General features: G+C 31.3%; 72 protein-coding genes and 1 pseudogene (2 of these 73 running past the window's edge). 39 read left to right on the forward strand and 34 right to left on the reverse strand.

The window, feature by feature from the left end; all coding sequences use genetic code 11:
- Positions 1-153, forward strand: the end of a protein-coding gene (locus tag HA144_RS07835; protein ID WP_209043507.1) for an LptF/LptG family permease. The gene continues 1,047 nt to the left of window position 1, outside the view; the window shows 153 of its 1,200 coding nt (coding positions 1,048-1,200); its start codon lies off the left edge, out of view; it ends in the stop codon at positions 151-153.
- 25 nt (positions 154-178) lie between these two features.
- Here HA144_RS07835 and HA144_RS07840 read toward each other — a convergent pair whose 3' ends face one another.
- The 3 genes from HA144_RS07840 to HA144_RS07850 form a co-directional block, all read right to left on the reverse strand.
- Positions 179-853 (reverse strand): pectate lyase, encoded by a 675-nt coding sequence (locus HA144_RS07840; protein WP_209043508.1) that lies wholly within the window; start codon positions 851-853, stop codon positions 179-181.
- Positions 854-1,047: 194 nt separating this feature from the next.
- A complete protein-coding gene (locus HA144_RS07845; protein ID WP_209043509.1) occupies positions 1,048-1,194 on the reverse strand; it encodes a hypothetical protein in 147 nt (48 codons plus the stop codon).
- Between the two features lie 129 nt (positions 1,195-1,323).
- On the reverse strand, positions 1,324-1,800 hold the full coding sequence (locus HA144_RS07850; protein WP_209043510.1) for a carbon storage regulator CsrA: 477 nt from the start codon (positions 1,798-1,800) through the stop codon (positions 1,324-1,326).
- 132 nt (positions 1,801-1,932) lie between these two features.
- Between HA144_RS07850 and HA144_RS07855 the strand changes: the two genes are divergently transcribed.
- The gene (locus tag HA144_RS07855; protein WP_209043511.1) at positions 1,933-2,313 is read left to right on the forward strand and encodes a DoxX family protein; all 381 of its coding nucleotides are present in this window, start codon (positions 1,933-1,935) and stop codon (positions 2,311-2,313) included.
- A gap of 28 nt (positions 2,314-2,341) precedes the next feature.
- On the opposite strand, the gene HA144_RS07860 is transcribed toward HA144_RS07855, so the two are convergent.
- Positions 2,342-2,500, reverse strand: a complete 159-nt coding sequence (locus HA144_RS07860) for a 3-phosphoshikimate 1-carboxyvinyltransferase (protein WP_306822822.1) — start codon at positions 2,498-2,500, stop codon at positions 2,342-2,344.
- Between the two features lie 1,931 nt (positions 2,501-4,431).
- On the opposite strand from HA144_RS07860, the gene HA144_RS07865 reads away from it, so the two are divergent.
- From HA144_RS07865 to HA144_RS07890, 6 genes are all read left to right on the forward strand, one after another.
- Entirely contained in the window at positions 4,432-4,641 is a 210-nt protein-coding gene (locus HA144_RS07865; protein WP_209043513.1) for a hypothetical protein, read from the forward strand.
- A 589-nt stretch (positions 4,642-5,230) separates the two neighbouring features.
- A complete protein-coding gene (locus HA144_RS07870) occupies positions 5,231-5,386 on the forward strand; it encodes a hypothetical protein (protein WP_209043514.1) in 156 nt (51 codons plus the stop codon).
- A gap of 763 nt (positions 5,387-6,149) precedes the next feature.
- Positions 6,150-6,407 carry a hypothetical protein gene (locus HA144_RS07875; RefSeq protein ID WP_209043810.1) on the forward strand — a complete coding sequence of 86 codons (258 nt, stop codon included), beginning with the start codon at positions 6,150-6,152 and terminating at the stop codon, positions 6,405-6,407.
- A gap of 450 nt (positions 6,408-6,857) precedes the next feature.
- Entirely contained in the window at positions 6,858-7,013 is a 156-nt protein-coding gene (locus tag HA144_RS07880) for a hypothetical protein (RefSeq protein WP_209043515.1), read from the forward strand.
- A gap of 79 nt (positions 7,014-7,092) precedes the next feature.
- Positions 7,093-7,278 (forward strand): hypothetical protein, encoded by a 186-nt coding sequence (locus tag HA144_RS07885; RefSeq protein ID WP_209043516.1) that lies wholly within the window; start codon positions 7,093-7,095, stop codon positions 7,276-7,278.
- Entirely contained in the window at positions 7,279-7,428 is a 150-nt protein-coding gene (locus HA144_RS07890; RefSeq protein WP_209043517.1) for a hypothetical protein, read from the forward strand. It abuts the gene before it with no gap.
- A gap of 321 nt (positions 7,429-7,749) precedes the next feature.
- Here HA144_RS07890 and HA144_RS07895 read toward each other — a convergent pair whose 3' ends face one another.
- Positions 7,750-7,980: a hypothetical protein gene (locus HA144_RS07895; RefSeq protein ID WP_245152879.1), complete on the reverse strand. Its 231-nt coding sequence runs from the start codon at positions 7,978-7,980 to the stop codon at positions 7,750-7,752.
- Between the two features lie 232 nt (positions 7,981-8,212).
- On the opposite strand from HA144_RS07895, the gene HA144_RS07900 reads away from it, so the two are divergent.
- Positions 8,213-8,503 carry an inward rectifier potassium channel gene (locus tag HA144_RS07900; RefSeq protein ID WP_209043519.1) on the forward strand — a complete coding sequence of 97 codons (291 nt, stop codon included), beginning with the start codon at positions 8,213-8,215 and terminating at the stop codon, positions 8,501-8,503.
- 77 nt (positions 8,504-8,580) lie between these two features.
- Here the strand turns inward: HA144_RS07900 and HA144_RS07905 are convergent, their stop codons facing one another.
- Positions 8,581-8,688 (reverse strand): high light inducible protein, encoded by a 108-nt coding sequence (locus HA144_RS07905; protein ID WP_025890855.1) that lies wholly within the window; start codon positions 8,686-8,688, stop codon positions 8,581-8,583.
- Between the two features lie 248 nt (positions 8,689-8,936).
- Here HA144_RS07905 and HA144_RS07910 point away from each other — a divergent pair, with 248 nt between their 5' ends.
- Positions 8,937-9,119 (forward strand): hypothetical protein, encoded by a 183-nt coding sequence (locus HA144_RS07910; RefSeq protein WP_209043520.1) that lies wholly within the window; start codon positions 8,937-8,939, stop codon positions 9,117-9,119.
- A 179-nt stretch (positions 9,120-9,298) separates the two neighbouring features.
- Positions 9,299-9,454, forward strand: coding sequence for a high light inducible protein (locus HA144_RS07915; protein WP_209043521.1), 156 nt, complete (start codon positions 9,299-9,301; stop codon positions 9,452-9,454).
- 444 nt (positions 9,455-9,898) lie between these two features.
- Here the strand turns inward: HA144_RS07915 and HA144_RS07920 are convergent, their stop codons facing one another.
- The 5 genes and pseudogenes from HA144_RS07920 to HA144_RS07940 all read right to left on the reverse strand — a co-directional run bounded on the left by HA144_RS07920 (position 9,899) and on the right by HA144_RS07940 (position 11,277).
- Positions 9,899-10,060: a hypothetical protein gene (locus HA144_RS07920; protein ID WP_209043522.1), complete on the reverse strand. Its 162-nt coding sequence runs from the start codon at positions 10,058-10,060 to the stop codon at positions 9,899-9,901.
- 141 nt (positions 10,061-10,201) lie between these two features.
- Positions 10,202-10,381 (reverse strand): hypothetical protein, encoded by a 180-nt coding sequence (locus HA144_RS07925; RefSeq protein ID WP_209043523.1) that lies wholly within the window; start codon positions 10,379-10,381, stop codon positions 10,202-10,204.
- Between the two features lie 95 nt (positions 10,382-10,476).
- Positions 10,477-10,587 (reverse strand): annotated as a pseudogene (locus tag HA144_RS07930) (chlorophyll a/b-binding protein); the annotation flags it as partial.
- Between the two features lie 448 nt (positions 10,588-11,035).
- Complete coding sequence (locus HA144_RS07935; protein WP_209043524.1) at positions 11,036-11,170, reverse strand: high light inducible protein; 135 nt, start codon at positions 11,168-11,170, stop codon at positions 11,036-11,038.
- On the reverse strand, positions 11,170-11,277 hold the full coding sequence (locus HA144_RS07940; protein WP_011132751.1) for a high light inducible protein: 108 nt from the start codon (positions 11,275-11,277) through the stop codon (positions 11,170-11,172). Before HA144_RS07940 ends, HA144_RS07935 begins: the two co-directional genes overlap by 1 nt.
- A 223-nt stretch (positions 11,278-11,500) precedes the next feature.
- On the opposite strand from HA144_RS07940, the gene HA144_RS07945 reads away from it, so the two are divergent.
- The 8 genes from HA144_RS07945 to HA144_RS07980 all read left to right on the forward strand — a co-directional run bounded on the left by HA144_RS07945 (position 11,501) and on the right by HA144_RS07980 (position 15,920).
- Positions 11,501-11,884 (forward strand): DUF3804 family protein, encoded by a 384-nt coding sequence (locus HA144_RS07945; RefSeq protein WP_209043525.1) that lies wholly within the window; start codon positions 11,501-11,503, stop codon positions 11,882-11,884.
- On the forward strand, positions 11,885-12,301 hold the full coding sequence (locus HA144_RS07950) for a hypothetical protein (RefSeq protein ID WP_209043526.1): 417 nt from the start codon (positions 11,885-11,887) through the stop codon (positions 12,299-12,301).
- A 2-nt stretch (positions 12,302-12,303) separates the two neighbouring features.
- Positions 12,304-12,900, forward strand: coding sequence for a hypothetical protein (locus tag HA144_RS07955; protein WP_209043527.1), 597 nt, complete (start codon positions 12,304-12,306; stop codon positions 12,898-12,900).
- Between the two features lie 353 nt (positions 12,901-13,253).
- Positions 13,254-13,511: a hypothetical protein gene (locus tag HA144_RS07960; protein ID WP_209043811.1), complete on the forward strand. Its 258-nt coding sequence runs from the start codon at positions 13,254-13,256 to the stop codon at positions 13,509-13,511.
- Between the two features lie 201 nt (positions 13,512-13,712).
- Entirely contained in the window at positions 13,713-13,859 is a 147-nt protein-coding gene (locus tag HA144_RS07965; protein ID WP_209043528.1) for a hypothetical protein, read from the forward strand.
- A 72-nt stretch (positions 13,860-13,931) separates the two neighbouring features.
- Positions 13,932-14,450, forward strand: a complete 519-nt coding sequence (locus tag HA144_RS07970; RefSeq protein ID WP_209043529.1) for a hemagglutinin — start codon at positions 13,932-13,934, stop codon at positions 14,448-14,450.
- Position 14,451: 1 nt separating this feature from the next.
- A complete protein-coding gene (locus tag HA144_RS07975; protein ID WP_209043530.1) occupies positions 14,452-15,318 on the forward strand; it encodes an LOG family protein in 867 nt (288 codons plus the stop codon).
- Between the two features lie 137 nt (positions 15,319-15,455).
- On the forward strand, positions 15,456-15,920 hold the full coding sequence (locus HA144_RS07980; RefSeq protein WP_209043531.1) for an EVE domain-containing protein: 465 nt from the start codon (positions 15,456-15,458) through the stop codon (positions 15,918-15,920).
- Between the two features lie 8 nt (positions 15,921-15,928).
- Here HA144_RS07980 and HA144_RS07985 read toward each other — a convergent pair whose 3' ends face one another.
- The 3 genes from HA144_RS07985 to HA144_RS07995 all read right to left on the reverse strand — a co-directional run bounded on the left by HA144_RS07985 (position 15,929) and on the right by HA144_RS07995 (position 17,101).
- A complete protein-coding gene (locus HA144_RS07985) occupies positions 15,929-16,180 on the reverse strand; it encodes a DUF2811 domain-containing protein (RefSeq protein WP_209043532.1) in 252 nt (83 codons plus the stop codon).
- Positions 16,181-16,490: 310 nt separating this feature from the next.
- Complete coding sequence (locus HA144_RS07990) at positions 16,491-16,862, reverse strand: DUF1818 family protein (RefSeq protein WP_209043533.1); 372 nt, start codon at positions 16,860-16,862, stop codon at positions 16,491-16,493.
- 2 nt (positions 16,863-16,864) lie between these two features.
- On the reverse strand, positions 16,865-17,101 hold the full coding sequence (locus HA144_RS07995; protein WP_209043534.1) for a DNA-directed RNA polymerase subunit omega: 237 nt from the start codon (positions 17,099-17,101) through the stop codon (positions 16,865-16,867).
- A gap of 93 nt (positions 17,102-17,194) precedes the next feature.
- On the opposite strand from HA144_RS07995, the gene HA144_RS08000 reads away from it, so the two are divergent.
- Positions 17,195-18,763 carry an Hsp70 family protein gene (locus HA144_RS08000; protein ID WP_209043535.1) on the forward strand — a complete coding sequence of 523 codons (1,569 nt, stop codon included), beginning with the start codon at positions 17,195-17,197 and terminating at the stop codon, positions 18,761-18,763.
- 7 nt (positions 18,764-18,770) lie between these two features.
- On the opposite strand, the gene pyrR is transcribed toward HA144_RS08000, so the two are convergent.
- Positions 18,771-19,307, reverse strand: a complete 537-nt coding sequence (gene pyrR, locus HA144_RS08005) for a bifunctional pyr operon transcriptional regulator/uracil phosphoribosyltransferase PyrR (protein ID WP_209043536.1) — start codon at positions 19,305-19,307, stop codon at positions 18,771-18,773.
- 137 nt (positions 19,308-19,444) lie between these two features.
- On the opposite strand from pyrR, the gene gpmI reads away from it, so the two are divergent.
- Together gpmI and secG are read left to right on the forward strand one after the other, a co-directional pair.
- Entirely contained in the window at positions 19,445-21,067 is a 1,623-nt protein-coding gene (gpmI, locus tag HA144_RS08010; RefSeq protein WP_209043537.1) for a 2,3-bisphosphoglycerate-independent phosphoglycerate mutase, read from the forward strand.
- Between the two features lie 24 nt (positions 21,068-21,091).
- Positions 21,092-21,319 (forward strand): preprotein translocase subunit SecG, encoded by a 228-nt coding sequence (secG, locus tag HA144_RS08015; protein ID WP_209043538.1) that lies wholly within the window; start codon positions 21,092-21,094, stop codon positions 21,317-21,319.
- Between the two features lie 72 nt (positions 21,320-21,391).
- On the opposite strand, the gene groL is transcribed toward secG, so the two are convergent.
- On the reverse strand, positions 21,392-23,029 hold the full coding sequence (gene groL / locus HA144_RS08020; protein ID WP_209043539.1) for a chaperonin GroEL: 1,638 nt from the start codon (positions 23,027-23,029) through the stop codon (positions 21,392-21,394).
- Positions 23,030-23,080: 51 nt separating this feature from the next.
- A complete protein-coding gene (gene groES, locus HA144_RS08025; RefSeq protein ID WP_209043540.1) occupies positions 23,081-23,392 on the reverse strand; it encodes a co-chaperone GroES in 312 nt (103 codons plus the stop codon).
- Positions 23,393-23,612: 220 nt separating this feature from the next.
- Here groES and atpD point away from each other — a divergent pair, with 220 nt between their 5' ends.
- Entirely contained in the window at positions 23,613-25,073 is a 1,461-nt protein-coding gene (atpD, locus tag HA144_RS08030; RefSeq protein ID WP_209043799.1) for a F0F1 ATP synthase subunit beta, read from the forward strand.
- A gap of 43 nt (positions 25,074-25,116) precedes the next feature.
- On the forward strand, positions 25,117-25,521 hold the full coding sequence (atpC, locus tag HA144_RS08035) for an ATP synthase F1 subunit epsilon (protein ID WP_209043541.1): 405 nt from the start codon (positions 25,117-25,119) through the stop codon (positions 25,519-25,521).
- Positions 25,522-25,524: 3 nt separating this feature from the next.
- Here atpC and HA144_RS08040 read toward each other — a convergent pair whose 3' ends face one another.
- From HA144_RS08040 to HA144_RS08050, 3 genes are all read right to left on the reverse strand, one after another.
- Entirely contained in the window at positions 25,525-25,992 is a 468-nt protein-coding gene (locus HA144_RS08040) for a 30S ribosomal protein PSRP-3 (protein ID WP_209043542.1), read from the reverse strand.
- A gap of 114 nt (positions 25,993-26,106) precedes the next feature.
- The gene (locus tag HA144_RS08045) at positions 26,107-26,265 is read right to left on the reverse strand and encodes a hypothetical protein (RefSeq protein WP_209043543.1); all 159 of its coding nucleotides are present in this window, start codon (positions 26,263-26,265) and stop codon (positions 26,107-26,109) included.
- A gap of 53 nt (positions 26,266-26,318) precedes the next feature.
- Positions 26,319-27,644 (reverse strand): aminopeptidase P N-terminal domain-containing protein, encoded by a 1,326-nt coding sequence (locus HA144_RS08050; protein ID WP_209043544.1) that lies wholly within the window; start codon positions 27,642-27,644, stop codon positions 26,319-26,321.
- Positions 27,645-27,716: 72 nt separating this feature from the next.
- Between HA144_RS08050 and HA144_RS08055 the strand changes: the two genes are divergently transcribed.
- From HA144_RS08055 to HA144_RS08070, 4 genes are read left to right on the forward strand one after another with little or no spacing between them, the layout of a single operon-like run.
- The gene (locus tag HA144_RS08055; protein ID WP_209043545.1) at positions 27,717-28,700 is read left to right on the forward strand and encodes a CNNM domain-containing protein; all 984 of its coding nucleotides are present in this window, start codon (positions 27,717-27,719) and stop codon (positions 28,698-28,700) included.
- Positions 28,697-29,938, forward strand: a complete 1,242-nt coding sequence (locus HA144_RS08060) for a GTP-binding protein (protein ID WP_209043546.1) — start codon at positions 28,697-28,699, stop codon at positions 29,936-29,938. Before HA144_RS08055 ends, HA144_RS08060 begins: the two co-directional genes overlap by 4 nt.
- A gap of 7 nt (positions 29,939-29,945) precedes the next feature.
- Positions 29,946-30,524 carry a nicotinate-nucleotide adenylyltransferase gene (locus HA144_RS08065; protein ID WP_209043547.1) on the forward strand — a complete coding sequence of 193 codons (579 nt, stop codon included), beginning with the start codon at positions 29,946-29,948 and terminating at the stop codon, positions 30,522-30,524.
- Positions 30,521-32,218: an NAD+ synthase gene (locus HA144_RS08070; protein ID WP_209043548.1), complete on the forward strand. Its 1,698-nt coding sequence runs from the start codon at positions 30,521-30,523 to the stop codon at positions 32,216-32,218. The genes HA144_RS08065 and HA144_RS08070 overlap by 4 nt, the downstream gene beginning before the upstream one ends.
- Here the strand turns inward: HA144_RS08070 and HA144_RS08075 are convergent.
- From HA144_RS08075 to HA144_RS08125, 11 genes are all read right to left on the reverse strand, one after another.
- Positions 32,215-33,273, reverse strand: coding sequence for a DUF3326 domain-containing protein (locus HA144_RS08075; RefSeq protein ID WP_209043549.1), 1,059 nt, complete (start codon positions 33,271-33,273; stop codon positions 32,215-32,217). The genes HA144_RS08070 and HA144_RS08075 overlap by 4 nt on opposite strands.
- A 27-nt stretch (positions 33,274-33,300) precedes the next feature.
- Positions 33,301-33,492 (reverse strand): hypothetical protein, encoded by a 192-nt coding sequence (locus tag HA144_RS08080; RefSeq protein WP_209043550.1) that lies wholly within the window; start codon positions 33,490-33,492, stop codon positions 33,301-33,303.
- On the reverse strand, positions 33,489-33,815 hold the full coding sequence (locus HA144_RS08085; RefSeq protein ID WP_209043551.1) for a 2Fe-2S iron-sulfur cluster-binding protein: 327 nt from the start codon (positions 33,813-33,815) through the stop codon (positions 33,489-33,491). Before HA144_RS08085 ends, HA144_RS08080 begins: the two co-directional genes overlap by 4 nt.
- Positions 33,816-33,831: 16 nt before the next feature.
- A complete protein-coding gene (locus tag HA144_RS08090) occupies positions 33,832-34,782 on the reverse strand; it encodes a F0F1 ATP synthase subunit gamma (RefSeq protein ID WP_209043552.1) in 951 nt (316 codons plus the stop codon).
- A 19-nt stretch (positions 34,783-34,801) separates the two neighbouring features.
- The gene (gene atpA / locus HA144_RS08095) at positions 34,802-36,319 is read right to left on the reverse strand and encodes a F0F1 ATP synthase subunit alpha (RefSeq protein WP_209043553.1); all 1,518 of its coding nucleotides are present in this window, start codon (positions 36,317-36,319) and stop codon (positions 34,802-34,804) included.
- A gap of 30 nt (positions 36,320-36,349) precedes the next feature.
- Positions 36,350-36,892, reverse strand: coding sequence for an ATP synthase F1 subunit delta (gene atpH / locus HA144_RS08100; RefSeq protein WP_209043554.1), 543 nt, complete (start codon positions 36,890-36,892; stop codon positions 36,350-36,352).
- Positions 36,892-37,404 (reverse strand): F0F1 ATP synthase subunit B, encoded by a 513-nt coding sequence (locus tag HA144_RS08105; protein WP_209043555.1) that lies wholly within the window; start codon positions 37,402-37,404, stop codon positions 36,892-36,894. The genes atpH and HA144_RS08105 overlap by 1 nt, the downstream gene beginning before the upstream one ends.
- Positions 37,401-37,862: a F0F1 ATP synthase subunit B' gene (locus HA144_RS08110; protein WP_209043556.1), complete on the reverse strand. Its 462-nt coding sequence runs from the start codon at positions 37,860-37,862 to the stop codon at positions 37,401-37,403. Before HA144_RS08110 ends, HA144_RS08105 begins: the two co-directional genes overlap by 4 nt.
- A gap of 69 nt (positions 37,863-37,931) precedes the next feature.
- Positions 37,932-38,177 (reverse strand): ATP synthase F0 subunit C, encoded by a 246-nt coding sequence (atpE, locus tag HA144_RS08115; RefSeq protein ID WP_002805169.1) that lies wholly within the window; start codon positions 38,175-38,177, stop codon positions 37,932-37,934.
- Positions 38,178-38,342: 165 nt separating this feature from the next.
- The gene (gene atpB / locus HA144_RS08120; protein WP_011863567.1) at positions 38,343-39,068 is read right to left on the reverse strand and encodes a F0F1 ATP synthase subunit A; all 726 of its coding nucleotides are present in this window, start codon (positions 39,066-39,068) and stop codon (positions 38,343-38,345) included.
- A gap of 23 nt (positions 39,069-39,091) precedes the next feature.
- On the reverse strand, positions 39,092-39,568 hold the full coding sequence (locus HA144_RS08125) for a hypothetical protein (RefSeq protein ID WP_209043557.1): 477 nt from the start codon (positions 39,566-39,568) through the stop codon (positions 39,092-39,094).
- Between the two features lie 267 nt (positions 39,569-39,835).
- On the opposite strand from HA144_RS08125, the gene HA144_RS08130 reads away from it, so the two are divergent.
- The 3 genes from HA144_RS08130 to HA144_RS08140 all read left to right on the forward strand — a co-directional run bounded on the left by HA144_RS08130 (position 39,836) and on the right by HA144_RS08140 (position 43,088).
- A complete protein-coding gene (locus tag HA144_RS08130; protein ID WP_209043558.1) occupies positions 39,836-41,062 on the forward strand; it encodes an FtsW/RodA/SpoVE family cell cycle protein in 1,227 nt (408 codons plus the stop codon).
- An 82-nt stretch (positions 41,063-41,144) separates the two neighbouring features.
- A complete protein-coding gene (locus HA144_RS08135; protein WP_209043559.1) occupies positions 41,145-41,801 on the forward strand; it encodes a cytochrome c biogenesis CcdA family protein in 657 nt (218 codons plus the stop codon).
- Entirely contained in the window at positions 41,802-43,088 is a 1,287-nt protein-coding gene (locus tag HA144_RS08140) for a cytochrome c biogenesis protein ResB (protein WP_209043560.1), read from the forward strand. It abuts the gene before it with no gap.
- Here the strand turns inward: HA144_RS08140 and queF are convergent.
- Positions 43,085-43,495 (reverse strand): preQ(1) synthase, encoded by a 411-nt coding sequence (queF, locus tag HA144_RS08145; protein WP_209043561.1) that lies wholly within the window; start codon positions 43,493-43,495, stop codon positions 43,085-43,087. The genes HA144_RS08140 and queF overlap by 4 nt on opposite strands.
- A gap of 178 nt (positions 43,496-43,673) precedes the next feature.
- Between queF and HA144_RS08150 the strand changes: the two genes are divergently transcribed.
- Positions 43,674-43,919: a hypothetical protein gene (locus tag HA144_RS08150; protein WP_209043562.1), complete on the forward strand. Its 246-nt coding sequence runs from the start codon at positions 43,674-43,676 to the stop codon at positions 43,917-43,919.
- Positions 43,920-43,943: 24 nt separating this feature from the next.
- Positions 43,944-44,282 carry a P-II family nitrogen regulator gene (locus HA144_RS08155; RefSeq protein WP_011377098.1) on the forward strand — a complete coding sequence of 113 codons (339 nt, stop codon included), beginning with the start codon at positions 43,944-43,946 and terminating at the stop codon, positions 44,280-44,282.
- Between the two features lies 1 nt (position 44,283).
- Here HA144_RS08155 and HA144_RS08160 read toward each other — a convergent pair whose 3' ends face one another.
- Positions 44,284-45,096, reverse strand: a complete 813-nt coding sequence (locus HA144_RS08160; RefSeq protein ID WP_209043563.1) for a TlyA family RNA methyltransferase — start codon at positions 45,094-45,096, stop codon at positions 44,284-44,286.
- A 277-nt stretch (positions 45,097-45,373) separates the two neighbouring features.
- On the opposite strand from HA144_RS08160, the gene purB reads away from it, so the two are divergent.
- Both purB and HA144_RS08170 read left to right on the forward strand, forming a co-directional pair.
- Positions 45,374-46,669 carry an adenylosuccinate lyase gene (purB, locus tag HA144_RS08165; protein WP_209043564.1) on the forward strand — a complete coding sequence of 432 codons (1,296 nt, stop codon included), beginning with the start codon at positions 45,374-45,376 and terminating at the stop codon, positions 46,667-46,669.
- 49 nt (positions 46,670-46,718) lie between these two features.
- Positions 46,719-48,104, forward strand: coding sequence for a class II fumarate hydratase (locus HA144_RS08170; RefSeq protein ID WP_209043565.1), 1,386 nt, complete (start codon positions 46,719-46,721; stop codon positions 48,102-48,104).
- A 9-nt stretch (positions 48,105-48,113) separates the two neighbouring features.
- On the opposite strand, the gene HA144_RS08175 is transcribed toward HA144_RS08170, so the two are convergent.
- Positions 48,114-50,840 carry a DEAD/DEAH box helicase gene (locus HA144_RS08175; protein ID WP_209043566.1) on the reverse strand — a complete coding sequence of 909 codons (2,727 nt, stop codon included), beginning with the start codon at positions 50,838-50,840 and terminating at the stop codon, positions 48,114-48,116.
- 140 nt (positions 50,841-50,980) lie between these two features.
- On the opposite strand from HA144_RS08175, the gene HA144_RS08180 reads away from it, so the two are divergent.
- The 4 genes in view from HA144_RS08180 to bioD are tightly spaced (at most 1 nt apart) and all read left to right on the forward strand, a layout consistent with a single transcriptional unit that may run on beyond the window.
- Positions 50,981-52,120: an aminotransferase class I/II-fold pyridoxal phosphate-dependent enzyme gene (locus tag HA144_RS08180; RefSeq protein WP_209043567.1), complete on the forward strand. Its 1,140-nt coding sequence runs from the start codon at positions 50,981-50,983 to the stop codon at positions 52,118-52,120.
- Positions 52,117-52,821 carry a hypothetical protein gene (locus HA144_RS08185; protein WP_209043568.1) on the forward strand — a complete coding sequence of 235 codons (705 nt, stop codon included), beginning with the start codon at positions 52,117-52,119 and terminating at the stop codon, positions 52,819-52,821. The genes HA144_RS08180 and HA144_RS08185 overlap by 4 nt, the downstream gene beginning before the upstream one ends.
- Before the next feature lies 1 nt (position 52,822).
- Positions 52,823-53,584, forward strand: coding sequence for a methyltransferase domain-containing protein (locus HA144_RS08190; protein WP_209043569.1), 762 nt, complete (start codon positions 52,823-52,825; stop codon positions 53,582-53,584).
- Positions 53,581-54,123, forward strand: the 5' portion of a protein-coding gene (gene bioD, locus HA144_RS08195) for a dethiobiotin synthase (protein ID WP_209043570.1). The gene runs 123 nt beyond the window's last position; only the first 543 of its 666 coding nucleotides appear in the window; it begins with the start codon at positions 53,581-53,583; its stop codon lies off the right edge, out of view. Before HA144_RS08190 ends, bioD begins: the two co-directional genes overlap by 4 nt.

Genomic DNA, 54,123 nt, shown 5'->3' on the forward strand with positions numbered 1-54,123 from the left:
AGTGTAATTCTAATATTAATTTATTATTTGATATCTTTTATATCCAGTTCTTTTGGTGTTAAGGGATTACTTCCTCCAATCATTGCAGCTTGGTTTCCAGTCGTATTTTCTATAGGAGGTAGTTTTTACTTTTTAAAAAGAACCTCTATATAATTAACCTGAAAAACGTCAAAATTGTTTATTTAAGTTTTTTAATAGTTTTAAATTCTCCCCAAAAATGCAAAAAGATTCCAGTTGATAAGAGAAATTCGAAAATTTCTTGATCATTTCTAATATGTTGAACTGTTGAAGCCCAGGAGAGATCATAATAAGCAAAAAATAAAGATACCAATAAAAAAAACAAACTATATTTTCTACTAGGTAAAGAATTTAAATTGGGCCATTTTCTCCATCCAACCCAACCTAAAAAGATGCATAAAACATGCAATAGGGGATCAAGAAGAATATTATGAAAGAAAGGAAGATTATGGAAATTTGTCTCACCTTGGATACTTAATTCTGATATTGAATTCAATGTAAAACCTGTAATCCTTTCACCCCAACTTATTTCTTCAGCAGAAATTAGGAAACAAAATATACTGAAAAATAACCATATCAATGCATTTATGGATTTCTTTTTTTTAGATCTATAGAAAATAAAAAAGCCCATTAGAGAAGCAATAAAAAATTGACTAAACTGCAACCATTCCAAAGGACCATCTTCTTTTTTCAATAAATCAAACCAAGTTGTTCCAATAAAATTTTCACCAAAAGGCAATATGTACACAAAACCATAAATAAATATCAAATAGTAAATTGGGAATAAACTAACTTTTGAGGATATTGAACCCCATGGTGTTCTCATTTCAGACATTTATTTCTTTATTTAGTGTTCAGAATAAGTTTATCTCTATGATTTAATTAAGTAAAGATCGTTATTTTTTAGTAAAAATTAAGTGTTTTAATATTGTTAAGACTGTGAGTGAATCTGAAAATCTCTAAAAATAAATTAATCCAAAAATATGAAGATTGCTTATTTAACTTATTAAATTATATTTAAATTGATTCTTATTGAAACCAACCTTTTTTCTTTACTTTTTTAACTGCTGGGGAAGTCTTGATTTTAGTTGATTCATCAACTCTGCCTTTAATAATCATTAAAGGTACAATTGCCCATAGAGCTAAAAATAATATCCAAAATAAGTAAATGTTCATAGTACAAAATTATTAAATTTATAATAAAGATGATTAAATATTTTCCGTGAGTTTCTTTTTAAAGTTCTTATTCACATGTATAATCACATTCTCATAAAACATTTGTTCTAGAAAGAGAATTTTAATTTTCTAAAAGTAATCATTAATTTTTTTTTCTATAGATTCATATTCAGAGTTAATGTCTTTAATAAATTGATCGACTTCTTTTTTAATATTCTTATATTGATTTACTCTTTGTTTGCTTTTCTCATAGAAAATAGTTTGAAATGTTCCTGGATTCACCTGCTCAATCCAATACCCTCCCAAACAATAAATTTGATTAGGCACAAAATTTATAATTAATGATTTCTTCGAATTTTTATATGCATCGATTATCTTATTAACTAGTTCTCCTTTAGTTTTATTAGTACCAAACAAAGTAATATCTTTTGCAAAAGTCTTATACTTCTCTGAAACATTTTTACTTTTTACTAATGAATTTCTAGAAAGTATCTTTTCAAGAGAATAACAATAATCAATTAAATTAATTTTTTCTTTTTTTACAGGATAAATAGTTATGAAAGCACAAGAAAATAAAAAAAAAGTTAAAAGTAAATTCTTAAACATTTATGATGAATTTAAGTATCATTATTGCATAAAAATAAAATAAACTTCAAAAGTGCTTTTAAATGTTCTTTAAAGATTCATGTTAATTAAAAGAGTGCTTCTAATTAACCTGGCCTTTTATATAATTAAAAAATGAAGAATTCTATTTTTAAAAATAAAGGTATAAAATCTTTTGTAGATTTCTTATCAAGATTATCAATTTCGGCAATATTTATCTCAGCTATACCAGGTAAAATAAATGGTTTTGAAGGAACAGTTAAATATATTTCTTCAAAAGGTATTCCAGATCCCATTTCATCTATTCTTCTAATTGGGGCGATTATATGTCTTATCTTGGGTTCTGGTTTTTTCATATTTGGAGAAAATCAAAAAATTGGTTCAGTATTTTTATTACTTTTTCTTATTCCTACAACAATAATTTTTCATATATTCCCTTTCCATCCAAGAGCTGTGCTTATGAATCTTGGATTGATAGGTGGAATAATTATTACTGCAATAAGAGAACCAATATAAATAGTTTAAATAAACCCAAATAATTCTTTTATTTCTTATTTCTTAATTCCTGGAAAATATTCGCAATATGAATTAATTCATAAACCTCTTTACTATCATATTTTTTACCTGGAATTCCACTCCCCGCTTCTAGTCCTAAAGCTTTCATCTTCTTTAAGATCAATGCTTTTCTTTCAATACTAGACATTGAATTGAATTTTTTTATTCGTTCGTCTTTATTCAATAGGTTTTTATTTAATCAAATTTATTTGAGGACATTATCAATTAGCGATTCATTATATATGTAATAAATCCAGTAAATGTAAGTAATTTAAATGCGATAAAGAGAGGCAGATATTTTTTAACTTTTTTGCCAGCCAGTAATAATCTATTTAATGAATTCACTTTTGTTGGTATTAAAATCTTTTAAAACTCTAACGAATTTTTTTTAAATTATACCTGATAAAATTTATTCTTTTTGTTGTTTTAGGAAAATATCTTCTTTTTTGCTAGATAATTTGATTTTCAGGAAAAAATATAAACTTTTGAAAGACTAACACCAATATCAAAAGCTAATAAAGCAATTAGCAACTTATTCATTTTTTAGAACTCTCAACTATTTTTTTGTAAAGTTCTTCAGAAATAGGTTTCATACCTTTTAAAAATCTTTTCTACAAAATAGTTATTTTTAGATTAATTTCTAGTGACGAAATATACGAATATATTAATTTTTAAATAGGTTAAAAATATCTTCACAATAAGTTTTCCTTATAAGGTATCAATCAATACTAAGTTAAAAAGTTCAAGAAATGTCCAAACTTTTATAAAAAATAGTTTATGACTAATAAATTTATCTAGTTTTTAAGTTTAATTTCCCTTCTAATTAATAGCAATTGTTTTATTAAGGCAAAACTCATAAAGTCCAAGTTTATTGGATATCTAAAAGAAAATTATAAATCTTATTTCAAGTAACTAGATCCTCTATAGGTAAGCTTTATAACCTTTTCTTCTTGTTTTCTACAATAAACGAATGACTTTCCATTGAAAAACATGTTCACCATGATGCAGCTCCTAAACTTGCTCAAGTCCCCGTCCTATGGCTTGAGTCGTACTGCGGTCTATCAAACGGTAGATCGGACGATTTTGTAGCATTTGCTACACTCTATTTATAAAGTATTTATACTTAGTTGTCAACCATTAATTGAATTTAAACTTCAATTTAAAATTCGATTCTTCTCTCATGAACTCCCTAAAAAGTATAAAGAACATATAACTACGAGTAACTCCAATACAAACTGAAATAAATGCTAGATCTACACAAATAGGGCAATGTGGGAATCCCATTTTTAATTTTCCAATATAAATTTCAATTGAGTCTCCGCACTGAGGATATCAATTCTTCTCTTTAATAATTTTAAAAATTTAATTATTTTTTTCAAAATTAAAACTTCTTTAGGCATCAACAATAATATTATTCCAATAGTAAATATATCAATAAGCAAAAATACTGAATCTATTGATACAACTTAAGTCTCGTAGCATGCTTATACAATAATTCAGGACAGTATATGAACAGATACTTTTGATCTAGTTAACTAATAAAGACCTATTCATAATTTAATGTAGTAATTGAATATCAAGCTCCCTTGAGTACCATTTTTCATTTACTGAAAAAATAAAGCGGGCTAAAGTCTAATGCTTTACGAAGATTTAGTCCGCTAGCTAAAGCTTGAAATTGCAAATTTTTCTTCAATGATCTGAATCTATGCTTATATGAGATAAATATCTTGATTGCTTGATAAATTTATTTTGTATATTGCTATTACAAAATTTATGAGGTTATTTAGATCAGTTACTAAATTCTCATGGAGCAAGCTTTAGTTAACTTTTTTTACTGGTTACTAATAAGATCAGCCGAATCACATTATGGTGCATCATTGATATCAGTAAAAGTTCCTTCTAATTCAATAAAAAGTTTTCCTTGATTTTAGAAAATTTTTTATTTGAAGATCTTAATATTTAAATTCATAGATTACTGCACATTGAATAACTAAATTAAGTTGATAAATTATCTCCATTGCAAATAAATATGAGGCTGTTAATCTGAAACTTAACGAAGATACTTAATTTCTTAAACTGATGCAATTTAATAATTTTAATTCCAACCAAGATGATGACCTCATGTCAATAGAAGAATTAAGGGCTTTTCGACTTCAAAAAAAGAAAATTGAAAGTGATAAGAAAGCCAGAAAATATATCCTGGATATAAATCAAAGATATAGAAAAATGAATGCTCTCAAAAGTAATAACTTTTTAAGGAATATTAACCCTTTTAAAAAGGCCGCATAAATTGTTAATCTTGAATTTGTTAATTTGTCTAACTCTGCATATTACAGAGTAAAATTTTAATGGTGTTTCTTTGGAAGAGTTTCACCAAGAGGGGGTAATTTTTGCCCCCTTCTTTCAAAAGATGTATTGTTAATTGAAAGTAAAAGTGATGTGAATCTCTTTTTTAAAGTTTTTTATTCCCACTTTATGAAAACCTTATATGTCAAATAAATCCTCTCTTTATAAAGAAAAGTTTTAGCTAATAAACCACATAAAAAAATTTATAGTTTTTTTTCAACAATTATAAATTTCTTTCATTTTTGATTTTTGATGGCTTCACCTACTAATTGGGAATTCTTCAAAGAAGTTGAAACTAAGATCTGATGGGTCAATATTTGTACCCAAGATTTAGAGGGAGTAGCTATTTCGATTAATAAATGGTGGAAGACAAGATATCCAAAATAAAAAATTAGAGTAGTTTCTAAAAAAGAATTTGAAGTAGTAAAAATGAAAGCTGAAAAAAGGAGCAATAAAATTTTTCTTTGGTAAATTTTGATGCTGAATATTTAATTTGTGCAGCTAAGATCAATTCATTACATTTAATGAATAAATGAATTCTGCATTTTCAAAAGTATCAAATTTAAAACTTAATAGACTTTCCAAAATAGCTATTACTCTCACATCATCAACTTTCTTCTTATACGCATTGGGTCAAGCACCAATTTTAAAAAATATTCTTGCAGGTGCCTTCTCTTGTTCTGGTTAAATAAAATAATGCTTTTTTAAGAGAAGCTAAAAAGCTAAAATAGACAGTGATTGACAGTCGATCTAAACTTAGAGGGATAAATCCCTCTTTTTTTTATGTTTAATAGATTTATTGCTGAAAAGATAATGACTCTTCTTATTTCTCTTATCAGCTGATGAATATCTCCCCACACCTATTGATTGATGCTTTGATATTAAGCGCTGCCTTAACTATAACTTTGGTATTAAGAGCAAAAGGTAATGCTGCCAGAAAAGAAAAAGGAAATAAATGATTACTTAAGAAGAAGAAAAAGAATTTAAAAAACCTAAATTATATACAATTTGGAACTTTCTTATTTATGAAAGTTCCATTGCTATTGGAGTTTTCTTAGTTTATTTATATTATGCTTATTTCTTTATAAATAAATTACTCACATGTACGGCATAGCGATTACTTATGGGGTTGTGAGTCTTTTATTGCTTGGTGGGTTTGCATACTTTACTTTTAAAATGAAACGCTAATTTTTATGTCCTCTTCAATGAAAGATTTCTTAGATAAATTTTTTGATTTATGTAGAGAATATCAACAAGAAATTCCACCTCAAAAGATGGCTGAGATTTTAAGAGAATATGCAGATAGATTAGATGAATGATAGATAATGGCAGACCTGAGAAAGTATTAAGAGAATATAATTTCTAAACAAACTTTATAAAATTTTTTTAAAGTTAGAATATATTTGTTGGAGATATTTTCCTTACAAGTATTTATAATTTGAGATTTTTTTTTGATCCTTAATCCGTACAATTTTGTTCCTCTAACCGCACACATACAACTTGAAATTTACTATTCAAATGAATTAGAACATAGATGTAGTCAAGGGATAAGTCTTATGGCACTAAATGACACATTTACTATCCAAGAAATGAATTTGGATAAAAAAGACCTTTCATATGAGAATAAGCTCAAAGAAATTGAATCTTATTGGAATAACAAATCTGCAGAACATCCGAGTAACAACCATTGCAAGATTTTTTGTGATTAAAACTTTAACTTTTAGGTATTCTTACGCTTGATTTTTGCTTAATAACCATACTAGAGAATAATCAGATAGAAAGGAGGCCAAGCAAATGACTAATTTAGGTATAGAAATTTTATTTTGGACAATTTTAATTTGTTATCTAGGATTAAGGTTTTCTCAAACTTGGAATGGATTCAAAAAACAGTATTAATTAGGAGAGTAGAAAATGAAAGTTTTTAAGGTTTTTGTACTCGTGTTTAGGAGTGCGGGGTTAACCTTGAAACCGCTAGGCTCAAGTCCTTACGAAAAGGACAAGTCCTTAGACCACTTATACCGATAAAATATATTCATGACAAGTTTAGGTAAGTTGATTTAGCAAACCTATAAGTTTGCCATTTATCTAAGTATTTCTACTTATATGTTGAGTTGAAGACTTTAAATCATAAATGTTTGTTTTGGATCTATATATTAATTATGGACAAAGAACATTTAATTGATTTAATATCCAGCAGCATTATTTCTGAGATTAAAGATCTCGAAATTAATGAGGAAAAATTTATTGAAAATAATTATTTAAATAATCTGAATTTAAATCAGCTTAGAATAATTTCTAAAGAATTTATTTTGTAATTTTAATTGAATATTGATTTAAATAAATGAGATTATCTTTACTATCATTTGAATTTTACTAAGTTAATACCTTTTTTATATGAATGATTCAGAAGAATTTAAACCTAGCCTTAAACAAATAAATGAGGATATCAAACCTACATGGGAAGATATCAAAAAACAATCAGAAGTTTTAGTTAACAAACTTGGTTGTCCTAGATCATTTGTAGGAGGGATGCTTCATGCAATAGCAAGCGACTTCTCTGATATGAAAACTTGGGAATAAATGAAAAACTTATTAATTGCACCACTTTTCAAACTATTCAACAAAAGCACTTTCCTCTCATCACTAAATCAAAACTCGTGCCCTGTTTTAGATGCTGAAGACATAAAAAAGCAAGAACAGAAAGAAGCTATTGAAAGGTTGTACCCATAAACTTTTAACAGAAATTTATCAGATCATATATACGATGTAGCACGGTCGTATGCACCCCCCATGCCACCCATTACTTTCCTAAATAGTGACTTTGATGGATCATAAACATATAAAAAAATCTGATTCTAACAAAATTCTAGCAGATAAATTCCTCCAAATCACTTAATATGACTGAAGAAAAGTTTTGGCTAATGAAAAGTAAACCCGTCTAGCTATCACTAAGATCTCAAGGATTCATAATTTTCTATTCACACTTTTAATTGATTTAAAGTCGATCTAACGTAGAGGGATTAAAACCTCTTTCTTAACTATTTCTTCCTGTTATTCTGATTCTTCTTTAACTTCACTTGCGTTTAACTCTTCCGCTTTTACTTCTTCTTCTTTAACTTCACTTGCGTTTAACTCTTCCGCTTTTACTTCTTCTTCTTTAACTTCACTTGCGTTTAACTCTTCTGCTTTTACTTCTTCTTCTTTTGCTGCTATGGATTCAAACTTACCTTTAATTAAATTTACTATGAAGATTAATATTGGAACATGGGCTAGACCACCCATTATCACTCTAGTTTCTGAATAATACATTTGTAAATTAATGAGAACTGAAATATTTAAGCATAAATTTAATTTGATGATTACTTATATTAAGTTGAGTTTAGGGGGAATAATTAATTGATAGTCGATCTAAAATGAGGAGCAATTAGCTCCTTTTTGTTATCTTGCTATATAAATACTAAGATATAAATAAATACTAAGATATAATTTAACTTCTTTTGCTTTAAGAAATATTGTGGAATTAACTGAGCTAATCAAAGATTACGTAGCGACAAAATTATTATCAAGTATTGAGCTTGACTTTCTTGAAGGAGAGTTATGGGAAACCACTCAACATATTGAAGAAATAAATACAGTTTTTAAAGCCCCAAAAAATATTTGTGAGAAATTAGACCTGAATGAAAAATCTTGTTGGCAATTATGTTGTGCAGCTGTACTTGACTCCTTAAGACCATTAAAGAACGGACAAAAAAGAGTTGATGATTTAAAAAAATTAATTAATCAATATCAAATCAGCTTGTCATAAGCAAATTGTTTGAATTATTAGAAAATTAAAAAAAGGGCTTAATAAAGCCCCTCAAAAAATTACAAAAATAATTTTTTTTAGAAGATACCTGGAACAATTTGACCAGTAAAATAGTAAGCCCCTATAAGAGCAAACATTCCAAGCATTGCAGCTTTACCGTTAAGCTTTTCAGCTTTTTCGGTCATGAATTTTTTTGCGAATTCCATAATAAGTAATTTGGATTTAATATTTACAAACTAATTATTCCTAATAGGTAATTGATGTAGTGTTTCCTACCTAAATCACCTTTTTTCTAAGAATTTTATTTTTAATTTATTTTTCATTATTAATTAACAAAATTTAAGTAAAGAAACTATTTCTACAGATCTTTAGTTTGAATGAGAAGTAGTTCAAGAAAGAACTTAAATTTTGTATTTAAGGTAACCACTTTTTTGTGAGCACTAATCAGAATGAGATTACGACTATTTTTTTTATGCAAAAAGATTTAGATGAAAATTCTTATAAAAAAAGAATTGAAAATATAGAGAAAGGAAAATCTTATTTAAAAAATAATGGATTTTTTAAATCAAAATCTAACCTATTCGAAGACATACAAAAATTTATTTATAAAAAGTAATTTTAAAAAGTTTATTATTAACAATAAAAAAAGGGCTACATAAAGGATATAGAGATATTTTGACCCATTATTGTGACATAGTTGTTTTAGTTTATTTAAAATCTAAGACAAATAACATTATTTCTTTACAAAAAGTAATATGAATGTTATATTTATTTATATAAAGTTCCATTCTTCTTATGAACTCAAAAAAGGTAAAAGTTTCCGAAACTAAAACAGTTGAAAAGGAAAAAGTTGTAGCAGAAAAGCTCAACGGCAGATTTGCCATGATTGGCTTCATAGCTGCAATTGGTGCTTATTTAACAACAGGTCAAATTATTCCTGGATTCGTATAAATGGACTTTATTTCTAAACGCCAAGGATACGTTCCTTTCAAGGTGGTTCCTTACATTTTCTTTATTTCTGTAGTTTTAAGCATCACGACAGCAACAGAAGTGTTCGTTTAGAATTTAACTAACATCGTCATGAGTGTTTGCCGATAGGGATACTGGCAAGCACTTTTTAAATGCAGATTTTTAAACCCTTTTATCCATAAAGCAAGGTATCAAAAAACCCCTTATACCACCCATCTCTTACCTAAATAGGGACTTTGATGGATAATGAATTTATAACCAAAAAAGTTTGAGTAACACCTACTCAGGGCTTTAAAATTCGCTGAGATCCCTTGGTATGAATGAAGAAAAGTCTTGGCTATAGAAAACGAGCGGGATGCATTTTGCTAGTCATATCAATGGTTTTATTTTTTATCAAAAATTCTATTCGAACCGCATTCGAACTTTTTATTGATTTATAGTCGATCTAAAATGATGAAATCTTTGATCGTCAACGTCCGCCATTAAATCATATTCTTTTAAATTTTTTGTAATCCGCTTATATTCAATATCATTTATTAAATAAGCTAAATATTTTTCTAAGAAATTTATATTGATTTTTAGATTCATTAATATCCTTTATTTATTAATAGCTAATAATTAACGTTCTAACTTTTTTTTAATGAACACGCTCATCAAAGATAGAAAACAAAAAAAAAGCTAGCTTACATCCCTAAAAGCAAGCTCTTATGACGATTAAATTTTAAATATTTATGCTGGCAATTTACAATCAAGTTCTATTATCCCTTCATCAATAAGGAGACCAATTTTAAAAACTAGTGCCATATCTAACCTTGAAAACTCTGATTGATGATCTGCAATCCAATCCAATTCGGATAAAGTTATTGATCCAGTTGCATTAACTAGGAGAAAAAGAATACCTAAATTCATTTTTTTAATTAGTTGCTTTTTTTCCTTTAGCTATCATTACCACTGGCACTAATAGATATGTAAAGAAGGAGATTAAGAAAATATCTATATTCATTTTAAAAAATACCTGGGATGATCCAGCCAAAAAGACCGTAGTTTACCACCAATGCGAATAAACCCATCATTGCCATTCTTCCATTGGTTCTCTCGGCATTTTGCCAATAAGTTGGTTTTGAGTTTTCCATTTTTTAATTGTTCGTTAATAAGAATGATTAAAATTTTTATTGTGGGTAAGCAATACTTGGTGATATCGCAGTAGTTATTATTGCAATGCCAAATAGTGATATGGCAATTAGAAATGTTTTCATAAAAGTCCTACTTTTCCTGCTGCAATACCCGCAGTAAGAAAGAAACCAAACTCTAAAAGATCTTTAGCACTTGAAGGGACTGAGTTAAATAAAGATGAGATAAAAATCATTTTGATATATATCCTCTAAGCTCCTTGGGGAACGTAGTTATACATCGGGGAGATTAATCCACCACCATCATCATCGTCGTCGTCGTCTTTCCATGACGAATTAATCAGCATTAACGCACTAACAATAAGTACTGTTATGACTGGCATAAAAGGAAAAAGTATAGTATTAAGCCAAGTGTTAATTCCTGCCTCAAGCATTACACAAAGCCAGGAATAATTTGACCAGTTGTTAAGTAAGCACCAATTGCAGCTATGAAGCCCATCATTGCAAATCTGCCGTTAAGCTTCTCAGCTATAACCTTTTCCTTCTCAACTGTTTTTGTGTTTATCATTAGAACCAACCAGGAATAATCTGACCAGTTGTTACGTATGCGCCAACTGCTGCAACGAAACCGAGCATTGCTGCCCAACCGTTAAATCTTTCTGCTTCAGGGGTCATTTTTATAAAGAGTAATTTATGTAAACTAATATAACACTAATATTAATTTATGTAAAGAAATTGGGCGTTTATGCTTATATTTGTATTTGATCTATACGCTTCTGTTACATAAATGTATTTCATTACGTATCTACACAAAAAAAATTTAAGGTCTAGTTCAAGTAGTTTTACAAGACTTTAATTGACACTCGATTTAGAATAAGGGGCATTAGCTCCTTTTTTAATGTCAAATACTAAAGCCATAGAAGATTTAATTAATGGTTATGCAACCAGTGAAGATTCTTCTTTTCTAATACCAAACGTAACTGAGGATTTTTTAGCTGTAAGACCAAGTGGAAATCCAATATCTGCTAAGGGATTAGTGGGAATGTTTGATAGTAAAGACTTAGTTGCAGAATCATCAGAACTAATCAAAACCCACAAAATTGAAATTTACGGTGAGATAGCTTACGCAGTTTTTACTTTAAATGAAATCTTCAGTTATAAAGGAAATCAAAATAAGGATCTTTCAACTTATACTTGCATTTTTAAAAATGAAAATGGTACTTGGAAGTATTCTTGGATGCAAAGATCACAAGGCACTACTGATATGACCACATGGGAATAAATGAAACGCTTCCTTCTCCCACTACTAGCTGCACTAGCTTTACCTACTGCAATGGAAGCAAGTGTTATTTACGAGAAAATGAGCAGCAATGGTTGGTGTTCAAGAGGATCTAAACCAAAAGCACCTTCTTCTAACTACAAATGCTACAAATTTATAGAGACTAATGATGGAGACTCTTCAGTCATATTTGAAGGGAGAAGGATAAGAGCATTAGAAAGTAAAAAATCTCTAAAACCTATTTCGTGGGGAGGAAGTGGAGCGACTCAATATAGCTATTACACTTTGTACTTAGTTGAAATTCATGTAAATTTTCTTGATAATATTGCTCGTTCAGAAAAAGGTTTAAATAAATTAAAGTGGAACAATAGAACTTATAGATTTACAAATAAAGGTAGGTGGGATAAGTTTATTTGGTAAAAATGAAACGCTTCCTTCTCCCACTACTAGCTGCTCTTGCTTTACCTACTGCTGTAAAAGCTGAGGTAAGTTCTAATACTTCATCTAGAAAACCATTCATTTTAGAAAGACCATGCCCAAGTGAATTTAGTAGTAAATGGGAGTGTTGGGGTTTTCAAACAATGACTAGGCTAATAAATGCTTCTGCTATCAGTTACTGCGGAATAGAAAATGGATCCCTTGATAAAGAAGATTTCTGGGACTTTGCAATAGAACATGCTAAAAATAAATTTCCTCCTCGATCAAGAAGTCAAGCTCGAGAGGATATTATTGAACATATTCAAACAGATAGATTTGCTGTAATTAATGCGGCTCAATATAGACTAAAATTAGCGGGAGGATGCAATAATTTATTGAAAGATAATTATCCTTTATTACTAAGAGAAAGTTTGAATAATAATAGTCAAGAATATAATCATCACCAAGTCAAAAAGCAAAGACCTGCTTGGATGGTAGAGAAAATAAAAGGATGTTTTAAATATACAAATGATGAACAAAAAAACTATTGCATTAAAACCTATTCTCCATATGGCAATGCAATCCCAGGAAATCTGGATTAAAAATTAATTCATTTATTTTCACCAAAAATTTCTTAGGTCATATATACGAAGTAGCACGGTTGCATTGCCCCCCCATGCCATACAATACTTCCCTAAATAGAGACTTTGATGGATAATGAATTTATATCTGAACGAGTTATTCTAACTTCATTCGAACCTGAAATTTTCGCCGAGATACCATGCCACAACAGGAACCTAGCTACTGGCTAATAAAAAGTGAGCGCGACTAGCTATCACTGCGATCTCAAGGAATCATAATTTTTTACCCAAACTTTACCCAAACTTTTTTAAATTTGAAATTAATACTTTTGAAGATACTCGGCTGGTCATTATTTTGAATTTGAGAGTCTTTTTTGATCCTTAATCCGTACAATTTTGTTCCTCTAACCGCACACATAAAACTTGAGATTAACTATTCAAATGAATTAGAACATAAGTGTAGTCAAGAGGTAAGTCTTATGGCATTAAACGACACATTCACCATCCAAGAGATGGACTTGGATACAAAAGATCTTTCATACGATATTAAGGCGAAAGAACTTGAAGCTTACTGGAATAAAGAATGCGAAAAGCATCCTAGTAATAACCATTGCAAAATTTTTTGCGATTAATACTCAAACTTTTTAAGTATTCTTACGCTTGATTTTTATATATCATCCGTACTAAAGCATAGTCAGATAGAAAGGAGGAAAAGCAGATGACTAATTTAACTATAGAGATTCTATTTTGGGCAATTTTAGTTTCTTATCTGGGATTAAGATTTTCTAAAACCTGGGATGGCTTCAAAAAACAGTATTAATTAGGAGGGAAAAATGAAACTTCAAACACAATTCACAGTCCCCAAAAAAGGTCTGAGAGATCTTGATTATGTCAATAAAGTAGAAGTTTTAGAAGAAACTTTTAAGAGAGAATGTCAAGATTACCCAACTAAAGAAGATTGTTTAGTTTGTTGTAACTGACTATTCATTAATCGGTTTTCATAGCTTATAAATTTTAAAAATATTCATAAATTTTTAAGGAGAGGTTTAACTATGAAATTAAAATTCATGCCAACAAAAATTTTTAGAGAGACTCCAAAAGTGACATTCTTTGATGCAGGATTGGGGGCATCTAATGGTTGCGATGTGGTAATTCATTCTGAAGAAGCTATATCTCCTCCAGATGATTTTAAAGATGAACAATATTACGTTCACAATCATCAAATTGATCACAACTTAGTTATTACTGGGGAAAGAACATTTGTTTTAATAAATCCTGCATGGGATGAGCCTCATCATGTGATTTATTTAAATAGATCTATGGGAGCTTTAGAAATTCCTGTTGGAACTTATCACAGATCAATCTCAGGCAAAGAAGGTAGTATTGTTTTAAATCAACCCACAAGAGATAAATTTTTTGATCCAGCTAAAGAATTTATCCCACAAAAATTAGACCAAATAAGTTTAATAAAGGCAAGAAAAACTCCACCTGTTTATTGGGTTTGGAAAAATGATCAAATTAAGAGAGTTGGGTTTAATCCCCTAGAACGAAGAATTAAGACCCTTGCTTAATATGAACAAAACACAAAAAGGTATTTCAACCAAAATTAATAATTCAAAAAATCTGAATTTAATTATTAATTCTGATACGTATAAATTGGCTTATGAAGATATTGGTTTGCTCAACAGAAACGAAATGCGCGGAGTCAGAATGCTGCTTGAAATTACTAAACCAGATTTAATCCTAGAAGAAAATAAAATTCTTTCAACCATAATAATTTTTGGAGGCGCAAGTATTGCAGAAGAATCAAAAACAAAAGAGAAAATTGACGATATAAAAAAGTTAATTAAAAAAAATCCTTCATCGGTTTTGCTTAAACGAAATTTAAATAGATTAGAAAATTTGCTATCAATGAGTCACTATTATCAATCCGCAAGGGAGTTTTCTAAACTTGCTTCAATAAATAATCAAAGTAAATCCTGTAATTCTCATGTGATTGTGACTGGTGGGGGTCCAGGGATTATGGAAGCTGCTAATAGAGGTGCGTTTGAAGCAAATTGTAAATCTATAGGGTTAAATATCAGTCTTCCCAATGAACAAATCCCCAATGCTTTTATAACTCCAGGACTATGCTTTAAATTTAATTATTTTGCATTAAGAAAGATCCATTTCGTCATGCGATCAATAGGAGCTGTATTTTTTCCTGGGGGTTTTGGAACATTAGATGAATTATTTGAACTATTAACACTTCGTCAAACAGGAATGAAAAACAAAATCCCAATAATACTTTTTGGAAGAGAATATTGGGATAAGATAATTAACTTCGAATATCTAGCTGATCTTGGATTAATTTCAGATGAGCACTTAAATCTTTTTGAATATGCAGACACCGCATCCGAAGCATGGGAAATTATCAAATCATCAAATATCTCAGATTAGGATAGGTATCCAAAAAATAATGAAGTTCCCCCACACCACCCATCACTTTCCTAAATAGATTATTTGATAGATAATAAATTCATATTCACAGAAGTTACCCAAACTTTACTCAAACCCTATATTTTCGCCGAGATCCCATGCCACAACAGGAACCTAGCTACTGGCTAATGAAGAGTGAGCCTGATGCTTACAGCATAGATACTTTAAAAAATGAAGGTATGACCTTATGGGATGGGATAAGAAATTATCAAGCCAGAAATTTCATGAGAAATATGAATAAAGGAGATAAAGTATTTTTCTATCATTCGAACTGTAAACCTCCCGGCATTGTTGGTCTAATGGAGGTCATAGAACTAAATATTGTTGATCCTACACAATTTGATAAAGATTCAAAATATTTTGACCCAAAATCGAAACCTGAAAATCCGAGATGGGATTGTGTAAGAGTAAAATACATATCCAAATCAAATAAAATTCTAAGTTTACCTGAATTAAAAACTTTATTTAGTGGGGATGAGTTATTAGTTGTAAGAAAAGGTAATAGGTTATCTATATTGCCTATCAAAAATGATGTAGCAAAAATAATTCTAGAAAAAATATAAAATATTTTCTAGTCCTTAAAATTCATTGAAAACATATTTCCAATATAGAGTCTAGTTAAATCTCTATTATGAAATCCTTTTTGCATCAAAAAACCTGCTATCGCGGCTTGTAATATCCTGTATTGATCCCAATTAGGATGTTCTTCAACAAATTCCTTCAAAGCCATTTGAAGATTTTCTTGAAGTTCACATTTAAAACTAATTACTTCATCTTCTTGATTTAAAGCTATTGAATTTGCATCGTAATTTAACTCTTGCATATAAATAATTTATTGAAAATTAAAGTTTCAAGTTTCAGTTTTCTTCAAAATTACTAAATCGTCAACAAGTATCAATAAGAATCAGTCTCAGATAATAGAATAATGAGAATGCAGTAATCACAGGGGATATTAAAGAAAATAATTTTTTTAAAAAACTCCTAACTGAAATATAAAGAATTATATAAAATCGCAAGTTTTCCACACCCTTTCGGTCATAAGATTATTTTTATAAAAAAGTTGTGGAAAACTTGTGTAAAAAATTTTTAAGTACGGGGAAATATTTTTTAAAATTTCCAATTTTATTTATCTTTTATTCCATTGAATCCCACATGTTTTTTATTTCATAAAATAAATTTTGTGCTATTGGTATCGGCCAATACATTTCAAAAGACCTAGTTTGGTCTTGGCTTTCAAAAACAAACCTTAAACTCCATTCATTTTTTTTGCCTTTTAGCTCTATAAACCAGGGAAGTTGCTCTAATTCTATAGAAATAGACTCTTCATCCAATAATTCTTTTTTAATACCTAATAATTGTTTATTAATTCTTATAAGTAAAAGATAAAGTGAATGAAATTCATTCTTTTGTAGTTCAATTGACCAGTTATCAACACCAATTAAAAAGCAAAATTTGCCTTTTTTAAAATCTTTTAGTACTCTCCATCTTTTTTGATCTTTTAACAAAATCAACCAGGAAGCAAATCTGGTTGGTCTTGTTCGTCGCTTAGTTCAATAATTGATCTTTGAACAGGTTTGATAGTTGATTCCTCTAGTAATCCATCAAAATCATCAAAACGTCTTTGTTTAGCTCTAAAGGCAATTTTCACTGTAGTTAAATATCTATTAGTGGATTTTCTTATTAAGCTCTCACCTCTTTTTGCAAGATCATTAGAATCAAGTCCAGCATTATTTGATATGTTCATAAAAATTTTTTATTATAAATTATATTTTACATTTTATTGGACAGATTCAAAACATAAATTACAAAAAGAACTTAATTGATTCAAAAAAATCATATGGAAGAAAATTTATCTGGAACGCTTGCTATTGATTTAGGAAATACTAATACCGTAATTGCTTTTCAAGGTCAAAAAGATTCAAATTCTATTTTAGTTGAAATACCAAATATTACGTCATCTCCTGGAGTAATCCCTTCAGCAGTTTGGTTCGAGGAACCATCAAAAATATTGAAAATTGGTATCAGTGCTTTAGAGATGAAAGACAGCTCTAATTCGGATTTGTTTTTTCATTCTAATTTCAAAAGATTAATTGGAAATCATATTGAAAAAATTAATCAAAACAATATCTTAAAACCTAATGAATGTGGCGAAAAATTTTTTAAACTTTTGTTGGAAAGTATTCCTCAAAAATATGATGTAAAGAGACTTGTTTTGACTGCTCCTATTGACACGTACAAAGGTTATAGAGAATGGTTAATTAACCTATGCGAAGAAATATCTGTAGATGAGATAGCTATTGTTGATGAGCCTACCGCAGCAAGTTTAGGAATTAATGTGCCTTTTGGCTCCAAAATTATGACATTAGATATTGGAGGAAGCACAATAGATATGAATATAGTCAAGATAGAAGGAGGAGAAGGAAAATCTAGTCCAATAGCTGAATTATTAAAATTCAAAGGAAATGATGTAAGTTCAATTTCAAAACAAAAAGTTAGGTGTGCTGAAATAATCAGTAAAGTAGGCTCAAAAATTGGTGGTAAAGATATTGATCAATGGATCGTTGATTATTTTATTCCAGATAATAAATATGCAATTAATCTTTTAAAGGCAGAAGAAATAAAATGCAAACTCAGCTCATCTAAAATAAAATACGAAAATAAATATCCATTAAAATTTTTAATTGAACCAGATAAAGAACAAGAATTTTTCCTAAGTAAAGAAATATTTGAGAAAATCATTATTGATAATAATCTTCTAAATCACCTAAACTCTTTGCTCAAAAATTTATTAAATGAAGCAAGAGGAAATTTTTGCACTATTGATGACTTAAGCATAATTATTTTGGTTGGAGGGGGATCTCAAATTCCATTAATCAGAGAATGGATTACAAAAAAGATTTCAGAAATTCAAATAAAATCTCCTCCTCCTATTGAATCAATAGCTTTGGGAGCTTTAGCAATGACCCCTGGGGTAAAAATTAAAGACATTTTAACCAAAGGATTATCTATAAGATTATTTAATAGAAGAGAGCAGAAACACTTCTGGCATCCTATTTTTTACAAAGGTCAAACATGGCCAACTGAAAACCCATTTAAACTTATCCTTCAAGCCAGTAAAAATAATCAGAAAATATTCGAGATAATCATTGGTGAAACAAAAAAAGAAAGAGCATATGATGTGATTTTCGAGAATGGATTACCTAAACTATCAGAAGTACAAAGTGAAGAAGAAATTATAAAATGGAACAAAAAACCATTAAGAATCGAACTAAAAAATCAATCTAATATCGGAAAAGACAATTTAAAACTTTTCTTCAAAATAACAAAAAAAGCTGATTTATTAGTCAAGTGTTTTGATATTAAAGATGAGTTTTTAGGAGAATATAATTTAGGAAATATCTTCTAAAATAAAGCTATTCAAGAAAAACTCCTTCTTCATTATCAATATTATTTAGACGTAAACTGATACTTTCATTTTTACTAGTTGGAACTTTTTTGCCGCAAAAATCAGGATGAATAGGTAATTCTCTATGCCCCCTATCTACCATTACTAGCAACATCACTTTTTGAGGCCTACCCCATGAATATAGGGCATCAATTGCAGCCCTAATTGTTCTCCCTGTATAAATCACATCATCTATCAAAAGAATTTCTAGCTCCTCAATAGGCACTGGAATATCAGTTGCCTTTATTAGGCGAGTTCCAACTCTATTTTGATCATCTCTATAAAAAGTAGGATCAATTATTCCTATTTTTATTTTTACACCAGATTTAAAAAATAATTCTTTTTCAAGAACTTTGGCCAAATCAATCCCTCTAGTTGGTATTCCAACTAAAAGAAGATTATCGAGGTTTTTTACTTTTTCAATAATTTCAGAAGTTAAACGTGAAATTGTTTTTCTCAGCTCAACTGCATTAAGTATTATGACCCTCTTAGTTTTATTTGACATGATTTATCAATAAAAAAATTTGGTGCAATATTTTAATAAATTAGCAAAAGCTAACTATGTTAAATATAGATTGTTAAAGAGTAGCTTTTAAAGCTAAATTTAAGATTGGATCACTTAATAGTGAAATTGATCTAAATATGTCAAAGATTAGCAGCAAAAATATAAATAGAGTTACTGTTCCTCAGAGCCCTGTAGTTCTTGCAATTCTTGATGGATGGGGCTATCGAGAAGAACTATCACATAATGCTATAAAAAGTGCCAATACACCAATCATAGATTCATTATGGCATGCATACCCCCATACTCTTATAAGCGCAAGTGGATCAGATGTGGGGCTCCCAGATGGTCAAATGGGTAATTCAGAGGTAGGTCACCTTACTATTGGTTCGGGAAGAATAATCGAACAAGAACTTGTAAGAATTTCAAATGTTGTAAAGAATAATCAACTAGATATAGTTAATGAATTAAAGGAAATGGCTAATTCATTAAAGAAAAGCAATTCTACTTTACACATTACGGGATTATGTTCTGATGGAGGAGTACATAGTCATATAGATCATTTATTAGGTTTAATAAAGTGGGCATCTGATAATGGCCTCAAAAAAGTAGCAATTCATATTATTACCGATGGAAGAGATACGCCTGCAAAAAGTGCATCTAAATATCTAAATCAAATAGAGTCCTGCATAAAAAAATTCAATACAGGTGAGATAGCTTCTATATGCGGAAGATACTGGATAATGGATAGAAACCTCTTATGGGACAGAACAGAAAAAGCATATACTAATTTGACTAGTCCAGATATCAAAATAACAAATATTTCTCCTCAGGATTATATAAAAAAAAGTTATGGCAAAAACATAACTGATGAATTTATAGAGCCCATACGAATGTCTGAAAACTATCTTAAAGATGGTGATAAATTGATTTGCTTTAATTTCCGTCCAGATAGAGCCAGACAAATAATAAAATCTCTTTCAGAGAAAAAATTTTCAGATTTTGAAAGAAAAATTTTTCCAAATGTGGATATAGTTACATTTACTCAATACGATATAAATTTCCCTGTTAAAGTTGCATTTCCTCCTGAATCTCTCAATAATTTTATTGGACAAATAGTTTCAGATAACGGACTCAAACAATACAGAACAGCAGAAACAGAAAAATATCCACACGTAACATATTTTTTTAATGGTGGAGTAGAAATACCTTTACCTGGAGAAGAAAGACATTTAATTCCATCTCCAAGAGTCGCAACTTATGATATGAAACCTGAGATGTCAGCTGAAGAATTAACTATTAGTTGCTCTAAAGCAATTAAAAGTGGTAACTATGCTTTTATTGTAATCAATTTTGCTAATCCTGATATGGTGGGTCATACAGGTAATATGAATGCAACAATTAAAGCAATAGAAACAGTAGATAAATGCATAGGTCAAATAGTTAATGCTACTGGAGAAATGGGTGGAAGCATTCTTATTACTGCCGATCATGGTAACGCAGAGGTAATGAAAGGACCTGGAGGAGAACCATGGACGGCGCATACTATAAATAAAGTTCCATTAATTTTTGTTGAAGGTGAAAAAAGAAAAATTCCGAATATGGGAAATCAAATTAATTTAAGAGATAATGCTGGCTTAGCAGATATTGCACCCACTTTATTACAGTTATTAAATCTTCCAATCCCAAAAGAAATGACAGGAAAATCTTTAATTAAAGAGATTGAGTTAAAAGGTTATAATAAGGTCGTACAACACGTTTAAAGTTTATACGAGTCTTATTAAGCAATGATTCAAATTTTTAGTTGGATATGGGTATTTTCTGGAGTCATTCTGATACTTTTAGTTTTACTACATAGTCCAAAAGGTGATGGAATGGGTGGTATTGCTGCTAGTGGAAGCTCAATGTTCAATAGTGCGAGTAGTGCAGAGGCATCTCTCAACAAAATAACTTGGACTTTTCTAGTTATTTTTTTACTACTCGCAATTATTCTTAGCGCTGGCTGGATTTCATAAAGTTTGCATAAAAAAAGAGATCATATTAAATGATCTCTTAAGTTTAAAATTTAGTTTATTAACTATTTTTAGTTAATAATCAAAGTCACCACCCATACCTGGAGCTCCTGCTGGAGATGATGAATCTTTTTTCTCAGGTAAATCTGCAACTATACATTCAGTAGTTAGAACCATCCCTGCTATGGAAGCTGCATTTTGCAAGCCTGAACGAGTAACTTTTGCAGGATCAACTATACCAGCAGAAGACATATCTACATATTCTCCAGTAGCAGCATTAAATCCATCATTAAATGGTTTAGATTTCACATTTTCAGCTATCACAGCACCATTAGAACCTGCATTTTCTGCAATTCTCATTAAAGGCGCCGTGAGTGAAGCTTCAACAATGTTAGCTCCAATTAATTCCTCTCCCTCTAAATTTTTATCGGCCCAATCTTGGAGGATTGGAGACAAATGAGCAAGAGTCGTTCCTCCTCCAGGTACGATTCCTTCCTCAACTGCTGCCTTTGTTGCGTTGATAGCATCTTCAAGACGAAGTTTTTTGTCCTTCATCTCAGTTTCTGTTGCAGCTCCAACCTTAATCACTGCTACCCCTCCAGCTAATTTTGCTAGACGTTCTTGAAGCTTCTCTTTGTCGTAGGAGGAATCTGTTTCATCCATTTGCTTCTTAATTTGATCGCATCTAGCATTAACTGCTTGCTCATTACCCTCAGCTACTATAGTTGTAGTCTCTTTGTTGATAGTTATTCTTCTACCAGTTCCAAGCATTTCTAAAGTAGCATTCTCTAGTTTCAAACCTGCATCCTCAGTAATTAATTGACCATTAGTTAAAACAGCCATATCTTCAAGCATTGCTTTTCTTCTGTCACCAAATCCAGGAGCTTTTACTGCCGCAACATTTAGGACACCTCTCAGTCTATTAACAACCAGAGTGGCTAAAGCCTCTTTTTCTATATCTTCTGCGATAATAACTAATGGCTTACCTGTTTTTGCTATTTGTTCCAAAACAGGTACTAAATCTTGAACTAATGCGATTTTCTTATCAGTTAAGAGAATATATGGTTCATCTAAAACAGCCTCCATTCTCTCTGTATCTGTTGCGAAATAAGGTGAAATGTAGCCTTTATCAAAACGCATACCCTCAGTAACTTCCAATTCGGTAGTCATTGATTTTCCTTCTTCTAAGGAAATCACACCCTCTTTACCAACTTTGTCCATTGCATTGGCAATCATTTGACCTACCTCTTCATCATTTCCAGCAGCAATGGTTCCGCATTGAGCAATAGCATTACTATCACTGATAGGTTTGGAATTCTCCTGAATTTTATCAACAAGAAATTCAGTGGCTTTATCGATCCCTTTTTTCAAGGTGATCGCATTAGCGCCAGCAGCGACGTTTCTCAACCCTGCTTTAACCATAGCGTGCGCTAAAACAGTGGCAGTTGTAGTGCCATCACCAGCAGCATCATTTGTTTTTGATGCGGCTTGTCTGATTAATGCGACCCCAGTATTTTCAATGTGGTCCTCTAATTCAATCTCTTTTGCGATTGTTACACCATCATTAATAATTTGTGGAGCACCAAATTTTTTCTCAAGTACAACATTTCTCCCTTTTGGTCCAAGCGTTACAGCCACAGACTCAGCAAGGATATCGATTCCTCTCTCGAGCGCTCTACGAGCTTGCTCATTGTAAATAATTCTTTTAGCCATGTTTAGGCAGCAATTTAATAATAAGTTTTAATAATTTTTGAAACAAATATTTTAGCCAACTACAGCTAAAATATCTTTTTCTGAGAGTAGGACGTATTCGTCTCCTCCCAATTTAATGTCTGTTCCAGCATATTTGCTGTACAAGACTTTATCGCCAATACTCACTTCTGGAGTTTGACGAGAACCATCTTCATTAAGTTTCCCAGGGCCTACCTGAGCAACTTCTCCCACCTGTGGTTTTTCTTTGGCTGTATCAGGCAAAAGAATGCCCCCAGCAGTTTTTTCCTCAGATGCGGAAACTTTAATAAATATTCTATCTCCCAGTGGTTTTACTGTAGAGACTGTAAGTGAAACAGCTGCCATAGATTAATGGAGGATCATGATTGAGACGCTTTGCGTCGTAAAAATAGAAAGAGAAATTCTCTATCCGTATCATCAACAACATAATCCGCTAAGCAGCAATTAAACCATACTTGAACTGTGCGGGTGGCCGAACCCATTTAACGAATCTACCCATGAGATGGTAGTATTTTCGGATTATGAGCTGTTTAAATCAGCTAATTATCACCAAATTAATAAAAAAATGGTAGCAACCCCATCAACTTCTTCACAAACAAAAGGCGTAGTACGACAGGTAATCGGTCCAGTTCTAGATGTAGAATTCCCAGCTGGTAAATTGCCTAAAATATTAAACGCATTAAGAATTGAAGCAAAAAATCCTGCAGGACAAGAAATAGCTCTCACAGCAGAGGTTCAACAGCTCCTTGGAGACCACAGAGTCAGAGCAGTGGCTATGAGTGGCACAGACGGTCTTGTAAGGGGCATGGAAGCGATCGATACAGGTGCACCAATATCTGTACCAGTAGGAGAAGCAACTTTAGGAAGAATATTTAACGTTTTAGGAGAACCAGTAGACGAACAAGGACCTGTTAAAACTAGTGATACTGCTCCAATTCATAGAGCCGCTCCAAAATTAACTGATTTAGAAACTAAGCCAAAAGTTTTTGAAACAGGAATTAAAGTTATAGATCTTTTGGCGCCCTACAGACAAGGAGGTAAAGTAGGATTATTTGGAGGGGCCGGTGTCGGGAAAACAGTTCTTATTCAAGAATTAATTAATAATATTGCGAAGGAACATGGTGGGGTTTCTGTTTTTGGAGGTGTAGGAGAAAGGACTAGAGAAGGTAACGATTTATATGAAGAATTTAAAGAATCAGGAGTTATTAATGCAGATGACTTAACGCAGTCAAAAGTGGCTTTATGTTTTGGGCAGATGAATGAGCCACCCGGAGCAAGAATGAGAGTAGGCTTATCCGCACTCACAATGGCCGAACATTTTAGAGATGTAAATAAACAGGATGTTCTACTTTTTGTCGATAATATTTTTAGATTTGTTCAAGCTGGCTCTGAAGTATCAGCTTTACTAGGGAGAATGCCCTCGGCAGTTGGATACCAACCGACTCTTGGAACTGATGTTGGTGAATTACAGGAGAGAATTACATCTACATTAGAAGGGTCAATAACATCAATTCAGGCTGTTTATGTACCTGCTGATGACCTAACTGACCCTGCTCCAGCAACAACCTTTGCCCATTTAGATGCCACCACTGTACTTGCGAGAGCTCTCGCGGCTAAGGGGATTTATCCAGCAGTTGATCCATTAGACTCAACAAGTACTATGCTTCAACCATCTGTTGTTGGAGATGAACATTACAAAACAGCTAGAGCTGTTCAATCAACTTTGCAAAGATACAAAGAACTGCAAGATATCATTGCAATTCTTGGTTTAGATGAACTTTCTGAAGAAGACAGATTAACAGTAGACAGAGCCAGAAAAATTGAGAAATTCCTTTCCCAACCTTTCTTCGTAGCAGAAATATTTACAGGAATGTCTGGAAAATACGTAAAATTAGAGGAAACCATAGCTGGTTTTAATATGATTTTGTCAGGTGAACTAGATGATTTACCAGAACAGGCATTTTACTTAGTTGGTAACATTGATGAAGTAAAAGCTAAGGCTGAAAAAATTAAGTCAGAAAAATAAATATTTATATTTTCTTATTTAACCTTCAATAATTCTTAAATAAATGGCAATTTCTCTTAAAGTTTTAGCTCCTAATAAAAATGTTTATCAAGGTGAAGCTGAAGAAGTTATCCTTCCTAGTACTACCGGACAACTTGGAGTACTTCCAGGACATATTTCTTTGGTTACGGCTATAGATATCGGCGTTTTGAGACTAAGAATGAATTCTCAGTGGAAATCAATAGCTTTAATGGGGGGCTTCGCTGAAATTGAATCAGATGAAGTCATAGTTTTAGTAAATAATGCGGAAATTGGTTCTGAAATTAATGTTCAAAATGCTGAGCAAGATCTTAAAGAAGCAAAAATAGCGATTAGTAAATTCTCTGAAAATGAAAAAAATCCAGAGAAAATAAAAGCCTTGAAAGAGATTTCGAAGGCTGAGGCTAGGATTCAAGCTGCAAAGAACTAATTTTTAAGCTGTTCCACAAAAAGTAACTTCAGGAAACTTTAACTTGGCTTCTTCTAATTTTTTTGTTTTACCCTCTTCTTGCCAATAATTTATTACTTCTGTAGCTTTATTCAATATTTCCACTCTTTCATTATCTGTAATCCAACCTTTATTCTCTAGTTCACTTTTTAATTTTTCCCAGGCATCATCCCTTGGCCAAAAGTAATAAGCAGTGAGAGGGCTTGGGCCTCCCCCCACTATTTGATCAACAGCTAAAGCAACGTTATCAGGTAACCACAATACTTTAATAATGAATCTTCCTTCATCAGGTTTAGGGGTATAACCAGTAGGTACTCCGTCTTCATCAATTGTGGCAGCCGCCAATACAGCTGTAGCACCCATCATTCCTGAATTAGGAGAGGAATCTTTAGACTTTGAGTCATCACTATTGTTTTTCTTTGAATTTTGATTTAACTTATCAGAAGAGGTCATTCAATTATTTATGTTTAATAAATAATTTATCAGTTAATGGTCACATTTTGATTGGTTTATTCAAAAATTCTTGATTTTAATTATTGATATTTTCTAAACATAATTATTATCTTATTATCTATCATGTGAAACTTGATAAAAATTATAAATTGTAGCTTCTAATGAATCCCAAAGATCTTTAGGAATATCGTTTTCTTCTGCAAACATTCCAAGCTGACTAGCCAAGCCTCTTGCTTGAGAGAGTTTCGAATCGTATGAATCTGATTTATTCATTTTTGAACATTAAACTTTATAAAAATAAATCTATTAATTAGATAAGTCAAATTTTAAAATTCTAAATCAGAAATTTCTTTTAGCGCAGCAATACTCAAAACTTCTGGATTTGTATCTTTGACTAGAACATCATCTTCAATTCTTATCCCAATGCCTTTCCATTTATCATCAATAAGAGGTTGTCCCTCAGGGACTGGGATCCTATCGCTTATATAAATCCCGGGTTCTACTGTAAGAATCATTCCATTCTGTAATGGCACTTCATAGTCTCCCATTCTGTATGCTCCAACATCATGAACATCTAGGCCAAGCCAATGTCCAGTTCTATGCATGTAAAGATGTTTATAAGATTGATTCTCAATTATCTCTTCGGTACTGCCCGCTAATAAACCAATTTCTTTTAATCCTTCTATCAAAATTGTTAAAGCAACATTATGCACAGTACTAGAATTTGATCCAGTTATGGCACTTTTAATTGCCTTTTTCTGCGCACTCAATACAATTTCGTAAATAACTTTTTGCTCTTTAGAAAATTTTCCACCTATTGGGATGGTTCTTGTTATGTCTCCATTGTAATAATCAGTTAGTGAGCAGCCAGCATCTACCAACAATAAATCCTTCTTATTCAATGGTGAGTTATTTGAAGTGTAATGCAAAATACATGCATTATCTCCTGAAGCAACAATAGAGTTATAGGCAGGTCCTCTTGCCCCTTTTTCCAAAAAGAATCCTTCTAGAAGACCCTGAATTTGCCTCTCATTTTTCTTTGATGAGATAGATTCTCTTACTAGTTCATGAGCTTCTGCTGAAATTTGTGTAGCCTCTCTCATTCTATTTATTTCAAATTCACTTTTAATTAATCTCATCTCATTTAAATAAATTTCTGGAGATTTTATAGAATTTGCACCAATTCCCAATCGAGAGCGATTTTCAAGTTGTTCTGAAAATATCTCCAGTACTATTTTTTCAACTAATGGATTTTTACCAATTGAAAAAACAATTTCATCAGAACCATTTATATAACTTGGCAGTAAATTTCCTAGTTCATTAATTGAATGAGCCTTATCAGCATTAAACTCTTTTTCAGCCCCTTCTAAACCCCATCTAAAGCCATGCCAAACTTCACTAATAATATCTTTAGGAGCAACGAACAAAATAAATCTCTCACCCTTTGGCTTATGGGATAAGAAGAGAGCGATTGCATCCGGTTCATCAAAACCAGTTAAATACCAGAAATTACTCTCTTGTCTAAAAGGATATTCGCAATCAGCATGATGTTTTACAAGAGTAGCCCCAGGGATAATTGCTGCTTTTCCATCTAATTTATCTAGGAATATTTCTCTTCTTTCTTCAAAAACCTTATTGTTAGATTTAGACATAAATTGTGTATTGGCGTGTTTAGAAAAAAAATGGAAGAATGAATTGAACAGATTTGGATTTGCTCTATCTTAATGGAACCAAGCGTTTACGGTTTAATTTTACTAATAATAATTATATTAATAGGCTCTGCCTGTTGTTCGGGAGTAGAAGCGGCTTTTTTAGCTGTAAATTCAATAAGAATTATTAAAATAGCCTCAAGACAAAAGCCAAAAAGTTCTGCGAATCAACTCCTTAAACTCAGGAAACATCTTGGAAGGACATTAACTGTAATTACTATTACTAATAATGGATTTAATATAATTGGAAGTCTTATTTTAGGTGTATACGGAGCATTAGTAATCAATAGTAATTATGGATTAACCTTTTTTTCAATTGCCTTTTATATATTAGTTGTCTTAGTTGGAGAAGTACTTCCTAAAGCTCTTGGTACAAGATTTTCAGTTCAAATAGCATTATTATCCGTTCCTATCTTGAGAATATTAAATACTTTAATGAGGCCATTCTTAATATTAATAGAGCAAATATTTCCAGTTATTACTGAAGAAAACGAAATTTCAACTGATGAAGAAGAAATTAGGCAAATGGCAAAAATTGGGAGTCAGAAAGGCTTGATAGAAGCTGATGAGGCAGCAATGATATTTAAGGTTTTCCAACTAAATGATTTAAAAGCAAAAGATTTAATGATCCCTAGGGTTTCAGCACCTTGTCTTGATGGGTATTCGAATCTTGATGAAATTTCAAAACTTATAATGTCTGACAGCTCTCCATGGTGGGTTATTTTGGAAGATAAAGTTGACAAAATACAAGGGGTAGTTAAACGTGAAAAAATACTAGAAGAATTAATTAATGGGGAAAATAAAAAATTATTATCAGAAATTTGCGAGCCTGTGGACTACATTCCCGAAATGATAAAGGCAGATCAATTATTAACGAGATTTGACAAGAATCATAAAGGAGTGAAAGTAGTAGTAGATGAATTCGGGGGATTCGTGGGAATTATTGGTGCAGAAGCTGTGTTATCTGTATTAGCCGGTTGGTGGAAGAATAAATCATGAAACAAATGAAAATTAATAAAAATTACTTTCTTTTAAAAAATTGGTGGGAGACAATTGATCTTACCAACTATGAAAAGAGTTTTTTTAATAGAGAAATAATTTCTTTTAATCAACAACTTATTAGACTCAAAGAACAAAAAATAAGAATTGGAGTATATGGTAAATCAGGCGTAGGCAAATCATCTGTCTTAAATTCTTTATTAAAAAAAGACATATTCAAAACAGGTATTATCAATGGGACCACAAGAGAAATTCAATCGCAGGGTTGGACTGTTAAAGACCAAACACTCAATAGTTTAGAGTTGTTAGATTCTCCAGGATTTGATTTCTGCGATATTAAATTCCCAGATAAAATTTACTCTTGTATAAATCATTCAGACCTCATTTTATTTTTAGTTTCGGGGGATTTAAATAGAAATGAGTTAAGCGAAATCAGGTCTTTTATAAAAGATGGGAAAAAAATTATTGTAATTTTAAACAAAATCGATCTATTTAATAAAAATGAATTAAAAGAAATAATTGAAAATATAAAGTCTAAGCTTCCGAAAGATTTAAATATTCCGATAATTATTAATCATGAAAACAATCTTAAAAATTACATAACAAAAACAATAAATCAATATGGTGAGATATTATTAACACTAAATTCTATTCAATTGGCTGACAAATTGTTTCTGCGAATAAAAGAGCAAAGATTGAAAAGAAGGCAGAAATTAGCTCAGTCAACTATTGGTAAATTTTCGACTATAAAAGCATCAGCAGTAGCTCTTAATCCTTTTATTTTAGTTGATGTAGCTGGTAGTTTTGCACTAGATACTGCATTGATTAGCGAGTTAAGTAAGATTTACGGCTTAAAGTTGAAAGGTGAATCTACAAGAAAAATATTTAAAAATATATCCATTAATAATTTATTTTTAGGAGTCACTCAAGTAGGAGTCAATACATCTTTTAACCTTATAAAGAAAGTAGTTCTATTAACAGCACCTTTTACTAACGGGCTTTCATTATTACCCTATGGACCCATCGCAATTATTCAAGCAGCTATCGCCATTCATTCTACAAAAATCCTAGGGAAACTAGCAGCAAAAGAGATATTTATAAGAAGCAAAGCTTCTTTTATAGATCCATCCACTATGATCCAAAATATGACTTTTAGTGACCCAGAGATTTTTAACCACATAAATATTTATTTTACAAATAGAAATTTAAATAATAATTTTGTAAGCATTCTGCCTTAAAACTTAAATGGGAAAAAGCATTGCATTATTTGGTACTAGTGCAGATCCACCTACCATTGGGCATAAAAAAATACTTGAAGAATTATCCAAAATATATACCTTTACTATTAGTTATGTGAGCAACAACCCCAACAAAAATCACAAAGAAGATATCTCGATTCGTAGCCATTTATTAAAGACTCTTATTGAAGATTTAGATAATCCTAAAATTTTATTTGATCAAAATGTTAGTAGTCAATGGGCAGTAGAGTCAATTAATAAATGTAAAAGAATTTATAAATTTAATAGTTTAGATTTTGTTATTGGGAGTGATTTAATTAAAGATATTTTTTACTGGAAAAATTTTGATAAAATAAATGATGCTGTTAATTTTTTATTAATTTTAAGAGAGGGATATCCTGTTGAATCAAATACTCTTAAAATGTTAGAAACTTATAAAGTGAAATTTAAGATTTCAACTATAAAAATCCCAAACATTTCAAGTTCTAAGTTCAGGTCAAATTTTAATTATTCTAATTTACCAAGTTCATTAATAGATTTTGTTAAAAAGAATAATTTATATGAATCCACTAAACTAATTGAATGAAGTTTTTACTTGCTCAAATTAATCCAGTTGTTGGTGATTTAGAGGGTAATGCAAAAAAAATACTTTTTACTGCTTCGAAAGCTAGCTCAACTGCAACTGATTTAGTTCTTACTCCAGAATTATCATTATGGGGATATCCAGCAAATGATCTACTTCTAAAAAAAAATTTACTCAACAATCAATATCAAATTCTTGACCAATTAGCTCTAGATATTAATCAAAAATATGGAAACTTGAGTATCACAGTAGGTATAGCTGAAATAATAAATGATTCTTTTTTCCCAAATCTTTATAATTCTATTGCATTGGTTGAGCGCGGTGAATGGAAAATAATTGCTCGTAAAATTATTCTTCCCACCTATGAAGTATTTGATGAGAAAAGATACTTTAGATCAGAAGAAAAAGTGTCTGTATTAACAAAAGAAATTAATAATAAAACTTGGCGACTTGGCTTTACTATATGTGAGGATTTATGGGTCAACAAAAATATAGAAGGTAGAGGAATTCATAAAAAGAATCCTATTTTTGATTTAAAGAAAAAAAAAGTTGATATTCTAGTGAATTTATCGGCCTCCCCATATACCTTCAAAAAGTTAGAGCTAAGATCCAAAGTTTCCAGTTTTGCTGCTCAATATCTTCAAGTACCACTAATATATGTTAATCAGATTGGGGCAAATGATAATTTAATTTTTGATGGAAATAGCTTTATTCTTGATAAGAATGGATCAAGAATTAAGCAATTAAAATCTTTTTCAGAAGACTTCTCCAGTTGGAACATTGATCAAACAAAACCTCAAAAAAATAAATTTGAAAAGTCTGAGATGTCATCAATTTTTGATGCATTAGTCCTTGGTGTAAAGGATTATGCTCAAAAATGCGGATTTAAAACAGCTTTAATTGGGCTAAGTGGTGGCATTGATTCAGCACTAGTTTCAGCAATTGCTACAGCTGCACTTGGTAGTAATAATATTTATTGCGTCTCAATGCCCTCTAAGTGGAGCTCATCTCATTCAAAGAGTGATGCGAAAGATTTAGCGAGAAGATTAAAAATCAATTTCAGTAGCATCCCAATTGAAAACTTGATGAGCTCTTTTGAAGAGTCTTTTATAAAAACCATATCTTTCAAGATGGCTGAAATAACAAATCAAAATATTCAATCAAGGATCAGAGGAACGCTTCTGATGGCTTTAGCAAATCAAGAAAAGCATTTATTACTTTCAACAGGAAATAAATCAGAGCTAGCTGTAGGATATTGCACACTTTATGGTGATATGAATGGGGGATTATCGGTAATTGGGGATTTATATAAAACTAATGTTTTTAAATTATGCAATTGGCTTGATAGTGAAGATTCAATTAATCATAGAAAATCATATATGTTAGATACTAATGTAAATATAATTGGAGAAAATATACGTACGAAAGCTCCAAGTGCCGAATTAGGTCCTGACCAATTTGATACTGATTCTCTCCCACCTTATTCTATTTTAGATAATATTCTTAAAGGTATTATTGAAGAGAAAAAAGATTTACAGCAACTAGAAGAAGATGGTTATAAAAAAGAATTAATTTTAAAAATAATCTCACTTATAAAAAAAGCGGAATTCAAAAGAAAGCAGGCTCCCCCTATTCTTAAGCTAAGCAGTCAATCGTTGGGAAGTGACTGGAGAGTTCCAATTGCAATATCTTATTAATCACTGTAATAACACTGTTGAATTTTCTTCAAAGGCCGCTTAACTGAATCAAGGTTGATACCTTTTTTGATAGCAAGAATTATGCCTGCAGCTTCTAAATAATTATCCACTTCAAAAAGATTGGGATAATCATAAAAATTATTAGTAACATTTAATGTATTTTGATTTTTTACAGAGATAATATTTAAACCTTTTTCAATCCCTGCTAGTACTGCTTCTCCACCTAATGCACCATTAGGAACAACAATAGATTCAATCTGATCAGGGTGTATTGAGGTTAATTCATTTTTAGCAGGCAATTCAACAATGTCAGGGGCATTACTTAACCCAATCAGGACTGATGGCAAAAAGGTGTATCCTATTTCTTCTGCAGATGCACGAGGATCTAAATTTTCATTCAATTCAATTGGATTTAAAGCAGGTGCGTGAGCACAAGGAACTTTTAAGAATTTGCTTATTAAATGACTTATAACTGCTTCGACTCCAGCGATAGGGTCAACCCCTTTTCCCTCTCGATAAATATTTGTTTCCGAAGAATCTGAATCATCTGGAAATTTTGACACAATTGCTATTGCCGTAACTCCTTTTTCTATTAAACATTTTCCAGCATCAATAAGAGTATCAGGATTCTCAATTATGCCACCACTGATTTTTGACGAATCAGAATCAATAACTATGTTTAATGGCTTTTTTGTAATCACATAAGAATGAACATTAATCCCTAAAGTAGAAACACATGCATCAGCAACTTGTAAATGTCTTACTAATATTTCACTTTCAATGGCTGAATCAAAAATTATCCCAATTTTCTGTTGGTTTATCCTTTTTAAAGCTATTTCTCCTTTAGCAAGTCGGTCTAAATTATAACCTTCAACATAAAAAATATTCTCATCTTTTTCAGAAAGAGTACCGCCATTCATAACATTTGGATGAGTAATTAAACATCCACTTGCCGATGCTAGTAATTTAGCGGTAGGAAGTGCATCCCCAGCAAAACCTCCTACTTCACAACCAATACCAGTTGGAATAATGAATATTGTTGGTGAATTTTTCATTAATAAAAATATTCCAATTTATATTCTTTAATTAGCTAAGACAGCTTTAATTTTAAGTTTTTTTGTTCCAAAAGAGTCAATAGAATTTTGAATATCAACAATTGACCATCGAATTACATCACCTTTTTTTTCTAAATTTGCAATGATAAATTCTCTTAAATTTTTTAATTTTATTGAAACTGGCCAATCTAAATAAAAATCAACTGAACTTAATTTCATTTTTGATATTTACCAAATTGGTCATTATATAAATCATCTTCGACTTCTTTACCAATAACAATATTCAAATCTGACTTAGGATATGCCACACACAAAAGTGCAAAGCCCTTTCCCCTTAAATCATCATTTAATCCCATAGCATCTTCTTGATCTACAGATCCTTCCAATATCATGGATGCACAATCTGTACAAACTCCTGAACAACAACTACTTGGTAAATCTATTCCATTCATTTTAGCCGCTGAAATAATATCTTGATCTTCAGAACATAAAAAACTAAAAGTCTTTTGCTCAAATTGAACTTTTATATTGTATTCAGGCATATCCTAAATCTTATTGCTAAACTGCTGAACCCCCTACAACCTCTAATATTTCTTGAGTAATAGCAGCTTGTCTGGCTTTGTTATAGGTTAGATTCAAAGTACTTGCTAATTCTTTAGCATTATCACTCGCATTATTCATAGCAGTCATCCTGCAAGCGAGTTCTGAAGCTGCCGACTCTTGAAGAGCTCTTAGTACCTGATTCTGTAAATATAAAGGTAATAATGAATCCAATAGTTGATCAGGACTTTGTTCAAAAACTATATCTGATGGCAACTTCTCTGAATCACTTTTTTCAATATTTGATTTTTCAACAAGTAACTTACTATCTTTAGTGGTTAACCTAAAAATTTCATCATTTTCATCTGCAATACCTTGAGGGTCTAGTGGCAGCAATGTTTGAACTACAGGTGCACAACTGACTAAAGTAATGAATTTCGTATATATAATTTCTACCCTATCAGAATTTTCTGAAAGAAATTCAGCTAAGACTTCACTAGTTATCCCCTCAGAATCTGTTGCAGTTGGTACCTGTTCCAGCTCTTTAAATGTGCTTTTAATTGTGTATCTATCTTTCCTATTTTGGAAATAACCTATTGCTTTTTTACCAACTAAGATCAAATTTGGTTCATAACCTTGTTTAATCAGTTCTGCATACCTAATTTCCACCTTCTTAATTATATTGGTATTGTATCCTCCACATAATCCTCTATCTGCAGTTATGCATACCAAAGAAATTGTTTTTACATCTCTTTTTGATAGAAGAGGAGAATCTACAGCTTCAAACTGAACTCTAGATTGAATATTTTCTAAAACCCGAGCAAGTTTATCTGCAAAAGGCCTACTCTTAAGAACTTGATCTTGTGCCCTCCTAACTTTTGCAGCTGCAACTAATCTCATAGCTTCTGTTATTTTTCGTGTATTTTTAACAGAAACTATTCGATCTCTAATTTCTTTAAGATTTGCCATGATATTCCCTTAAATAAATTTAAACTGTGGAAAGCATTGAAGATTTAACTTCATTAATCACCTCTTTGAGTGTTGCTTCTAAGCCATCATTCAATTTCTTCTCTTTAAGAATCTCTTCTATAAATTCTGCTTTGTTTAACTTAAGATATTCTCTTAATTCAGCAGCAAATTTAGTTACATCTTCCACTGGAACTTCATCAATAAGACCCTTAACACCTGCATACACAACAGCAACTTGTTCAGCAAGATTTAATGGTGAGAACTGTGCTTGTTTTAGTAACTCTCTTAGTCTTTTACCTCTTTCAAGTTGTTGCTGAGTTGCTTCATCAAGATCAGATGCAAATTGAGAAAAAGCAGCTAGTTCATCAAACTGTGCGAGTTCTAATTTTAAAGTTCCTGCAATTTTTTTAATTGCTTTTGTCTGAGCAGCTCCTCCAACACGGCTAACAGAAATACCAACATTAATAGCTGGTCTTAATCCTGAGTTAAATAAATCTGCACTCAAGAATATTTGTCCATCAGTAATTGAAATAACATTAGTAGGAATATAAGCAGAAACGTCACCTGCCTGAGTTTCAATAATGGGTAAAGCTGTCATTGAACCGCCGCCCATATCATCAGATAATTTTGCTGCCCTTTCAAGTAATCTGCTATGACAATAAAAAACATCTCCAGGATAAGCTTCTCTTCCTGGTGGTCTTCTCAAAAGGAGAGACATTTGTCTATAAGCCTGAGCTTGTTTTGTTAAATCATCATAAATAACTAGTGTTGCTTTACCTTGGTACATAAAGTGCTCAGCAATTGCAGCACCAGTATAAGGTGCTAAGTATTGTAGAGCTGCGGCTTCAGAGGCTCCTGCACTAACAACAATGGTGTAATCAAGAGCTCCTTTTTCTCTTAAAACCTCAACTACATTTGCTACAGATGCTGACTTCTGACCAATAGCTACGTAAACACAAACTACGTCTTGACCTTTTTGGTTGATTATTGTGTCGATAGCAATTGCAGATTTTCCAGTTTGTCTATCACCAATAATTAATTCTCTTTGACCTCTACCAACAGGAATCATTGCATCAATAGATGTAATACCTGTTTGCATTGGTTCATGCACTGATCTTCTCTTGATTATTCCAGGAGCCATCTCTTCGATCAATCTAGTATCACTAGTTGGAATTTCCCCTTTTCCATCTATTGGTTGTCCAAGAGGGTTAACAACTCTCCCCTGCATTGCTTCCCCAACAGGAACAGATGCAATTTTACCTGTGGACTTAACGTTACTTCCTTCTTGGACGCCAAGTGCCTCTCCCATTAAAACGGCCCCAACATTATCATCTTCAAGATTTAAAGCTATACCTTCGGTACCATCCTCAAATTCCAATAACTCTCCTGCCATGACCTGATCTAAGCCATATATTCTTGCAATGCCATCACCGATTTGCAGAACAGTTCCTACATTGCTAACACTTACAGATTGGTCATAATCAGTTATTTGTTGTTTTAAGATTGAACTGATTTCATCAGGGCGTATAGATACCATGGATTTAAGAATTTAAGGTTGATTTAAAATTTACTTGGAGAGGGATAAGCCAAGTTTTCTTATTTGTGAAGCAAGGGAAGCATCAATTACTTTTGATCCTACACTGGCGACGAAACCACCAATAAGAGATGGGTCGATTTTAGTTACAAGTTCTAATTTTTCTGTTCCAGCAATATTGATGATCTTTTTGGTAATTAAACCTTTCTGTTCATCAGTAAGCTCGACTGCAGAAGTAACAGTTGCCAAAGCAATATTACTATTTTCTCGGTAAATCTCTAAAAACCTATCAAGAATTGAAGTAAGAATTCCAATTCTTTGCCTATCGGCCAATAATTTCAAGAAATTCAATAAAGAAGAATTGACTTTATTTGAAAAAATTTCAATAATGATTTTCTTCTTAGCATCTGTCTCTAAAATGGGAGAGGATAGTGCCTTCTCCAATTCAGGGGCATCATTTATTAATTCCAAGAGTTGTTTAACCTCAGAAACCATCTCTTCAGTTTGCGAATTTTCATTCACAACTTGAAGTAATGCCTCTGCGTATGGTGTAGTAACTGAATTTAAAAGTGGCATTAGTTCACCTCAATATTGTTAATTGATTGAGTTACCAAATTTTCTTGTGTTATTTTATCAAGTCGATTTGGGAGAGAATCTAAGGCTTTTTTAATTGCCAGTTCAACAGCTTCTTTTCGAAGTTGAGAAATTGCTCTGGATGCTTCAGAGCTCTCATCAGAGATTGCACTTTGTTTAATTCGTGCCATCTCCTCTATAGCTTTTTTCTCACTTTCCATTCTGATTGATTCAGATCTTTTAAGGGAATCTGCTTTTATTTGAGAAGCTTTTTCTTCTGCTGAAGATAAATCTTTCTTTGCCTTCTCTAAAGCTTGAGTTGCATTTAGAAGTCGATCTTCAGCATCTTTTAATTCAAGAAGGATTCCTTCTCTCCTTTTTTGAAGCATTTTGCCGAGAAAACCAGGCAAAAATTTATAAAGGCCGAAAACCACTACAGCCCAATTAAGGATATTAGTTTCAAATAAATTGAAGTTTAGTCCAAAACCTTCTGTAGCTAAAAGAGTTAAATTCATTTTTCTAGAATCAATCTATTAACAATAAGTTCGCTTAGATCATCAGCTTGTTTAGAAAGTTGATCACGAGCAGCAGACGTCTGACTTTCAATTTCTAGTCTTGCTTTTTCTTTTGAAGCATTTGCTTCATTGTTGGCAAGTTCTAGTGCTTCTTTATAAAGCTTGTCAGACTCATCCTCAGCTTCGCTCACAATTCTTTGGGCTTCTGTTCGAGCACTTTGAAGCTGAGTTAATAAATCAGCTTCTAATTTTTTAACCTCTGAAAGTTTATTTTTGGACTCGATAATATTATTACTTACAAACTTTTCTCTTTTTTCTACAACATTACCAACAGGCTTAAAAAAGAGAGAATTTAAAATGTAAGTAAGCGCAACTACTTGTATCGCCATTAGTGGCAAAGTGGCATTTATATCAAATAATCCACCTTCGGTAGCACCAAAAAAATTAAAGGCCAACATATGATTCAGTTGAAGTTAAGAAATTAAATTTAAATATTGCTAAAAAGGAATTAGAAGCAATATTAACTTTTAGGAAAAAGGATTCGCAAAAAGTAGTACCAAAGCCACAACTAATCCGTAAATTGTTAATGACTCCATGAAAGCGAAAGATAAAAGAAGAGTTCCTCTGATTTTACCTTCAGCTTCTGGTTGACGGGCTATACCCTCAACAGCACCTTGAGCTGCGTTACCTTGTCCAAGACCTGGGCCAATAGCACCTAGACCAACTGCTAAACCAGCAGCTACAACTGATGCAGCGGAAGTAATCGAATCCATAATTTTGAAATAAAGAGCTTAATACTTTTGATAAATCTTTTTTGACATACACGCTTGGACATCCTTTCATTTAAGAATGGGTCTGATCATATCAGACCTACGCGATTAGATATTTTGCCAGATTACAGACCCTTTGTAAAAGAATCTGAATGTATTGGAAGATAGCTAATGATGTTCTTCAACAGCTTCTCCAATGTAGTAGGCAGCTAAAGTTGCGAAAATCAATGCCTGAATTGCACTAGTAAATAATCCTAGGAACATAACAGGTATTGGTAAAATTAGTGGAACTAAAAAGACTAGAACACCAACAACAAGTTCATCAGCCAAAATATTTCCAAATAGCCTGAAAGAGAGTGATAAAGGTTTAGTAAAGTCCTCTAGAATTTTGAAAGGAAGCATAATCGGAGTTGGGTGAACATAGTATTCGAAGTATCTCCAGCCCTTATTGCTTAAACCTGCATAGAAATACGAAAGTGAAACCAATAAAGCCAAGGCAATAGTTGTATTAATATCTGCAGTAGGTGCTCCTAATTCTCCACTAGGTAATTTAATCAATCTCCAAGGAATTAAAGCTCCTCCCCAATTACTAACAAAGACGAATAAAAATAAAGTACCTATAAATGGCATCCAATCTCTATATACTTTTTCGCCTATTTGCGTCCGAGCAAGATCTCTTATGTAATCCCAGAGGAACTCAAGCAAGTTTTGAAGGCCTTTGGGATCATTTTCCATTTTTTTAGTTCCTAAAGAAATAAAAACTAATAACGCTCCTAATAAAATCCAAGATGTTAAAAATACCTGCCCATGAAGTCTGATATTTCCAATTTGCCAATAAAGATGTTGACCAACTTCTAATGCTGCAAAATTTGTTAGCAAGGAATTAAAAAACATTTGTTTTGAATAAAAAAATTTACTTAAGAACGTGAAAAATAAAGAATGAGTGAAGGCTTATAAATGAAAAAACCTATCATCGCAGGAAAAATCTCCAAAGATCCTAGCTTGCTCGTAAAGATAAAGAGGCAAACTGGAACTAATAGTTGCAATTTTGATACACCTGATGATTCTTTACCAAGTTTCCCTATACTTTTGGCAAGCAAACGTAGGTAAAAAATGCCGGCAATTGCACCTATAAAAATACTAAAACCAAAAGTAAAACCTAGAAAAATTCCAGTTATTGCTGCTAATAAAATAGAAACAATAAAAGTAATTCCAAAAATTGTTAATTGCAATTTTGTGTATTCATCATTTTGAGAAAGCAAATTATCTATTTGATTGGCAATGCCAGATTTACTTTCTTTGATGATCGAATTATTCAGGGGTTGAGGAAATTGAACATTCTCATTAGAAAGATGCTCAAGTTTTTTTCTATTTGAGTCCACTGATGTGAACATAGTTTAGAAACCCTCTCTGAATGGTTTGAAGTAAGTATATAAACTCACGGAATCTATCATGGAGAGGTACCTTTTAGCTAGTTTTTTTCTATAAAAAATTAATTCTTAAGATTTATGATTAATCTGTAGACCATTTTTTACTTTATTCTTCAAAAATAAAATTTATAAAAAGTCATCTTTTTAATTGCTTTAACACTTTAAAAAGTTAATAAAAGACTTGGCAAAATCTTAATTAAACGTCTCAATAGTACATATACATCTAAAAAATTGGAGATAAGTCAAGAACAAATAAAATATAAAAGAATTTCTAAAAGAAAAAAAACCTTTAATTCTAATTACAAAAAAAATTTAATAGAATGTATATTGCCCTTACCGTGGACAATATGGCCTTATGAGGCAAAAATCCTCATTGTCTTGATTGGATTTTGGTCAATATTAGGAATATGCATACTAGGATCATCAAGTTGGTGGGTAGCTAGTAGGGAAATGGGAAATTGGGCTTATTTCTTAAAAAAACAAATTATTTGGACAATTCCAGGCATTGGTCTTTTTTATTTCGTTCTAAATACGAACATTAGAAATCTATTAAAGTTTTCAAGAATTATTTTTTATATTTTATTTTTTTTAATTTTTCTAACCAACATTACTGGGATTACAGTGAATGGCTCTTCAAGATGGATAGTGGTAGGGTTTTTACGTCTGCAACCATCTGAATTAATAAAACCTTTTCTAATTCTTGAAGCTTCTAATCTTTTTGCTCATTGGAATCTGATAAAGAATGATAAAAAATTAATTTCAATATTCTCTTTTGGTTTATTAATTTTATTAATACTTAAACAGCCTAATTTAAGTACTGCATCATTAACTGGAATTCTTTTTTGGGTAATGGGTTTTTGTGGAGGCGTAAAACTTAGCTCTCTTTGCTCATTTGCTTCATTAGGATTCATAACTGGATGTATTAGTATCCTCATGAACCAATATCAAAAACTTAGAGTTACTTCATTTATTAATCCTTGGAAAGATCAACAGGAAAGTGGATTTCAATTGGTTCAGAGTTTATTAGCTATAGGTTCAGGTGGTCTATTTGGCCAAGGTTTTGGACTATCTATGCAAAAATTACAGTATCTACCGTTCATGTATACAGATTTTATTTTTGCCATTTTTGCAGAAGAATTTGGTTTGTTGGGTTGTACTTTATTCTTAGGATTTTTAGCAGTTTTCTCTTTAATAAGCCTAAGAATTAGTCTTAAGTGCAGGAACAACTATACAAAATTAGTCGCTATCGGATGTGGAGTATTGTTAACAGGTCAATCGATAATGCATATTGCTGTGGCAACTGGATCCATGCCTACTACAGGCTTACCACTACCTTTCATTAGTTATGGTGGAAATTCTTTAATAGCATCTTTTTTTATTGCAGGCATGTTACTGAGATGTTCATTAGAGTCAACAGGATTCATAGGTATGATTAATACACGAAAGACTCTTAATTAGTTAGAATTTAAAAGAATTAAGTCAGGCTATCGAATCATTTAATTTATTTATTTCAGAATTATCTCAAAAGGGTAATCTGCTCATGCAGAATGGTCTTAATGATCCTGGCCCATTTACTATATTTTTGGTTTTCAGCGCAGGTCTTTTAACTAGTCTTGGCCCATGTTCAATATCTTTACTACCAATCACTATTGCTTATATAGGAGGAACAGAGAAAAATAAATTTAAACTTATTAGTTTTTCAGGAGGAGTCGTTTTTTCACTTGTTGCTCTTGGTGCTGCTAGTGGATTCTTAGGTAGAATATATGGACAAATTCCATCTTATTACACTTCGGTAGTTGCCTTGATAGCAATAATAATGGGTTTAAATTTACTAGGGATTCTAAAGTTTCAGTTCCCGAATGGACCTGATATAAAAATCATTGAAGATAAAATTCCAACATTTATAGCACCTTTTGCGATAGGGACTACTTTTGGACTAGCTTCTTCACCTTGCATTACTCCAGTTTTAGCAACTCTTCTGGCTTGGGTATCGCAAGCTAAAAACCCGACAATATCTATTATTTTTTTATTTTTCTTTGGGATAGGCCAAGTAACTCCATTAATTGTTGCAGGAGCTACTGCAGAAAACTTAAAACAATTTTTAGAGCTTAGAAAATTTAGTCAAATAATTCCCACTTTAAGTGGGATATTTTTAGTTTCCCTAGGTTTATTAAATTTATTTTCAAATTGGATTTAAATGATTATTTTTAAGAATCTAATTTTAAAAATATCAAGTTTAAGATTTGCCATATCACTGATAATCTTCATAGCCATTTCAAGTGGCATAGGTACTTTTATACCTCAAGGTAATAATTATAAATTCTATATTGATAATTTCGATAGTGCTCCAATTTTTGGATTTTTAGATGGAGAAAAAGTCTTAAAACTTCAATTGGATCATGTATATACAAGCTTTTGGTTTTTATTTACATTAATTCTTCTTTGCATTTCGCTAGCTGCTTGTAGTTTCAGGAGGCAAATCCCTTCATTAAAAGCTTCATTAAAATGGATTGAATACAAGAGCGAAAAAAAATTTAGCAAATTGCAACTAACTACAAGTCACCCAATCGATCAAAATGGAGACCACATATCAAAAGTAGATTTATTACTTAAAAAAAAAGGATGGAAAACATACAAATTAAAAAGTCATATTTCTGCAAGAAGGGGGTTAATTGGAAAAATCGGACCTTTAGTTGTACATATCGGATTAATAGTCTTACTTATAGGTTCAGCATATGGAAGTTTTACAAGTCAATCAAAAGAAGAATATTTACTGCCTGGAGAAAGTTTGGATCTTGTTAATGAGAGCACAAACTCAAAAGCCAATATAGAGTTAGTCGATTTTTCTATAGAACGAGAAAGTGATGGAGTACCCAAACAGTTTATTTCAAAATTAAATTTTTCTTCTGAAGATCTAAATTTAAATGAAATAAAAACTGCCAAAGTTAATCACCCAATAAGGTTTAAAGGGTTAACTATTTATCAAGCTGATTGGGCGATATCAAATATAGTATTAGAAATTGATAATATCCTTTACCAATTACAGTTAAAGGAGATTCCTGAAATCGGAAATCAGATTTGGGGGGTTTTGATTGAACTAGGTTCAGAAACTAAAAAAAATTTCCTTTTAACCATAGATAATGAAAATGGACCACTTAAAATTTCAAATATAGAAAATCTTTCCGGGAATAATCTCTATATCAATGACAATTCTTTAGAAGTAAATTCTTCAAAATTATCTCTAAAAAAAATAATCCCCAGCAGTGGATTAATAATTAAAAATGATCCTTCTATACCATTTATTTATTTTTCTTTTATTTTAATAATTTTTGGAACAATAATAAGTCTTATTCCAACTAACCAATTATGGATTCTTGTAAATCAAGAATCACAAAGGTTATACATTGGAGGTCTTAGCAATAAAAATCTAGTTGGTTTTAAAAAAGAATTTTTTAAAATATCAGAAGAAATAAAAAATTTTTAATTTTTTTTCTGTCCACTAAAAATATCTAACTGCATAGAAACATTCCCTCTAGGGTTAAATGCCGCATTTAAATGTATCCAGTGAGGTGAGCCTTCATTCACTAAATCATCCATAATTCTATTAACAACTTCCTCATGTGATATTTTTATATCTCTAAAATTATTAATATAAAGCTTTAAAGACTTCAACTCATAGACTTTCAAATTAGGTTGATAAATAATATTGAGCTTTGCAAAATCTGGATAACCAGAAAAGGGGCACTTACAAGTAAATTCAGGTAACTGGATAGAAACTTCATAAATTCTTTTCTTATTTGGATTATCGAAACAAATTATTTTTGATTCTTCAATAATTCTCTCACCATAAAGTGGTCTTTGTGTCGAATCATCTAATTTAGCTGTACTCATTTTTAGTAGAACTTATTTATTAAACCTATATAAAAAGATCAAAATCTGCAAAAATCCCAACAAGCTTAAGTATTACAAATGAATAAGCCAAAAGCTGTTAAATCTTATTTTTGTATCAACTGCAACATTCATAGTGTCGGTTAAAAGGGTTATATGTGTTTAGTTCAAAAGAAAATTAATGGACATTTGTTTGATAACTATCGATAACAACTTAAATAAATCCCTCCAACCAAAAAGCGCAATCGGAATGTTATGGCTTCAAACACACTTCCAGGATGATCAGTGGGAAGCATTGTCAAATAGTACAGTAATTATTTCTGAGGAAAATTCCACATTATTAATTGAAGACGCCACGAATGCAGGACTAAAAATTAAATGTTTTTCTGATATTTCAATGTTGGATGTTTTCCCAAAAAACAATTAAAATAACGATATTCAACCTTTAATCATGAAGAAAATTGAGGCAATCATACGTCCATTTAAACTGGAGGATGTAAAAATTGCATTAGTAAACTCTGGTATTGTTGGGATGACTGTCAGTGAAGTAAGAGGTTTTGGCAGGCAAAAAGGACAAGTTGAAAGATATCGAGGATCCGAATTTACTGTTGAATTCCTTCAAAAACTCAAAGTAGAAGTTGTTGTAGAAGATGAAAAAGTTAATTCAGTCATAGATGCAATTGCTGAAGCAGCAAAAACTGGAGAGATAGGCGACGGGAAAATATTCATCACATCAATTGATTCAGTTGTGAGAATTAGAACTGGCGACAAAGATGAAGAAGCTCTCTAATTTAAAGAGTTTCATTTACTAAGTTTTTTATATATTGACTATTAATCCTTGGATTTGATTCATTTTTTAAGCTCATCCAAGCTAGATATTCATGATTTCCAGCAGGACCTACTAAAGGGGAAGCTATCAAATTCTTTATATTCCATTGAAAATTTTTAGCAGTACAAATAACGGACTCTATAGCCTCAACATGGAATTTAGGATTACGAACTACGCCGCCTTTACTTACTTTATCTTTACCCACCTCAAATTGGGGTTTAATTAAAAATATTCCCTCTATAGAATCGCCTACTAATAAATTATTAATAGATTTAAAAATTAACTTTAATGAAATAAAAGACAAATCAGCAACTACAAAATTGGGCAATTCATCGCTTCTAGATAAAAGATCATGAGGTTTTAAATTTCGAATATTAGTTCTTTCAAAAAGTATGACTTTGGGGTTATTCCTAATCTTCCATGCAGTTTGTCCATAACCAACATCTATCCCATAAACTAATTTTGCTCCTTGTTGCAATAAGCAATCAGTAAATCCCCCCGTAGAGATTCCTGCGTCAATACATATTTTATCTTGTACTTTAATTTCAAGTCTTTTAAATGCCTCCAATAATTTTTCGCCTCCCCTTGAAACAAACATAGGTTCGGATTCAATAAACAATTCAGCTCCAATTAATACTTGCTGTCCAGGTTTATCCAATACTTTTCCATTGACATCTCTAACCTTACCAGCAAGAATTAAACCTTGGGCTTTTTGACGCGTTTCACATAAACCTTTATTAAAAAGATAAAGGTCTAATCTACTTTTTTTAATCATCAATTAATAAAAAAGACTGAATAATGAACTTCTACGAGATTAAGATCCAAATTCTTTTATACCTTTTAATTTTAAATTAGAACTAAAAAATTACCTATTAATCATAAAGGCAATAAATGCAAATATTCAAATATTTAAATTTTCTTGAATCTGCAGAAAAATGTTACATAAGAAAATAATAATCAGGCAAATATGTTCAATGGCAATTACATCTTCAAGGTATAGGGCAATAATTCGATTTTGGTTATAAAGTTTAAATTGATGATTAATAAAAATTGTGATTGAGCGTTACACATTACCCGAAATGGGGAAAATCTGGACTGAAAGCGCAAAATTCCAGAGTTGGCTGAAGGTTGAAATAGCTGCATGTGAAGCAAATTTTTCCCTCGGGAAAATTCCTGAGAATGCCATGAAAGAGATACGTGCAAATGCAAAGTTTGATAAATCTAGAATTACAGAAATTGAGAAAGAAGTTAAACATGATGTCATAGCATTTCTTACAAGCGTTAATGAATTTGTAGGAGATTCTGGAAGATACATACATGTTGGCATGACCAGTAGTGATGTCCTTGATACTGGCTTATCTCTTCAGTTAAAAGATTCTTCCGAATTGTTATTAGAAGAAATTGAGAAACTAGAAAATGAAGTCAGATTATTAGCAAGGAAGCATAAAAATACATTAATGATTGGCAGATCTCATGCAATTCATGGGGAGCCAATTTCCTTCGGTTTTAAACTTGCTGGATGGTTAGCAGAAATACTAAGAAACAAAAAAAGATTGTTAACACTTAAAGAATCTGTAGCAATTGGACAAATAAGTGGTGCAATGGGAACTTACGCTAATACTAATCCCAAAGTAGAAAAAATAACTTGTGATTTACTCGGCTTAAAACCAGACACAGCAAGTACGCAGGTTATATCAAGAGACAGGCACGCAGAATATGTTCAAACTATTGCATTAGTTGGCGCTTCTCTAGATAGATTCGCAACTGAAATAAGAAATTTACAAAGAACTGATGTTTTAGAAGTTGAAGAGGGCTTTACAAAAGGGCAAAAAGGAAGTTCTGCCATGCCTCATAAAAGAAATCCTATTCGAAGTGAAAGAGTAAGCGGTTTAGCAAGGGTTTTGAGAAGTTACGTCGTAACAGCTCTGGAAAATGTTCCACTTTGGCACGAAAGAGACATAAGCCATAGTTCAAATGAACGTATTATGTTACCTGACGTATCAATCTGTTTGCATTTTATGCTCAGGGAAATGAAAGATATCGTAAGCGATTTGGAAGTTTATCCAAAAAATATGCTCAAAAATTTAAATATATATGGCGGTGTAATCTTTAGTCAGAAAGTTTTACTTTTGCTTGTAGAGAAGGGCTTATCTAGAGAAAAAGCTTATAGCTTAGTACAAAAAAATGCTCATCAGGCTTGGAATACTCAGAATGGGAATTTCAAACAAAATATAGAGAGAGATAATGAAATAATGGATTTTATCGATCAAAGCGACTTAGAAGAATGTTTTAATCCTTCAATTCATCTCAATAATTTAAGTGTAATATGGGAGAAGTTAGGTATCTAGGATTTACTGAAAACCTTATCTAAGTTAAACCAGTGTTTTCAGAGGAATAATGAAAAAAAACTTTAGGATTGAAAAAGATAGTATGGGAACAATAGAGGTTCCCATCGAAGCTTTATGGGGTGCTCAAACACAAAGATCTATAATAAATTTTTCTATTGGAGAAGAATTAATTCCAATTGAGTTAATTTATTCACTTACCCTTATAAAAAAAGCGGCTTCAATTGCGAATTTCAATTTAGGGTTAATAGATAAAAGAAAAAAAGATTTGATTGTAGAGGCATGTACAGAAATACTTGATGGGCTTCATGATTCACAGTTCCCCTTAAAGGTTTGGCAAACAGGTAGTGGCACGCAAACAAATATGAACGTTAATGAGGTAATTTCAAATATTGCAGCATTAAAAACAAATTCAGATCTTGGTAGTCATCAACCAATTCATCCGAATGATGATGTCAATAAATCTCAGTCAACTAATGATACTTTTCCTGCTGCTATTCAAATATCTGTTGTTAATGAAATAATCAAAAATCTAATTCCAACGATTAGAGAACTTACGAAGATCCTTGATAAAAAAAGTGAAGAATGGAAAGACCTTATAAAGATAGGAAGAACCCATTTTCAAGATGCAGTGCCCCTTTCTTTTGGTCAAGAAATATCAGGATGGTCAGAACAACTTAAAGATGCTGAGAATGCAATTATTATGAGTCTGAATGAATTGTATTTCTTACCTCTAGGAGGGACTGCAGTTGGTACAGGTATTAATTGTCCAAAAGGATTTTGTGAAGAGTCTATAAAAATAATTTCGGATGATTCTAATCTAATGTTCTATAAATCAAAAAATAATTTTTCTATCATGGCCTCGCATGATCGTCTAGCTCAAGTAATGAGTCAGATAAAAATATTGGCAGGTGCATTATTTAAAATTTCAAATGATATAAAAATATTATCTTCTGGTCCAAGATCAGGAATATATGAATTAATTATCCCTCAAAATGAACCTGGAAGTTCTATCATGCCGGGCAAAGTGAATCCAACTCAATGCGAAGCCTTATCAATGGTTTGCACTCAGATAATGGGTCTTGAATATGCAGTTTCAATGGCAAATTCTAGCGGCACTTTACAGATGAATGAATATAAGCCTCTTATTGGATTTAATATTCTTACAAGTTTAAAATTACTTAAAAATGCAATAAAAAACTTCAGAATAAAATTAGTTGATGGGATGGAACCTAATCAAAAGAAAATGAAGTTAAATTTAGAAAATTCACTAATGTTAGTTACAGCCATAGTACCAAAAGTTGGTTATGAAAAAGCAGCTGAAATTGCAAACCTTGCCTTCAAAAAATCATTAAATTTAAAAGAGGCAACACTTAAATTAGGTTATTTAAACGAAGATGAATTTGATGAAGCAATGAATATTAATTCAATGATTTGAATAAAAAATTTAAGAATTATTGTCAATTCTTTTTGTTGCAGGATTAATATCTTCAGATACTTTTATAAGATCATTAGATTCAGAAACAGGAAAACGATTAATAGATTTTAATGCTAGCTTTGCTTTGCTTTTTAGTTTATTACTAACACCAATACAGTATTGCACTTGAGAAAGAACATCTATTGATCTTCTAATAATCCTCACTACATCACCTTCGTCTAATGAAGTATTAAAAACCAAATCTTTCCATTTTTTTCCCCTTGCCCACTCAGAAATAATTCCAGTCAACTCTGTTTCTAAATAGATAGGAATGTCAATATGAAACTTATTTTGTTGAGAAGCGACTAATTTTCTTAAACTATCTAATTCATTAAAAACATCTATTACCTTTAAAGAAGGCTTGAAATTACACCAAAGATTTGGCCTCCTTACATCAACGCATATAGCTTGAATAATTGCAGCTAACTCAGGAGGATCTAAATCGTCCAAATAACCACTGACTAAAACAAGACCAATCCATAATTCATTTTCACTTCTTATTGCACCAACTGTTTGTCCAACTTCTGTCAATTCCAAATCATTTAAACAACCAAAATGATTCAAAATTTTAATCAAATCGGTAAAAGTTCTCCAGTTATGATTTTCTTTATCCTCAAGAAGTTTTTTTCTCATATTTATTTCTTGTTCAAAATCAACAATTCTTTTTCTATATTTCTTTAATTTCCTTGGGTCCCCAAATCTATGGGCGGGATGATCAGTGACTGTTTCTTCTAAATTATTAATTTGTTGCTCTTGTGCCAAAACTTCCTTTGTCAGATCATATTGTGGAGTTTGTAAATCATTTTTTTTAGAAATTTGTAAAATTCGATCCGCGAAACACTGCGACATATCATCTCCCCTAACTACCTCTCCAGAAAAATACATCTTTGGTGCTTCAAGTCCTAAGACATCAACTGCATCCAAATCATTAAAAATACTTACTATGTATGAGGGTTTTATGAGAATAAATAAATTATCAATTGTCAAACACAATAAACTCTTAATTTTTTGGGATTCATATATTTTCTTACAAATTAATCCTGGAACAATTTTTCTTTTAATTTGAGGAGCTTTGATTGAAATTAAGCTTCCATCTTTAATATATGGGAGTGCATTAGTGATCTCTTCTGATAATTTTTCTGCTGCTTGTTTTTCTAAAATTTTCAAGAGTCTTCTCTCTTCTTTAAGACGATTTTTTAACTTTTCGTAGGCATCAAAATCTTTCCATGAAACATCAGATGTAATTTTTTTTAAGTCAATTAAATCCCTTTCTAAATTTTCAAGAATTATATTCTCATCTGAGGATTGACCTGAATATAAAAAACTACCAAAACTTCTTTTAATTAATTCTTTAGACTTTTCTAAAGTATAACTTTGTAAAAGATTAAGTACCATTCCATAGCTTGGAGTAAATTGACTCTCTAAAGAATTTGGTTTGCTAATAGCCAGTGCACTTGCTTCTTTGGCACCTTCAAATCTTGTTTGTAATGTAACAACATATCCTTGGGTATCTTTTCCTCTTCTTCCAGCTCTTCCTGACATTTGCAAAAATTCACTGCTAAATAATAATCTATGCCCATCTTCTGTCCTTTTTGATAAAGAAGAAATAACAGTTGTTCTTGCGGGCATATTAATTCCTGCAGCAAGAGTTTCAGTTGCAAAAACAACTTTTATCAAACCTTGCTGAAATAATTCCTCAACCAATTCTTTCCAGGCAGGCAATAATCCAGCATGATGTGATGCAATACCTCGTTTTAATGCCTCACATTGAGATTTATCTTTAATTGCCTCTTGATTATTTTTAAGATAAACATCTAATTTTTGGGATATCATATTTGCTTCTGAATAACTAACTAAAGTTAAGTCTTTTATATTCTCAATAGCCTTGTCACAGCCTCTTCTACTAAAAATAAAGTAAATAGCTGGCAACATATTTCGTTCAGCTAGTTTCGAGATCACAAAGCCAATTGAGGGAGACTTTGGTTGCATTATCCTGCCAACTTTTCCTCTCCTTTTCTGCCCTTTAGGAGCTCTCCAAATCTTACAGTTTGGATGAATTCCATTAGCCTTATTATTTAAAAGTGGATGAAGGCCTTTAACACTACAAAAAATAAAATCAAGTGGGACTGGTCTCTTATCACTATTAATTAGTACTGTTGGTCCATGAACTTTTTCTATCCAAGTTTGTAGTTGATCTGCATTAGCTATTGTTGCTGATAAAGCTATTATTTGAGTTCTAGTAGGGCAATGGATTATAGTTTCCTCCCAAACTGTGCCTCTTTGGGGGTCATTCATGTAATGACATTCATCAAGAATTACAGATTCTAAATTTTCTAAGGGATCATCAAATTCGTCAAATTCACCATAAAGCATGTTCCTAAAAATCTCAGTAGTCATGACTAAGATTGGTGCTTCTCTATTGATACTTATATCTCCGGTTAAAAGACCAACTTTATTCTCACCATATTGATTAGCAAAATCTCTAAACTTTTGGTTTGATAGGGCCTTTAAAGGTGTTGTATAAAAAACTCTGCTGTCATGAGTTAAGCCTCTATATATAGCAAATTCACCTATCAATGTTTTACCTGAACCTGTTGGTGCAGTTAAAACAACAGAATTTCCGCTATTAATAGCTCTTATTGCCTCTAATTGGAAATCATCTAGCGGAAAGGGGAAATATTCCTCTAAATTAAGCAATAATTGTGATTGAAGAGAGGATGAGTTAACTTCTTAATATATGATCTATATAGATATTAAATAAACAAAAAATACCTTGCAAACTTTAATAGTAAATCTAAATCTTTTTAATTAAATCCACTATATTTTATTTTGCCAAAATGAAAAAAATAAAAATTCCAAAAAATAGAATCCGCAAATTAAAAACATTTTCTTTAGGTAAAAAACCATTCGAACTTCTAAGTTTAAATTCGCATAATAAAAAACTCATAGACTTATGCAGCAATGACTATTTTGGATTAAGTAGGGACAAGGATTTAATAAAAGCTGCTTACGAAATAAGCCTTTTAGAGGGTTTGGGTTCAGGAAGCTCTAGGTTTATTACGGGTTCAAGACCAATACATAAATTATTAGAGAAAGAACTTGCAGAGTGGCTTGATAAACAAAAAGTACTACTTTTCCCAAGTGGATTTCAAGCAAACATAGCCGCTATCCAGGCTTTAGCAAACAGAAAAAGTATCGTAATAACAGATAAATTGATCCATAACTCTTTATTAGTGGGAGTCAAAGCTGCTCAAGCAAAACTGGTTCGATTTTCACATAATAATCTAAAAGATTTAGAAGATAAAATTATTAAATCTGACCCTAAAAAAAATTCCATTTTAGTTGTTGTTGAATCTCTTTATAGCATGGAGGGTTCAATTGCTCCGCTAAGAGAAATAACAGAAATTTGCAAAAAAAATAGTGTTCAATTATTAGTTGACGAAGCTCATGCAATTGGGATAATGGGCCCTGAAGGCAGGGGTTTAAGTTTTAATTGCCGTTCGGATATAACTATGATTACTGGAACTTTTGGAAAAGCATTTGGCAGTGGTGGGGCTTTCATCGCTTCAAATTCAGAAGTTGGTGAATATATTATCCAAACAAGTGATGCATTTAGATACACAACCGCGCTTGCTCCATCTTTAGCTGCTGGGGCACTAGAAGGATTGAAAAAAATTTTAGAAAATAAAGAATGGGGTAGTGAATTGTTATCTTCTGCCAAAGTATGGAAAGATGAAATTATTAAAAATTTTATTTTTCCAGTTCAAGGAGATTCTCAAATTTTATCAATTATTGTTGGCCAAGAAGAGAAGGCAATTTATTTACAAAAATATCTTGAAGAAAATGGGTTTTTAGCAATTGCCATAAGACCTCCAACTGTTCCAGTGGGGCAATCTAGAATCAGAATAACAATAAGAAGAAACTTAGATTTTAATCTGCTACAAAATTTCATTGCAGTATTAAAAGAGTTTAAATGAAACAAATTATTACTCAACATGGTTGGGGGCTAAATAAACATTTCTGGTATGATCATAAAGTTGATTTTTTAAAGAATAATTGGCATTGGCAAGATAATGAAAGAGGATATTTTTCGACAGATAATTATCAAGCAACATGGATTAAAAGCGACTCTAAAAAAGAAATCAGAATGACTTTATGCCATTCATATGGTTTTCATTTAATGCAAAAAACCATTTTAAAAGAAGCTACTCATATTGTTCTTATCAACTCTTTTAATAATTTTCTTCCTGTAAGTAATAAGAGAAACTTTATTTTGAGGTCTCTCAAAAGAATGGAAGCAAAAATCATAAAAGATGAATCAAAGGATATGTTGAAAGAATTTATACATAGATCATTCATGCCAAATGATATAAATGATAGTTTTAAAAATATCTTTCTTAAGAATTTAGAAAGTTTAAATAAAAATCTTCTTTTAAATGATTTACAACAACTTTACATCAATAGAGATTTGCCAATTTTTTTAAAAAAAGATTGCAAAATTATTTTTATAAAATCAGAAAATGACTTGATTCTTGATAACGAATCAAATAATAACTTTTTAGATTTCTTGAATAGGACAATTGATAGGAAGCCAATTTTAATCACATTACCTCAACAAGGTCATTGCTTAACTAATTTAAATTTATACGAGATTTTACTTGGAACATTTAAAGATTGAAATGGATAATAAAAAGTGGAATGAGAAAATAAAAAATAATTTCAATGATGCTGCATCTCGATATTTAGAATATTCAAATATTCAGAAGTTTTTTGCAGGAAAGATTGTTCACCTTATCAAAGAATTTAATCCCCAAAAAAAAGGTGAATGGATTGATCTAGGATCAGGTCCAGGGCTATTAGCTGATCAAATAGAAAAAGTTTTTTCTTCCCAAAAAGTATCCAGAATTGATTTCAGCAAAAAAATGCTTCTTGAGAATAAATTATCTAGTAAAAAAATTTTATGGGATTTGAATAATTATTTACCTCATGAAATCAATAACTGTTCTCTAATAACATCAAACTTTTGCATACATTGGTTAAACAACCCAGAAAAGATAATAAAAAATTGGTTCAGTAAATTAATGCCTGGAGGTTTTCTAATTATTTCATATCCAACAAAAGATTGTTTCCCTGAATGGAAAGATACTTGTAGAAAAATTGATATTGAATATAGTGGTCTTAATTTCCTTGGCTCAAAAGAATTATTAAAAGATTTCAGATCAACTGAAATACATTATTCAGAAAAGTTTAATTATCTTGAAAATTTTGAAGATGTATATAAGCTTTTTAGAAGCATTAAAAATGTAGGGGCACAGTCAACAAACTATAAACGCAAAACAGTGAAAGAGTTAAAAGAAATTCAAAAGTTTTGGCCAAAGAATTACAATAATACAGTGAACCTTTCATGGCAAATTGAGATTCAAATCATAAAGAAATTATGAGAAGTCAGGATAGTATTTTCAAATTTATAATTTGTGGAACAGATACTGATATTGGAAAAACTTTAATAAGCTCTTTTTTCGTTAAAGGCTTAAATTCCTTTTATTGGAAGCCTATTCAAAGTGGTATTGAATCGCAAACCGATAGTCAAACTGTTAAGGAGCTTGCACAAGTTAGTAAAGAGAAAATAGTTAAAGAAGCTTATGTCTTTACAAAACCTCTATCTCCTCATTGGGCCGCTGAAATAGATCAAAAAACTATTAACTTTGAAATGTTGAGATTGCCAAAAGTAAAAGGATCACTAATTGTAGAAACTGCAGGCGGATTAATGGTTCCAATAACACGCAATTTTTTGCAAATAGATCAAATAAAACAATGGGATCTTCCCGTAATACTTGTATGTAAGAGCTCACTTGGTACTCTTAACCATACCCTGTTAAGTATTGAGGCCTTAAAACGAAGAAATATTGAGATTTTAGGTTTAGTAGTCAACGGCGAAAAACACATGGATAATCCAAAAACTCTTGTTGATTTTAGTGGT

It is taken from the genome of Prochlorococcus marinus XMU1404, from assembly GCF_017696175.1.
Classification (GTDB): domain Bacteria; phylum Cyanobacteriota; class Cyanobacteriia; order PCC-6307; family Cyanobiaceae; genus Prochlorococcus_A; species Prochlorococcus_A marinus_X.

What these genes read in the sequence shown, in the direction of transcription:
- HA144_RS07965 (WP_209043528.1), top strand. Translation starts at nt 13,713, where the DNA reads ATGAAACTTCAAACACAATTCACAGTCCCCAAAAAAGGTCTGAGAGAT.
- queF (WP_209043561.1), bottom strand. Translation starts at nt 43,495, where the DNA reads ATGAGTACAGCTAAATTAGATGATTCGACACAAAGACCACTTTATGGT.
- HA144_RS08070 (WP_209043548.1), top strand. Translation starts at nt 30,521, where the DNA reads ATGAAGTTTTTACTTGCTCAAATTAATCCAGTTGTTGGTGATTTAGAG.
- HA144_RS07855 (WP_209043511.1), top strand. Translation starts at nt 1,933, where the DNA reads ATGAAGAATTCTATTTTTAAAAATAAAGGTATAAAATCTTTTGTAGAT.
- HA144_RS08180 (WP_209043567.1), top strand. Translation starts at nt 50,981, where the DNA reads ATGAAAAAAATAAAAATTCCAAAAAATAGAATCCGCAAATTAAAAACA.
- HA144_RS08125 (WP_209043557.1), bottom strand. Translation starts at nt 39,568, where the DNA reads ATGTTCACATCAGTGGACTCAAATAGAAAAAAACTTGAGCATCTTTCT.
- HA144_RS07955 (WP_209043527.1), top strand. Translation starts at nt 12,304, where the DNA reads ATGAAACGCTTCCTTCTCCCACTACTAGCTGCTCTTGCTTTACCTACT.
- HA144_RS08105 (WP_209043555.1), bottom strand. Translation starts at nt 37,404, where the DNA reads ATGAATTTAACTCTTTTAGCTACAGAAGGTTTTGGACTAAACTTCAAT.
- HA144_RS08170 (WP_209043565.1), top strand. Translation starts at nt 46,719, where the DNA reads ATGAAAAAAAACTTTAGGATTGAAAAAGATAGTATGGGAACAATAGAG.
- HA144_RS08160 (WP_209043563.1), bottom strand. Translation starts at nt 45,096, where the DNA reads ATGATTAAAAAAAGTAGATTAGACCTTTATCTTTTTAATAAAGGTTTA.
- HA144_RS08110 (WP_209043556.1), bottom strand. Translation starts at nt 37,862, where the DNA reads ATGTTGGCCTTTAATTTTTTTGGTGCTACCGAAGGTGGATTATTTGAT.
- HA144_RS08185 (WP_209043568.1), top strand. Translation starts at nt 52,117, where the DNA reads ATGAAACAAATTATTACTCAACATGGTTGGGGGCTAAATAAACATTTC.
- HA144_RS07845 (WP_209043509.1), bottom strand. Translation starts at nt 1,194, where the DNA reads ATGAACATTTACTTATTTTGGATATTATTTTTAGCTCTATGGGCAATT.
- HA144_RS08055 (WP_209043545.1), top strand. Translation starts at nt 27,717, where the DNA reads ATGGAACCAAGCGTTTACGGTTTAATTTTACTAATAATAATTATATTA.
- HA144_RS07870 (WP_209043514.1), top strand. Translation starts at nt 5,231, where the DNA reads ATGAATTCTGCATTTTCAAAAGTATCAAATTTAAAACTTAATAGACTT.
- HA144_RS08045 (WP_209043543.1), bottom strand. Translation starts at nt 26,265, where the DNA reads ATGAATAAATCAGATTCATACGATTCGAAACTCTCTCAAGCAAGAGGC.
- HA144_RS07995 (WP_209043534.1), bottom strand. Translation starts at nt 17,101, where the DNA reads ATGAACATATCAAATAATGCTGGACTTGATTCTAATGATCTTGCAAAA.
- HA144_RS07975 (WP_209043530.1), top strand. Translation starts at nt 14,452, where the DNA reads ATGAACAAAACACAAAAAGGTATTTCAACCAAAATTAATAATTCAAAA.
- HA144_RS08135 (WP_209043559.1), top strand. Translation starts at nt 41,145, where the DNA reads ATGCAGAATGGTCTTAATGATCCTGGCCCATTTACTATATTTTTGGTT.
- HA144_RS08190 (WP_209043569.1), top strand. Translation starts at nt 52,823, where the DNA reads ATGGATAATAAAAAGTGGAATGAGAAAATAAAAAATAATTTCAATGAT.
- HA144_RS07915 (WP_209043521.1), top strand. Translation starts at nt 9,299, where the DNA reads ATGAACTCAAAAAAGGTAAAAGTTTCCGAAACTAAAACAGTTGAAAAG.
- atpH (WP_209043554.1), bottom strand. Translation starts at nt 36,892, where the DNA reads ATGCCACTTTTAAATTCAGTTACTACACCATACGCAGAGGCATTACTT.
- HA144_RS07980 (WP_209043531.1), top strand. Translation starts at nt 15,456, where the DNA reads ATGCCACAACAGGAACCTAGCTACTGGCTAATGAAGAGTGAGCCTGAT.
- HA144_RS07890 (WP_209043517.1), top strand. Translation starts at nt 7,279, where the DNA reads ATGAAAAACTTATTAATTGCACCACTTTTCAAACTATTCAACAAAAGC.
- HA144_RS08050 (WP_209043544.1), bottom strand. Translation starts at nt 27,644, where the DNA reads ATGTCTAAATCTAACAATAAGGTTTTTGAAGAAAGAAGAGAAATATTC.
- atpA (WP_209043553.1), bottom strand. Translation starts at nt 36,319, where the DNA reads ATGGTATCTATACGCCCTGATGAAATCAGTTCAATCTTAAAACAACAA.
- groES (WP_209043540.1), bottom strand. Translation starts at nt 23,392, where the DNA reads ATGGCAGCTGTTTCACTTACAGTCTCTACAGTAAAACCACTGGGAGAT.
- HA144_RS08080 (WP_209043550.1), bottom strand. Translation starts at nt 33,492, where the DNA reads ATGAAATTAAGTTCAGTTGATTTTTATTTAGATTGGCCAGTTTCAATA.
- secG (WP_209043538.1), top strand. Translation starts at nt 21,092, where the DNA reads ATGATTCAAATTTTTAGTTGGATATGGGTATTTTCTGGAGTCATTCTG.
- HA144_RS07895 (WP_245152879.1), bottom strand. Translation starts at nt 7,980, where the DNA reads ATGGGTGGTCTAGCCCATGTTCCAATATTAATCTTCATAGTAAATTTA.
- atpB (WP_011863567.1), bottom strand. Translation starts at nt 39,068, where the DNA reads ATGTTTTTTAATTCCTTGCTAACAAATTTTGCAGCATTAGAAGTTGGT.
- HA144_RS07950 (WP_209043526.1), top strand. Translation starts at nt 11,885, where the DNA reads ATGAAACGCTTCCTTCTCCCACTACTAGCTGCACTAGCTTTACCTACT.
- HA144_RS08040 (WP_209043542.1), bottom strand. Translation starts at nt 25,992, where the DNA reads ATGACCTCTTCTGATAAGTTAAATCAAAATTCAAAGAAAAACAATAGT.
- HA144_RS07885 (WP_209043516.1), top strand. Translation starts at nt 7,093, where the DNA reads ATGAATGATTCAGAAGAATTTAAACCTAGCCTTAAACAAATAAATGAG.
- groL (WP_209043539.1), bottom strand. Translation starts at nt 23,029, where the DNA reads ATGGCTAAAAGAATTATTTACAATGAGCAAGCTCGTAGAGCGCTCGAG.
- HA144_RS08155 (WP_011377098.1), top strand. Translation starts at nt 43,944, where the DNA reads ATGAAGAAAATTGAGGCAATCATACGTCCATTTAAACTGGAGGATGTA.
- HA144_RS08000 (WP_209043535.1), top strand. Translation starts at nt 17,195, where the DNA reads ATGGAAGAAAATTTATCTGGAACGCTTGCTATTGATTTAGGAAATACT.
- atpE (WP_002805169.1), bottom strand. Translation starts at nt 38,177, where the DNA reads ATGGATTCGATTACTTCCGCTGCATCAGTTGTAGCTGCTGGTTTAGCA.
- HA144_RS07920 (WP_209043522.1), bottom strand. Translation starts at nt 10,060, where the DNA reads ATGAATCTAAAAATCAATATAAATTTCTTAGAAAAATATTTAGCTTAT.
- HA144_RS07860 (WP_306822822.1), bottom strand. Translation starts at nt 2,500, where the DNA reads ATGTCTAGTATTGAAAGAAAAGCATTGATCTTAAAGAAGATGAAAGCT.
- HA144_RS07940 (WP_011132751.1), bottom strand. Translation starts at nt 11,277, where the DNA reads ATGACCCCTGAAGCAGAAAGATTTAACGGTTGGGCAGCAATGCTCGGT.
- HA144_RS07935 (WP_209043524.1), bottom strand. Translation starts at nt 11,170, where the DNA reads ATGATAAACACAAAAACAGTTGAGAAGGAAAAGGTTATAGCTGAGAAG.
- atpC (WP_209043541.1), top strand. Translation starts at nt 25,117, where the DNA reads ATGGCAATTTCTCTTAAAGTTTTAGCTCCTAATAAAAATGTTTATCAA.
- HA144_RS07840 (WP_209043508.1), bottom strand. Translation starts at nt 853, where the DNA reads ATGTCTGAAATGAGAACACCATGGGGTTCAATATCCTCAAAAGTTAGT.
- pyrR (WP_209043536.1), bottom strand. Translation starts at nt 19,307, where the DNA reads ATGTCAAATAAAACTAAGAGGGTCATAATACTTAATGCAGTTGAGCTG.
- HA144_RS08090 (WP_209043552.1), bottom strand. Translation starts at nt 34,782, where the DNA reads ATGGCAAATCTTAAAGAAATTAGAGATCGAATAGTTTCTGTTAAAAAT.
- HA144_RS08085 (WP_209043551.1), bottom strand. Translation starts at nt 33,815, where the DNA reads ATGCCTGAATACAATATAAAAGTTCAATTTGAGCAAAAGACTTTTAGT.
- HA144_RS08150 (WP_209043562.1), top strand. Translation starts at nt 43,674, where the DNA reads ATGGACATTTGTTTGATAACTATCGATAACAACTTAAATAAATCCCTC.
- HA144_RS08075 (WP_209043549.1), bottom strand. Translation starts at nt 33,273, where the DNA reads ATGAAAAATTCACCAACAATATTCATTATTCCAACTGGTATTGGTTGT.
- HA144_RS08060 (WP_209043546.1), top strand. Translation starts at nt 28,697, where the DNA reads ATGAAACAAATGAAAATTAATAAAAATTACTTTCTTTTAAAAAATTGG.
- HA144_RS07970 (WP_209043529.1), top strand. Translation starts at nt 13,932, where the DNA reads ATGAAATTAAAATTCATGCCAACAAAAATTTTTAGAGAGACTCCAAAA.
- HA144_RS07850 (WP_209043510.1), bottom strand. Translation starts at nt 1,800, where the DNA reads ATGTTTAAGAATTTACTTTTAACTTTTTTTTTATTTTCTTGTGCTTTC.
- HA144_RS07985 (WP_209043532.1), bottom strand. Translation starts at nt 16,180, where the DNA reads ATGCAAGAGTTAAATTACGATGCAAATTCAATAGCTTTAAATCAAGAA.
- HA144_RS08140 (WP_209043560.1), top strand. Translation starts at nt 41,802, where the DNA reads ATGATTATTTTTAAGAATCTAATTTTAAAAATATCAAGTTTAAGATTT.
- HA144_RS07865 (WP_209043513.1), top strand. Translation starts at nt 4,432, where the DNA reads ATGCAATTTAATAATTTTAATTCCAACCAAGATGATGACCTCATGTCA.
- HA144_RS07925 (WP_209043523.1), bottom strand. Translation starts at nt 10,381, where the DNA reads ATGAATTTAGGTATTCTTTTTCTCCTAGTTAATGCAACTGGATCAATA.
- HA144_RS07880 (WP_209043515.1), top strand. Translation starts at nt 6,858, where the DNA reads ATGGACAAAGAACATTTAATTGATTTAATATCCAGCAGCATTATTTCT.
- HA144_RS07945 (WP_209043525.1), top strand. Translation starts at nt 11,501, where the DNA reads ATGTCAAATACTAAAGCCATAGAAGATTTAATTAATGGTTATGCAACC.
- gpmI (WP_209043537.1), top strand. Translation starts at nt 19,445, where the DNA reads ATGTCAAAGATTAGCAGCAAAAATATAAATAGAGTTACTGTTCCTCAG.
- HA144_RS08065 (WP_209043547.1), top strand. Translation starts at nt 29,946, where the DNA reads ATGGGAAAAAGCATTGCATTATTTGGTACTAGTGCAGATCCACCTACC.
- atpD (WP_209043799.1), top strand. Translation starts at nt 23,613, where the DNA reads ATGGTAGCAACCCCATCAACTTCTTCACAAACAAAAGGCGTAGTACGA.
- HA144_RS07905 (WP_025890855.1), bottom strand. Translation starts at nt 8,688, where the DNA reads ATGACCGAAAAAGCTGAAAAGCTTAACGGTAAAGCTGCAATGCTTGGA.